Genomic DNA, 56,647 nt, shown 5'->3' on the forward strand with positions numbered 1-56,647 from the left:
ATCGGGAGAGTTTTGAAACCCCGGTCATGCATCAAGCCTTTCTCGACACCATCGCGAACGGCTGGGTCCGGGCTCAGGGCGGAACGCCGTACGAACCGCTGGAACTCGTCCTGCGCCAACTGGTCGAACGCACGGGCACGGACGACCAGGCCTTCCTGATCGTGCTCACCGACGGTGCCTTCTTCGACGGCAAAAGGCCGGGTCCTGGACGCGCTGTCCTCGAGCGGGCGTTCCGGGCCTACAAGCAGCGTTTGAAGGGAAGCCTGCGGGTCGAGTTCATCCTGATCGGCCCGGACGACGACACCCGCAGGCAGGTTGGCGAGCAGGGCGTTCGGGACGGCCTGCTCTCCGTTTTCAACGGCGGCGCGAGCGACGGCAACCATCAGGTAGACACCGTCGATGATCTGCGCCGCGCGCTGTTCGACATCACGGCGCGCATCGCCTCGACCGACCGTTCGGGGGGCGGCGATCTCGTCCAAATCGACGGCGACCGCATCGCCGTCTCCAGCCCCTTCTCGATAACCCGGATCATCAGCGTTGCGGCGGGAGCGGCGGATCGGCCGGTTCCCGAGTTAGCCGAGACGAGCTTCGCCGCGACGCCCGCGATGACTCTGTCCAGCGCCATGCGCGGGCCCGACACGGCCGATGGCTGGCGGAACGAGCGGTTGCGGGCCACCACCACCCATTTCCGCTTTCATCCCGCCTTGCCCGCCGGCCCGGTGGCCCTGCGTTTCGACCGGCCGGTCGAGGATAAGGTGATGCTGCTGTTCGAGATCGGCACACGGCTGGAACTGACCGTGCGCGACGGGCAGGGGAGCGTCGTGCCGCCCGGTCCGGACGGCGTGATCGAGCTCATGCAGGGGCATCCCTACGCGCTGAACGCCTCGCTGAGCGAACCGGCGGGCCGGCCCGACCAGCGCGAGCCCTTCGACTTCGCCAAGCTGCCGCCATCCGCCCGGCTCACGGCCTGGACGGACCCCGGAGGACGGAGGTCCGGTCTGCCGCTCACGCTGGACATTCCGAACAATCGCGCCCACGGGGCGCTTCCAACCGACGCCACGGGCTCATACGAGGCAGGGGGCGCCTTCACCATTCCCGGCTTCGCCATACAGGAAGGCGCAAGGCTGAAGCTGCGCGTCGTCAACCCGGCCGTCGCCTATGGCATCGGCGTGCAGAGCGCCGTCCCGTGCCCCACCTGCGGACCGGACGAGATCATGGCGCCACTCCTTCCCGGCGTGACGAAGGACACCATCGGCCGATTGACCGTGTCACAGACACAGGGACGCCCGGCGCAGGTGACCGTCGCCTTGCGCGATGCTCCCGCTTGGCTGGGACTGGTTGACGCCGCAGGCGCCCCCGTTCCGCCCGACCGGCCGCTGCCGCTGTCCGCCGGACAGCCGATCACGCTGGACCTGCGGCGCGATCTGTCCGGCGTGACCGGCCTGGGGCGTCGGGAGAGCCGGGTCCTGGTCGAGGTCAGGTCGCTGCCGCCCTATGTGGGCGTGGCCACCAAGCCCATGGCGATCATTCTCGAACCGCCGGATGTCGCCCTGAACTATGCCGGCCACTCCCGCGGACCCGCGTCGGGGCCGCCGCTCTTGCTGACCGGAGCGGACCTGGAGGCCGGCGACCAAAGCCTGTTCTTCGAGATCGCGAATTCCCCGGTCCCACCCCAGGCCGGGCAGATCCGCGTCGAAGCACCGGATGACCTGTTGAATGTCGGCATCGAGCTGAAAGACAGTCGGCTGGCTCTGCGGGTGGGTAGCGACCATTGCGCCTGCGCGCTGTGGTTCCGGCAGTTGTTCGGCGCCCTTCCAGATCGCGTCACCGTGAGCTACCGTCTCATAGACGACCTCGAACCGGTGCCGGTGACCGTCCCCATCCGGCTCGACCCCGGGGCGTGGGAAGCGCTGGAAAGCTGTTTGCCGCTGATCCTCGCCGCGCTGGGGGCTGTCTACGTCGCGATCGCGGTCAGGACGTTCTTCTCGACCCACCGCTTCCCGAGGGGCAGCGTCGCACAGATTCTTGATCGCAACGCCACGCTGCCGCGCTATGACGATCTAAGGCAGTGGAGCGTACGCAGCCTGGGCTTCCTGCTCCTGCAGCGGTTGCATGCCCGCCGCGTTGTGGAAGGGCTGCTTCTGGAGGCCAGACCCGACGGGGCGGCCGTTCTGCTCATGGAAAGCGATCAGGCCTTTGTGATCGATCGATTGGGCCAGTCGATAGGGCAGATGCGGCATGACCAGCCGACGCTCGCCGACGTCCTGATCTTCTGGGGTGAACGGCTGAGCCGCCCCAGGGGCCCCAAGTCGCTGATCCTGATGCGCGAGTTTCAGGCGTGACCGCCATCAGCTTGCGTTTACAGGAATTACTGAGGTGATGTGGTGGACGGCCCTTTTCCCCAAATGCCGGTGAAAAGCGTTGGACGTCGAAGACACCACCTCATAGGAGCCAGCGATGGGCGTGACGACAATCGGTCTGGATCTGGCGAAGAATGTTTTCCAGGTTCATGGCATCGATGGCGACGGGAAGGTTTTGGTCCGTCGGCAGTTGCGACGGGGCGAGGTGCTGAAGTTCTTCCAAGGCGTGCCTGGTGGGGATGGAAGCGTGTGGCACGGCGCATCACTGGGCGCGGGAAATTGCGGCGCTGGGCCATACGGTGAAGCTGATGCCGCCCGCCTACGTCAAGCCCTACGTGAAGCGCGGAAAGACCGACGCCGCTGATGCCGAGGCCATCTGCGAGGCGGTGGCCCGGCCGACGATGCGCTTCGTGGCGGTCAAGAGCATTGATCAGCAGGCAGCCTTGATGCTCCACAAGACTCGGGACCTCTTGGTCCGGCAGCGGACGATGCTGATCAACGCCTTGCGCGGTCACCTCGCGGAGTTCGGGATCATCTCGGCCAAAGGGCCAAGCGGGACGAAGGCCGCCATCGAGACTTTGCACGAGGCGCAGGATCGTCTTCCGGAGCTGGCGCGACGGGCACTGCACGGCCTCGTCGATCAGCTCCGCCTGCTCGGCAAAGAGATCGACCGGCTGGAGGCGCGCATTCTGGAGTGGCATCGCGCCAGCGACCAGAGGTCGCGACGACAGGCCGGACACATGGATGCACCTGACCAACCGTCAACACGAATTCTCCTCTTGCGCCGAGAGGGCCGTCCACCACATCACCTCACAGCATCGGCCAGTCGCGGTGGTAGGCCATCTCGCAATGCTGCGGGATGGTATGGTTGGCCGGGTATTCGGTGGGGTGTAGACGTTGGCGTTCACCTGCGTGCGCGGCGTCGGTTGGTTGATGTGGGTGAGCAACTGGCTGGAGAACGGACGCAGGAAGCGATCAAGCCCGTCCACCGGCGTGGATTCGAAGCCGCGGAACAGCAGCGCCCCGCGCTCGTTCAGCAAGTCTCTGATCGTGTCGGCGCGTTCGCCGGCCCAGTCGATCAGCTCCGTCCCGTCCCCTGGTGGAGTGATCAGACCGATGAAGGAACCCGCGATCGGATCCGCGACCGCAAAACCATGCGCGATGGCTTTCCCTCACTGGTAAGCGATATGAACATACCGCAACGTTATAGGTGTAATATGAAGGATATGGAAACGCATCACGCGATTTTATTGAATAATTTACATATTAAAATGGTGAATTGGTGTTCCTTGCAACTCCTCTATGGTGGATGACTGCCCGGCGCTTCTTTCCTGGGAGCGAAGTGGGCGCGCACCTGCGCGCTGACGCGGCGCCGGCACCCTCCAGAGCGTCCGATTTGGCCTGCGGGCGGTTTGTTCAAGTTTTCAGCGCATCAACCGCTCGCCAAGTTGACAACGCCAGGCATCGATATTCGATGTCTCGACCGCGGCTCAAGGATGTGTCCGGCGGGCGCTTACGGTCTGCTGTTTTCGTTGTTCTTCTTCGCCTTCGCCTTCTTCGCCTGATCATGATGCCACTTGATGGCGAAGAACATGCCCGTTCCTAGCACGATAATTTTGAACGGAAAGAAGACCAAAGGAAACCAATCATACATTCTGGATTTCTCCAAGCTTTGATGCTTTTTCTCGTCAGGAGAACCTGATGGCGGTCAGATCGAGCGCGAGTCTTTTTCTGCGAGCGGGGCCAGGGTCATCTGGGTTGGCGTGGGAGTAGACCAAACCAGAGGGCTCGCAGTGGAGGCGCAACTTCAGGAAACCGCTGAACAGATGGCCGCCTTGGCCGCAGTGTGGGCAGCGGCCACGCAGGCCGGCCCTGAGAGGGAAGAGGCGGCCACTCCTGCTCGGATGACATCGCGTGTTCCTTTGGGAAGCAATGGCAAGCAATGCCCGCATGCAATGTGGGCATTGTATGCTCCGCCAAAGCCGACAATGTCAACTTGAATGCATCCAATGCGCCGTCGGAACTCATACAACCACTCTGGACATGGCAGGTGCCTAGAGCATCGCGCCTGAAATCTGAATCGACAGTTGCGCTTGGGCCGTTGACGTGATTCACCGTTGTTGGAGGTGGATCATGGGGCGCAGCTATTCGTCGGACCTTCGGGTTCGGATTTACGGAGAGGTCGAGAAAGGCGGTTCGCGTCGGGCGGCGGCGCGCCGGTTCGATGTGAGCGCGAGCACGGGCGTGCGGCTTGCTCAGCGCATGGCGGCAACGGGCTCGCTGGACCCGGCCCGGCAGGGGCGCCCACCGGGCGGTGGCAAGCTGGCCCCGCATGCCGAACTTCTGATCGGCTGGGTGGAGAAGCAAGGCGACATCACCATGCCCGAACTGGCGGCCAAGCTGAAGGCCGAGCGCGGGGTCACGGTCCACCCCGCCTCGCTGTCGCGCTTCCTGCTCGCCCGCGGCTTCACTGTCAAAAAAAACGGTGCTGGCGAGCGAGGCCGGTCGCGCTGACGTTGCTGAGGACCGCCGGAGTTGGCGCAGCCACCGTCAGCCCCGGATGCGCGAGGAGCCGGATCGGCTGGTGTTTCTCGACGAGACCGCAACCACCACGAAGATGACCCGACTGCGCGGACGGGCCAAGCGCGGCCAGCGGTTCAAGGCCACGGCGCCGTTTGGCCATTGGGGCACCCAGACCTTCATCGCTGCCCTGCGCTGCGACGGGCTGACCGCCCCGTGGATCATCAAGGGCGCGATGAACCGGACGCTCTTCGAGACCTATGTCGAGACACAACTCGCCCCGACCCTGCGGCCGGGCGATGTCGTCATCCTCGACAACCTATCCAGCCATAAGAGTGAAAAGGCCAAGGCCATCCTCAAGGAACGTGGCGCTTGGTTCCTCTTCCTGCCGCCCTACAGTCCCGACCTCAACCCTATCGAAATGGCGTTCGCCAAGCTCAAAGCTCATCTCCGCCGCATCGGCGCCCGTACCATCGAGGAGTTGTGGAGGGCTGTCGGCTCTATCTGCGACCTCTACACACCAGACGAATGCTGGAACTACCTCAAACATGCAGGATATGCGTCAGATTAAACGCTCGAAACTCTAGGCCGGATCATTCATCAGTGTTTCGGAACGGCTGACTGAAGGCGTTTTGAAGGGTGGCGCCACTGGCGCAGCTTCGGCGCGCATATCGGCGTGAGGGCGGAGTCCGCTGGCGGCCGGCGGTGTCCACGCGGCAATCGCCTTGGGTGTCACCCACACCGCGAAATCACCCCAAGCGGCACAGCGCCGCGTCGTAGGCCGCCCAGTTCTCAACGCGGTAAAGGGCGCGCAGGAGCTTATGACGGCGTGGCTCCTAGGCCTGGTACGGCATCGGCCGCTCGGCTTCAGTGGGGGCGTCTCCATACCTGCTCGCCCTTCCGCCCCCTAGCAGTACCGCCTTCCGCACCAACGTCATACGGCAGTACTATTCGCCGGACAGTGCCAGCGCTTCCTCCTGCATGGCATGCTCGACCGTCAGAACGGTGAGGGTCTTTGCCTCTCCCTGACGCGTGTACCATGTGATGGACTGTTTTTCGGCAACGCCGATGAGTGCCGCGCCGATCGGGGTCAGCACCGACACACGTCCGGCAGCAAGGTCGGCCTCCTGGGGATAGACCAGGGTGACGGTTCGCTCCTGTCCGGCCACCTCGTCCCGGAAGGTCACGCGCGCGTTCATCGTGACGATCGATGGAGCGATCTCGTCCGGGCCCACCACGACAGCGCGGTCCAGTTCCGTCGCAAGATAGTCGTAGACGTCGGGCAGCGTATCGGCGATGGCCTCCGCCAGGCCGGACAGCCGGTCATGATCGGTTTCGGTGAGGATGATGGGAGGGAAAACGCCTGCGGGACGCATTCTGGTATTCCTGTCGTTGCCGGTGAGCGCACGTCCCGGCGGCTCGGCACGCCCCCCCGGTGGGCGCCTCCTCGGCCGGCGGAAAATCGTACGCGGATGCCCGGTCACCGCCTTCCGGCGGTCCGGGACGAATGTCGTGGATGTTGGGAGTGTTTATGGCCCCGGACGGTCCGGGAGCCTTGCGTCAGGCGACCAGATCCGGGGCGAGCAGGCCCGCGTGAACACGGCCGGCGCGCAGAAAATTACGGAAATGGCGGGAAGTCAAAGTCATGGTTTGCCTACCATGACGGGTTTCGCATGGGAATTCAAGGCCGAGTCGATGCAAGCGGGCCGAGCCGCCGGTCCTCGACCCCACCCCAACCCGGGTGGCGCGGCACCTCCCGCACGGTATCCACCGCTGGCGTATACTTTTTGTAGACGCCCTTGTCGGAAATTGGCGTTTGAGGTGAGTCGCCGCGCTGCCTAGCCTTCAATTCGTCCGCGACGCGACACGATCCCCCACACCCAATTCCGGACTTAAAACGATGAAGGAACAGCCGGTGGCAGGCACCGACTCTATTGTCGACCTCGTGATCCATGGTGGCGATATCGTCACCTCCACGGCGCGTTTCCAGGCCAGCATCGCCATCAGCGGCGGCAGGATCGCCGCCATCGGCGCGCCTGAAACGATGCCGCCCGCGGCCGAGACGCTGGATGCGACCGGACTCGCCATTCTGCCCGGGGGCATCGACGTCCATGTGCATTTCCGCGATCCGGGCTATACCCACAAGGAGGACTGGTCCAGCGGAACCATCGCCGCGGCGTTCGGCGGCGTGACGACCGTCTTCGACATGCCGAACACCATCCCGACCGTGGCGACGCCGGAGATCCTGGCCACCAAGCACGCCATCGCCGCCGACAAGGCCTATGTGGACTTCGGCCTCTACGCGGTGCTGGGCGAGGAATCGCTCGACCATGTCGAAGGGCTGGTCGAGGGCGGGGTGATCGGATTCAAGCTCTACATGGGCAACACCTTCGGCCGCATCCCGTCGCCGGACACCGGCGCCATGCTGGAACTGTTCGAGCGCGTCGCGCCGACCGGCATGCGCGTCAGCCTCCATGCCGAAACCAACACCATCATGGAACGGCGGGAGAAGCGCCTGCGCGAGGCCGGGCGCAACGATCCGCTCGCCCATCTCGACTCCCGCCCGGCGGTGGTGGCGGTGGAGGCGGTGGAGCGCGCCGCGACCCTGGCCGAATGGACCGGCGCGCGCATCCACATCCTCCACATCTCCTCCAAGGAGGAACTCCGCCCGCTGGCCGAGGCGAAGGCCCGCGGGGTGGACATCACCGGGGAAACCGGGCCGCATTACCTGATGCTGAGCACCGACGACTATGCACGCTGCAAGGGTGTCATCCGCGTGAACCCGCCGGTGCGCGAGGCCGACTGTCACGAACCGCTGTGGAACGCGCTGAAGGACGGCACGATCGACATGATCGCCACCGACCATGCTCCCCACACGCCGGAGGAAAAGACGCGGTCGGTGATCTGGAACTGCGACTGCGGCTTCCCCGGCGTCGAGACGCAGATGCCGCTGATGCTGACCGCCGTGGCGGAAGGCCGGATGGACATCCACACCTATGTCCGCGCCAGTTCGGAGGCCCCGGCCAAGAGCTTCGGCCTCTACCCGCAGAAGGGCGCCATTCTGCCGGGCGCCGACGCCGACTTCGCCATCTTCGACCTGTCCGAGGAGTGGGTGATCGACGATTTCAATCTTCACTCCCTGTCGCGCATCTCTCCCTGGCATGGGCGCAAGGTGAAGGGAAAGCTCAAGCACACGCTGGTCCGCGGGGCCTTCGTGGTGCGCGACGGCTCCCTGGTCGAGACCATGAAGGGCCATGGCCGCTCGGTCCACACCATTCAGCGCATGCCGCCGGCCGAGCCGCGCAACACCGACAAGACCATCGCGGCGGTGACGGCCGTTCCGGCCTCCGCCGACATGCCCTGAAGGGGAAACCGGCCATGAGCGAACTTCTCGTCACCGCCGGCCCCTTCCGCTTCGAAGCGCGCTTCGAAACGGAAAAGGCGCCGAAAACGGTCGCCGCGCTTCGTGCGCGGCTTCCCTTCCGCAGCAGCGTCGTCCATGTCCGCTGGAGCGGCGAGGGCGTGTGGGTGCCTCTGGGCGACACCGACTTCGCCGTTCCCTTCGAGAACCACACCAGCCATCCGGCGCCGGGGCAGATCATCCTCTACCCCGGCGGCATCAGCGAGACGGAAATCCTGCTGGCCTATGGCGGCGTCAGCTTCTCCAGCAAGGTCGGCCAGCTCGCCGGAAACCATTTCATCACCCTGACGTCCGGCCTGGAGAACCTGCCGGAGCTGGGCCGGCTGGTCCTGTGGGAAGGCGCCAAGGAGTTCGAGATCGCCCTGGGCTGACCTGCGACGCCTTCTCCCCCACGGAACGGGAGAGGGCGTCTGCGTTTTCAGGACGCGCCCTGCAGCGCCCAGCGCGGAAGCAGGGCGTGGATGCCCTTGTGCCGGTTCACCAGCTGCGTGACCCGCAGGTCGGCGGCGACGCTGCACAGGCGGTAGGCGTCTTCGGCGGACAGGCCGGTGCGGGCGGTGACCAGCGCGATCATGGCGCGGAGCGCCAGCCGGGCCGCCTCGTCCAGGTCGGGGTCGAAGCCCATCGTGATCACATGCTCAGCCGTTTCCGCCCACGGCCCGGCCAGTCCCGCCCCCTTCACCAATTCGATGCGCAGGCGCCCGGTCAGGCCGGTTTCGACGGCGGTCAGGCAGACCTCGCCATCGCCCTGGGCGGCATGACCGTCTCCCACCGACAGCAGCCCGCCCTTGGTCCAGACCGGCAGGTGCAGCACCGCGCCCGCCGTCAGTTCCTTGTTGTCGATGTTGCCGCCGAAGGCACCGGGAATGATCGAGGTCAGCCGCCCGGCGGCCGGCGGCGGAGCGGTTCCGATGACGCCGAAGAAGGGGCGGGCGGGGATCTCCAGCCCCCAGGGCATCCGCACCACGCCGCGCGCGTGGTCGATGGGCAGATGGACGCGCCCTCCTTCCGGCACCAGATCGGGCAGCGCCCCGGCACCGGGGCGGATCAGGTTGAAGCCCCAATCATCGAGCAGCGACACCTCCAGAATCTCGACCCGCAGGGCATCGCCCGGCTCCGCACCGCGCACCGCGATAGGCCCGGTCATGATGTGCGGCCCCGGCCCCGGCTCCACGGCATTAAGAACGCGGCGATGCTCCGGCCGGACGGTCATGCCATGCCCGTCCGGCGGCAGATCCTCCGGCCCGCCGCTGATGGTGTGGATCGTCACGACATCGCCGCTGGCGATCTCGGCGACCGGTGGCAGCGTTCCGTCGAAGAACCCCCAATGCACGCTTTCGGGAGTGGGGGCGAGGTCGAGCGGCATTGTATCGTCCTGATGAAGGAATTCGGAAAGCCGATCAGCAGCAGGGGGCGGCGGTATAGTAATGCCGCATGGCGTCCTCCAGCGCCGGCAGCGCGGCCTGGAGCGCGGCGCTGCCGCCCATGCCGGCGCGCAGCCGCGCCAGCAATTCGCTCTGTACCGCCGCGTGGTCGATGCCGGTCAGCCGGCCGCGCTGCACGACGCTGCGTCCCGCGACCACCAGCTCGGCGATGTGGCCGGCGCCGGCACGGGCGAACAGCAGGTCGCGCGGACAGAGGCCGTCGAGCAGCCGGTCGGAATCGAGCGCGCCGGCGTCAAGCAGAAGCAGGTCGGCCGGCTGGCCGGGGGCGATGATGCCGCCTTCCTCCCGCCCGGTGACCGCCGCCCGCCCGTTGACCAGCGCGATGCGCAGCATCTCCTCCTCGCTCACCGCGACGTCGAAGCCCCAGCCCCGGTGCAGCGCGTTGGCCAGCCGCATCTCGCCGAGCGCGTCGTCGTCCTCGTTGAAGGCAAGCCCGTCGAGGCCCAGCGCCACCCGGCAGCCGCGCGACACCATTTCCGCCAGCGGCGCGATGCCGGAGCGCAGGCCGAGATTGGACGCGGTGTTCACCGTCACGGTCACGCCGGTTTCGGCCAGGATGTCCATCTCCTCCGGCCGGATCCAGGTGCAGTGCGCCAGCGTGAGGCGCGGCGACAGCAGGCCGATCCGCTTCAGGTATGGGAACAGGCCGTCCGGGAACCGGCGATCCGCCCACTCGCGCTGGTAGCGCGTTTCCAGGCAATGCATGTGGATGCGCCGCCCGCTGCGGGCGGAGGCGTCGGCCACGGCCTGCAACAGCTCCGGGGAGCACCACTGCACGCCGGTCGGGCCGAACTGCACGTTCACCATCTCGCCCTCCGCCGCGGCGGCAACCTCCTCCACCAGCCGGATCTGGTCGGCGGGGGACAGCGGCGCTGCGGCGGTGCGGCGCGCGAATTCCCGCCGCGCGTCCTCCGGCAGCAGGGCCAGCAATTCCTCCGACGGGCCGTAGACCAGCGGGTTGCGGTCCTTCAGCGCCACCGCGAAGGCGATCCGCAGGCCGATGTCGCGGGCGGCGCGGGCCACCTCCGCCGCCTCCTCCGGCAGCGGCGACAGCCCCTGGGCGCGGGTGTAGTGGACCATCACGGCTCCGGCCCCGCCGAGCGCGCTGCGCCCCAGCGAGGCCGCGGCGGCCAGATAGGGATCGACCGCCGGCATCAGGGCCAGATAGTTGAGCCAGACCTCCAGCGGCTTGCCCGCCGCCCCGAAGGAGCTGGACCGGATCGGCCGCCCGTGGTCGTGGGCGTTGACCAGGGCCGGCAGGGCGAACAGCGGCTCCGCCGCCTCTTCCGCCCCGCCCGGCGCCTGATCCGCCCTGTCCAGCGCAGCGATCCGCCCGTCGCGCAGCGTCAGCCGCCCCGGCCCCCGCGTTGTGTAATCGGGACCGTCGAGCAGGGCGGCGCAGGCGATGGAACGGATCGTCATCGGGAACCTCATCCGGCGGTGGGAACTGCGCGCCGATCCTTCAGGGGCGGCAGGAAGGAGCGGTCGAAGACCTGGGCGGGCGCCGGGCTGCCGGGCAGCTTGTAGGCCTCGGTCATCGCCTGGATGGAGCGTGCCAGCCGGTCGTCGGACAGGTCGCCCAGCCCGATCTCGCGCGTTTCAGGGGTGATCATCATGGCGTCGAAGGCAAACTGCAAGCGGCGCTGCTCGCTCTTGGCGTCGACCAGCGGCTCGACCTTGACCAGCGTCTTCACGGCGGCGGCCGGATCGGACATCACGTCCAGGACGGCGCGGTTGATGGCGCGCACCAGGCCTTTCACCGCCTCCGGCTTCTCGCGCGCCAACGCCTGCGACACCATCACACCGTTGGAGTAGAGGTCCAGCCCGTGGTCGGCGTAGCTGATCCAGCGGAAACCGGTGTCGGGGTTCTGCCCCTGCTGGATCAGGTTGACGTAGCTGGTGACGTTGAAGACCAGCGAGGCGGCGACCTCGCCCCGGATCAGCATCTGTTCCTGCAGGTTGGGCTGCATGTTCAGAACCTCGACGCCGGACGGATCCAGGCCGTTGCGCTCCAGCAGGGCGGGGAACAGGCGGGTGGCGGCGCTGCCGGCCGGGCCGCCGACCTTCTTGCCGACGAGATCCTTCAACCCGGTGATGCCGCTGTCCGCCTTGGTCAGCACCGCGAAGGGCGGCTTGTTGTAGATGTGGTAGACCATCACCGGCGCCTCGGCCGGCTTCTGCGCCGCCTGCTGGATGACGGCGTTGATGTCGCCGAACCCGGCATCGTAGGCGCCCGACATGATGCGGGTGACGGTGGCGGAGGAGCCCTCACCCTGGTCGATGGTGACGTCCAGGCCCTCCTCTCGGAAATACCCCTTCTCCTGGGCGACGAAGTACCAGGCGTGGATGCCCTGATACTTCCAGTCCAGCGTGAAGCGGATCGGCGTGCGGTCCTGGGCGGCGGCCGGGGTGAAGGGGGCGACGAGGGCGAGGCCGAGACCGGCCAGAAGGGCCGCCCGACGGGTGATGGTGAGCATGCCGATACTCCATGCCGATGAGTTGGACCGATGGGGGAGGGAAGGGCGGGGAACGGTCACCCCGCCGCGAACTCGGTCTTGCGGCTGGCCCAGCCGGTGACGCGGCGCTCGATCAGCGAGAAGACCACGTAGAGCGCGATGCCCAGACCGGCGAGGATGAACAGTCCGGCGAAGACCAGGGGGACGTTGAAGTTGGAGGAGGCGAGCAGCATCATGTTGCCGACGCCGCGGTTGGAGGCCACCGTTTCCGAGATCACCGTCCCGACGAAGGACAGGGTGACGGCCACCTTCAGCGACGCGAAGAAATAAGGCATTGCACGCGGCAGGCCGACATTCAGCAGGATGTCGCGCTTCGACGCCTTCAGGGTGCGCAGCACGTCCTCAAGCTCCGGCTCGGTCGTGGCGAGGCCGGTCGCCATGTTCACCACCACCGGAAAGATCGAGATGACCATCGAGGTCAGCACCGCCGGCATCGTGCCGGATCCGAACCACAGGACGAAGATCGGCACCACCGCCACCTTGGGGATGGAGGAGAAGCCGACCAGCAGCGGGAAGGCGACGTTGTAGGCCAGGCGGGAGGAGCCGATCAGCAGCCCGATCACCACCCCGGTCCCGACGCCCAGCGCGAAGCCCACCAGCGTGGTGTAGAGCGTCTGCACCGCGTGCGGCATCAGGGCCGGCCAGCGGTCGATCAGCGTGACGACGATCTGGCTCGGCCGCGGCAGGATGATCTCGCGGATGCCGAAGACGAGGCAGGAGACCTCCCAGAGGATGAAGACGCCGGCGATGAGGAAGACGGAGGCCAGCTTCTCACGGTTCACGGCGGTCATGGCTGTGCTCCCCCACCGCTCCGCGCGGCGACGATGAGCCCGCGCAGGGTGTGCGTCAGGGTGTTGAATTCCGGCTGGACCGTGGTTTCCAGCGTGCGCGGGCGCGGGAAGTCCACGCGCTCGTCGACCAGGATGCGGCCGGGACGCGCGCTCATCACCATGATGCGGTTGGCAAGGAAGGCGCTTTCGCGCAGGTCGTGGGTGACCAGCAGCACGGTCGGCCGGCGCTCCATCCACAGGGTCTGCAGGGTGGCCCACAGTTCTTCGCGCGTGAACTGGTCCAGCGCGCCGAAGGGCTCGTCGAGCAGCAGCAGGGTCGGATCGTGGATCAGGGCGCGGCACAGCGAGGCGCGCTGCTGCATTCCGCCGGACAACTGCCAGGGGAACTTGTCCGCGAAGTCCAGCAGCCCGACCTTGGCGAGCAGGGCGTCGGCGCGGTCGCGGTACTCGCCCTTGCGCTTGTGCCGCCAGTCCTTGCGGAAGGGATGGGCGATCTTCAGCGGCAGCATCACGTTCTTGCGGATGCTGAGCCAGGGCAGCAGCGTCGGATTCTGGAAGGCCATGCCGATGCGCACGTCTTCCGCCCCGACCTCGCGCCGGGCGACGAAGACATGGCCGCTGGACGCCTTCAGCAGACCGGCCACCAGCTTGAGGATCGTGGATTTGCCGCAGCCGGAGGGACCGACCAGCGCGATGAAGTCGCCCACGTCGATGCGGAAGCTGCTTTCGGCGAGCGCCTGGGTCGCCGCCGCATCCCGCCCATAGGAGACGGCGACGCGCTCGAACTCGATGATGGGCCATGCCGCGCCGGGGCGCTGGAGGCCGGCCGCCGTGGTCAGTTCGGCCGTTTCGGCCGGTATGGCGTTCTGCAGGAACATGGTCGGTCCTTCCGTCTTCTGGCCCGCCGGATTCTGATCCGCCGGGCGCGCGGTCACAGCGCCGCCCAGCCGCCGTCCACCGGCAGATCCACGCCGGTGATCTGGCGCGACAGGTCGCTCGCCAGGAACAGGCAGGCGTTGGCCACGTCCTCGCCGGTGGAAACCCGGCGAAGGGCATAGTCTTCGGCGTGGCGCTCGACCGCCTGCTCCTCGCTGATGCCAAGGCGGCGGGCCATCTCGGGGACGACCTTGCCGCGGAAGCGCGGTCCTTCGACCATGCCGGGGGCGACGCAGTTGACGTTCACGTTGAAGGGGCCGGCCTCCAGCGCGAAGGATTTGGTGATGCCGCGCAAGCCCCATTTGGACGCCGAATAGGCCATCCGGCCCGCCCGCCCGCGCATCCCGAAGGTGCCGCCGACATTGACGATCTTGCCGTAGCGCTGGGCCGCGAAGGCCGGCATGACGGCGCGCATGGTGTTGAAGCAGCCGGTCATGTTGAGCCTGACGATCTCGTCGAACTCCGCCTGGCTGGTCTCCCACCCGGTCTTGCCGATGGGGCCGGAGCCGCCGGCGACGTTGACGAGCACGTCGATCCGGCCATAGGCGGCGAGCGCGCGCTCCGCCGCGCCCTGGCACTGTCCCTCGCTGGTGATATCGCAGGGGATGACGATGGCCTCCCCGCCGCCGGCGCGGACCCGGGCCGCGACCGGTTCGATCGCTGCGGTGTCGCGCCCGATCAGGGCCAGACGGCAGCCCTCGCCGGCGAAGGCCATCGTCACCGCCTCGCCCATGCCCTTGGCCGGGCCGGTGATGAGCACGACCCGCCCCTTCAGATCCAGATTCATCCTCTTAGCCCTTCATTCTTTCTGTGGAGGCGCGTCACTGGACGACGCGGCTGGGGCGGTCGGCGCGGGGCGGCAGATAGGCGGCGGTGAAAACGTCCGACGCCTTCGGCGTCCGCTCCAGCCCGTTCGCCTTGACCACGATGTCGATGGAGCGCTGGAACCGCTCCGGATCCACGTCGCCCAGTCCGATCCGCGCGATCTCCGGATGGTTCATTTCCTGCCGGATGGTGGCGACGGTGCGTTCGACCTCGACCTTCTCGTTCAGCAGGGGTTCGCGCTTCATCACCGCCTTGGTGGCCGTGGCCGGATCGGCGATCATGTCCTTGGTGGCGCGGTTGATGGCGCGCAGAAGGCCTTTCACCGCCTCGCCGTTGTTCTGTGCGAAGGCGCGCGAAACCACGATGGCGTTCGAATAGAGATCCATGCCGTAGTCGCCGTACTTGATGAACCGGAAGTCCTTTTCAGGATTCATGCCGGCCGCCTTGGCACCGAAGGTGATGGTATTGACATAGCCGAGTACGCCATCCACCTGTCCGCGCATCAGCATCTGCTCGCGCAGATTTGCCTGCATATTGGTCAGCGTGACCGTTTTGGCGTCGATTCCGGCCATGGTGGCGAAGGCGGGAAACAGCTTCAGGGCGCCGTCGTTGGCCGGGCTGCCGATGGTCTTGCCTTCGAGATCCTTCGGCGTGCGGATCGGCCCATCCGCCTTCACGGCGACGGTGAAGGGCGGTGTGTTGTACATCATGTAGACGGCGATCGGCGCCTCGTCCGGCGACTTGGCGGCGAGCGTGATGAGGGAGTTGATGTCGCCGAACCCGACGTCGTAGGAACCGGTCGCCACCTTGGTGATGGACGCACCGGACCCTTCGCCCTGGTCGATGGTGACCTTCAGCCCTTCTTCCTTGAAATAGCCGTTGTCCTCGGCCAGCAGGATCAGCGCCTGGGGCCCCTGGTACTTCCAGTTGAGGACCAGCTTGACGGGGGTTTCCGCCATCGCGGCGCCGGCGCCGCCAAGGGAGCCGCCGATCACGCCGAACAGAACGCCCGCCAAGGCCGCGGAGCAGGTGTGCAACAGCTTTCCCATGAGGCCGCCATCTCCCGTGAAGTGTGGCAGGAAGCCCCTGTGCCGGTTACGTCCGGCTTGGCGCATCCTGGGGACTGGGAAAGGCTATGCGTGCGCGAACATCACCTCAAACGCTGATTTTCTGCTAAGGTGATGCCGAAAAGTATACACCCGGAGAGTTGAGCGGCATGAGGCACCTGCGTATCTGGCGCTACGTGGACGAGGCGGCGCGGTTCGGTTCCCTGCGCAAGGCGGCGGAGCATCTGAACATCACCCCCTCCGCGCTGCAGCGGCGCATCCAGGATGTGGAGGAAGACCTGGGGGCGGAAATCTTCGAACGTTCGGCCCAGGGCATCCGCCTGACCGCGGCGGGCGAGAGCTTCATCCGCTGGGTGCGCGCCCAGGCCGCGGATTTGGAGCGCGTGCGGTCGCAGATCGAGGATCTGTCGGGATTGCGGCGCGGCCATGTGCGGATCGCCTGCAGCCAGGCACTGGTCAGCTCCTTCCTCGCCGAGGAGATATCGGCCTTCCGCGAGCAGTTTCCGCTGGTCAGCTTCGAGATCCTGGTGGTTTCCCAGGGCACGGCGCTGAAGATGCTCGGCGATTTCGAGGCCGACATCGCCATCATCTTCAGCCCGCGCCGGACGGCGGAATTCCAGCCGCTGATGACGCTCGGCCAGCGGGTCGTCGCGATCATGGCCGCCGACCACCCGCTGGCGGGCCAGCCGAGCCTGCGTCTGCGCGATTGCTCCCCCTATCCCATCGCCTTGCCGGATGCCAGCTTCGGGACGCGCACAATCCTGGATGAGATGCTGGCGGTCAGTTCCACCAAGCTGTCGGTGGAGCTGGAATCCAATTCCTTCGAGATGCTGCGCAACCTCGCCCGTACCGGAAAGGTCATAACCTTCCAGATCGAGATCGGAGCCCCCTCTCCGGCCCTTGAACCGGGGCTGACGGTGATTCCGTTGAGCGACATCGATCTGGCCCACGGCCCGCTGGTGCTGGGGCAGCAGAAGGGGCGCACCCTGCCGGTCGCCTCCGCCAAATTCGCCGAGCAGATCTCCCGCCGTCTCGATGAAATGCGCCGGACGCCGCAGCCGGCCTGACGCGCTCCTGCCGGATGCGGGAAACCGCCGCGGATGGCGGCGCGAAAGGCGGTTCAAACGGCGGCTGCGCGGTTGTCTTCCGCTGGCGGCTCGGTCAATGTTCTCCTCCAAAACAACAATCCAGGAAATCCCGTCGATGCCGTCCCCCCTGCAATCGACCACGTCCGTTGCGGTGCTTGGCTGCGGCCTGATCGGCGAGAGCTGGTCGGCCCTGTTCCTGGCCCATGGGCTGGACGTGGTGGCCTGGGATCCCGACGACGGCGTGCTGTCCGCCCTGCCGGAGCGCGTGGAGCCGCTGCTGGCGCAGTTGCGGGCGCTCGGCCCCGTGTCCGACCGGCCCGGCCGCCTGTCCGTCGCCCCCTCGGCCGCCGCCGCCGTCGGCAACGCCGGATGGATTCAGGAGAACGCGCCGGAGAAGACCGCCGTCAAGCACGCCCTCTATGCCGAGGTGGAGGCCGCGGCGCCGCCGGACGCGGTGATCGCCAGCAGCACATCCTCTCTGACCTGGACCGATCTGGCGGCAGGCGTGACGCGGCGCGACCGGTTCATCACCGCGCACCCCTTCAATCCGCCGCATCTGATGCCGCTGGTCGAACTGTTCGCCGCCGATGAGCGGACGCTGGGCCGCGCCGAGAGCTTCTACCGAAGCCTGGGGCGCGTGACGGTGGCGTTGAAGAAGGATGCGGTCGGCCATATCGCCAACCGCCTTGCCTCCGCCCTGTGGCGCGAGGCGGTGAACATCGTCGCGGAGGGCATCGCCGATGTCGGCGACGTCGATGCGGCGCTGGTCCACGGCCCCGGCCTGCGCTGGTCGGTGATCGGCGCCCATATGGCCTATCATCTGGGCGGCGGTCCCGGCGGCATGGCCCATTACCTCGACCATCTCGGGCCGAGCCAGGAGCGGCGCTGGGCGACGCTCGGCACCCCGGGTTTGACGCCGGAAGTCCGGCGTCTGCTGATCGACGGAATCGCACAGGAGGCCGCCGGGCGCTCCATCGCCACGCTGGAGGCCGAGCGCGACCGCGGGCTGATGCTGGCGCTGGCAGCCCGGCGGAAAGCAGAGGAGGGAGAAAACCCGTGACCGACGATACGAACGCCGCCATGACGGCGCCTCCCCAGGGGCCGCGCATCGCCCTGATCCATGCACTGGAGGAGTCGGTCGTTCCGGCGCGAACCGCCTTCCGGGCGCATTGGCCGGAGGCGCGGATCTTCGACCTTCTCGACACCTCGCTCGCCGTCGATCTGGCCGAGGCGGGCCGGCTCGACGAGGCGATGATGGGGCGTTTCCGCACGCTGGCCGATTATGCCGCCGACACGGCGGGAGCGGGCGGGCGGACGGCGGGCATCCTGTTCACCTGTTCCGCCTTCGCCCCGGCCATCGACGCGGTCAAACCGTATCTGCCAATCCCGGTGTTCCGCCCGAACGAGGCGGCATTCGAGGCGGCGATGGCGATGGGCAACCGGATCGGGATCGTCGTCAGCTTCGGCCCCTCCGCCGACTCGCTGCGCGCCGAGCTACTGGCGATGGCCGCCGCCGCCGGCCGCCGGATCGAGGCCGTGGTTGCCGTCGCCGACGGCGCGCTGGCCGCGCTCAAGAGCGGCGACGGTGACGGTCACGACGACCGCGTGGTCCAGGCCGCGGGGCGGTTGCGGGACTGCGACGTCGTCGTTCTCGGCCAATTCTCGATGGCGCGGGCGCTGGCGAGGGTGCAGCCGCTGTTGACCGTCCCGGTGCTCACCACGCCCGGAGCGGCTGTGGAGGCGCTGCGCCGGCTGACCGGGCCGGCATCGTAATGCGTCTCCAGGTCTGGCGGCGGCCGGCGCAGGAAAACCATGCCGGGTCGGATGCGGTGGGTCAGCCCCGGCATGCTGGAACGAATGCCGGCGGTCAGTCCGCCGTGATCTTGCCCCGGTTCGGTGGACACCACAGCTAAGCTCCGGGTGGAGCGGGAAGGTGTCCGATGACGCAGACGAGGCGATGCTTCACGGACGAGTTCAAGCGTGAGGCCGTTGGCCTGTTGGAAGCGAGCGGCCGGCCACTGGAGCATGTGGCGCGGGAGTTGGGCCTCCAGGCCTCGGTGCTGCGGAACTGGCGGCGGGTAGCCCAAGGCCACCCGCCGCGCACACGGTCTGGCGCCCCTGCCGTACCCGGCACGGCCATGCCGGCCAAGCCGAACGAGCAGACGGCGGAGATCGCGCGGCCGCGCCGCGAACTGGAGCGCGCCCGACAGGAACGCGACATTTTGAAAAAGCCATCAGCATCTTCTCGGAAGCACCGAGATGAGGTTCCGCTTCATCGAGGACCACCGGGACGAGTTTCCGACCCGGCTCATGTGCTCGGTGCTACTCGACCATCGGAGACATCCCCCCCGAACAGGCCGAGCTAAGATCTGAGTGAATCCGTGTCCACCCAACCGGGGCAAGATCACCCTAGTGCTGATCCAGGGAGTCCATGGTCGGTGCATTGGGGCAGATGCTGCCATGGTCCTCGCGGTTGCCGCCGGCCAGCAGCAGGGCGCAGGCGCGGGCCTTGCGGCAATGCATGCACACCCGCGCAAGGTCTCGCATGACATTACCTTGCTCGGCCTCCAGCGTGGTGCCGTCCAATCCGTGCAGGGCGAGTGCGGCCGGCAGCAGGCTTTGCACATGGCCGCCACGGGCAAGGGCCGGCAGGTCCCCCTCGGTCAGCCCGGCATCCTGCAGCACCGCCCTGCGGTCGAGCGGCTCCAGCGCCGCCAGCGCCTGCATCTGGCGCCTGCTGCGCCAGCGCGCCAGCAGCCCCGCGCACCAGCTGCCGCAGGCAATGGTGCGAGCAGGCGCGGCGGATGTGTGAAAGGAGATCGGCATGATCGGCACCCTCCAATTAATCAATCGATTAATATTGCGCTGGCGGGGGGAGGCGCCTTGATGCAGATCAGTTCTGCGTGTGAAGGGACGCGGAGGGGGCCGCAGCCCCCTCAGGGTGCCGGAGCCAGCATGCCGGCGGTGACGAAGCTGGTGATCGCCTTCAGGATCTCCTCCGGGTCATCGGGGTTGACGATGCCGGGCGCCATCTCCTCCAGCCGGTGGGTGTCGGAGAAGGCGTAGAGATAGGCGCCGATCATCAGCGTCATCCGCCAGTAGACGTCCTTTTCCGACAGATGCGGCAGGGCGTCGCGCAGGGCCTCTGCGAACAGACGGGTGGAGGTCTCGTAGGCCTCGTTGCGCAGCTTGTAGGAGATCTCCGGCGGTTCGGTGTGCAGCCGGGCCTGCAGCCGCATGAAGGTGCGGCCGGCTGCGGTGGAGCGCATTGACAGGGCCGGCATCAAGAAGGCGCGGACGATGTCGGCCACTGCCGGGGGCTTGCCGCTTCGGCGCAGTTCCTCCAGCCGCTGCATGCGGTCGTCGGCGATCTGCCGGCCGCGGCGCAGGAAGACCTCTTCGAACAGGCCGTATTTGGAGCCGAAGTAGTAGTTGATCAGCGCCTGAGTCACTTGGGCAGCCTCGGCGACGTTGCGCAGGCTGGTGCCGGCATAGCCGAGGTTGGCGAACTCGATCTCCGCCGCGTCGAGGATCTCGTCGCGCACGTTGCTGACGCCTTCCGGCCGGCCAGGGCCGGCCCGGCGGCGTTGGGCCGGGCGTCCCCGCTTGGGAGCCGTCCCCGGGGGCGCCGTCTCCGTGGACGCCACCTCCGGTTCCGGGGCCGCCTTGGACTGTGAACTCACTGATTTCATGACATCCGCGGAGGAATCGTCCTTGACGCGGACACGTATATCACCGTTGGTCAATGGTGCACCCACTCGTTTCACCCCGTCACAGCGTCAGCACACGCCCTGCGGGTACGACATCGCCGTATTTCTGGGCGATATCGAACAGGTTGGCCTCGTGCGGAGCGATGGCCCGGTCGCCGACGCAATCGGACAGCACCACCGGCCGGAAGCCGTGGCCCATGGCGTCCACCACACTGGCCCGCACGCACCCCGAGGTGGTACAGCCGGCGACCAGCAGCGTCTCCACCCCCATCCGCGTCAGCCAGGGGGCGAGGCCGGTGCCGAAGAAGGCCGACGGATTGGTCTTGCGCACCACCAGCTCGCCCGCTGCGGGCGTCAGTTCCGGGACGATGGCGCTGGCCGGGGCGTCCTCCGTCAGCGTCAGCATGCCCGGCACCTTGATCGAGAAGACCGTGGCGTCCGCCCCATCGTCGGCATAGACGATCCTGCTGTGGGCAACCGGCCAGCCGCGCTTGCGGGCCTCCTCAAGCACCGTCACCGTGCGGGCGATGGCGGCGGGGATATTGCCCCCGCCGAATACCGCCGGGTCGGCGAAGCCGTTGACGAAATCGACGATCAGCAGGCCGATCCGCCCCTGGATGCCCAGAGATTGGCCGAAGCCCTGACGCTCGTAGACCGCTTGCGTCGGCTCGGTCATGCCACCGTCTCCTCTTCCAGAAGACGGCCCTCACGGACCACCTCGCGGCCATCCAGCCGGACGGTGCAGTTGCGCATGGGGATGTCGATATGGCAGGCGGTGGTGCGCGACCCTCCGCCCTCGTTGTTCGGTCCCATGGAGAACAGGAAGTTGCCGGCGAAGGCGCGGGCATCCATGCCGATGGTGCCCTCCCGGTCATAAAGGCCGAGCGTCGACCAGCGCGCCCGCTTCTGCAGACCCCAGCCGACATGGGAGACGGCATAGGCCTCCGGATCGTTGAAGACCTCCATGTAGTCGTTCAGAAGATCGGCATCCATGCCGCCGGTGATCGAGGTGACATAGCCCTTCTCCACCGTCATCTCGATGCAGTCGGTAACGTAGGACTTCATCGGCAGCAGGATGTCGCCGCGCTCCAGCACGACACGGCCCTCCGCCTTGCCCTCGTTGGGGAAGGTCAGGCCGAAGCCGCTCGGCCAATGGTCCCAGCGGCCGGGCTCGTCGACGAATCCGTATTCCTGGATCGCCGGGAATTCGCCCAGCGGCAGCCGCAGCTCGGTGCCGGCGGCCGAGGTGACCGTCATCTCCTTGGCACCCGTCAGCAGGGCGGCGGCCTCGCCGACGCGGGCCTTGTCCTCCAGACTGGGCAGCAGGCGGACCAGCACCTCCGGCGGCTCGACGGCCAGCAGGATGCGGGTGCCGCTCTCCAGGATTTCCGCCTGTTCAGGCGAGAACAGCAGTGTCATCAGGTCGAGAACGATGTCGCTTTCCTTCAGCGCCGCGATAGCGGCGCGGTTCCCGGTCAGCGGCGTGGTGCCGAGATAGGCCAGGCTGTCACGGCTGTGCGCGAACTCGGCGTTCATCGGCGGCAGGTCGAGCCGGTTGACCACGGCCCCCATCATCCCGGCGGCGATCCGCGCGGTCTGCAGGGTCTGCGGGTGGGTGTTGGCGCTGGTCAGCAGGGTGACCGTGTCACCGGGCTTCAGGTTGGACAGGGTGAGGACATGGGTCCAGGCGCGGACCATGTCGGCATCGCTGACGGGCATCGCGGGAGTCCTTTCGTTTGTGGGGTTCAGACCGGCTTGCCGAGGAAATCGCCGAACGCGCGGTAGAAGCCTTCCTCATCGTCCCAGGGGATCATGTGTCCGGCGTTCTCCACCCGAACCACTCCCATCGCGGGGTTGAGGTCGCGGATCTCCGCCTCCTCATCCGGCAGGATCACGTCCCCGCGGCCGGCCGCGATCAGCAGGGCCGGGCAACGGACACGCGGGAAGTCCGCGTGGATGTCGTCGGTCCGGAAGCCCTCATAGGCGGTGACGATGGCCCGCTCGTCGCAGGTGTGCAGCCATTCGGCGCGCAGGCGCAGCTGCTCGTCGCTCCAGGTCGGGCAGAAGGGGCGCATGGCTTCCAGATCGGCGCCCCGCGCCATCAGGCGGATGGAATCGACATACCAGGGAAGCTGCGCCGGGTAGGGGCGGCGGCCCGGCCCCGACACCGGCGGATCGACCATGACGAGGCAGCCGGGCTCGGCTCCATGACGGCTGACTGTGCGCAAGCCGATGCGGGCACCCATGGAATGGCCGACCAGCGCATAGCCCGCCAACCCCAGCTCCGCCGCGAAGGCGGCCACGTCGGCGGCCATGGCATCCAGCCCATAATCGAGCCTGTCCGAGGCTTCCGACAGGCCGCGGCCGCGGACGTCCAGCACATAGGTGTCGAAGTTGCGGCCGAAGCGTTCGGCGACGAAGCCCCACGTCGGCGCCGGGCTGGTGATGCCCGGCACGATCACCACCGGACGGCCGGCGCCGCCATAGCGCAGGTAATGCTGGCGGATGCCGTTGGCGCGGATGTTGGCGCCGTATTGAAAGGTGCTGCTCATGGCGTCCCCTCCTCAATAGGCGCCGGATAGCAGCGCACCGGCACCGGGCACCACCGTCCTCAGGTCCAGCGCTTTCAGCATGGCGTAAGTGGTGGCGACGGCGGCGGTGATCACCGGCTTGCCGGTCATCGCCTCCACCTTCGCGATCACCGGCAGCGATGGCATCTGCACGCAGGCCGACAGCACGATGGCGTCGACGTTGCCGGTCTCCATCCTGGCGACGATCTCCGGCAGGCGTTCTGGGTCGTGACGGCCGACGGCGATGTTGTCGGGGATCTCCAGCGCCCGCCAGTCGGCGACCTCCACCCCTTCATGCTCGATGTAGTCGATGACCAGACTGGTCAGCGGCTTCATGTAGGGAGCGACCAGGGCGATGCGCTTTGCGCCGATGACGGGGAGCGCGTCGACCAGGGCGCCGGCGCTGGTGATGACCGGAGCAGGTGCCCCGTTCTCCGCCGTGCGGCCCTGGAGCCGCTCTTGCGAGACGCGGTGATAGCCGCGGCCCATGCTCATGATCGCGACGAGGCAGGCATAGCCCAGCACGTCGACGCGGGCGTCGGTGAGTTCCAGCGCGCAACGGTCGGACTCGCCGTCCATCGCCGCCAATTCCTCCTTCGCGACCGTCTTCATGCGCATGCGGCTGGAATGGAAGGTGAAGCGGGTGCCGTGCGCCAGCGCGTGGGCGGTCAGCATCGCCGGGATCTCCGTCTCCATCGTCGTGTTGGAGCTGGGGACGATCTGGCCGATGCGATAGGTGCGGGTGGTCATTGCGGGGGCGTTCCTCAGGCGGCGAGTTCGGAAGCGGCGGCGACGCCGGGGCGGAATCTGCGGGCGTCGTATTCGTAGACCCAGTTGGCCTGGATGCCGGTGGCCTGCGGGTTGATCAGGCCGCGCAGCCAATAGACGAAGTCGCGCTTGGCCTGGGCGAAGGGGGAGGGCAGGTGGTAGGTCCGCCCACGCTCCCGCGCCTCCAACTGGACCCGGCTGGTGCGGGGCAGCCGCTCGCGCTCATAGTCGCGCAGGGCGGCGGGCACGTCGCGGCCGTGGCCGTCCAGCGAGGCGGCCAGCACATAGGCGTCCTCGATCGCCATGGCGGCACCCTGCGACAGGAAGGGCAGCATCGGATGTGCGGCGTCGCCCATCAGCGTCACCCGACCCTTCGACCAGCCCGTCATCGGATCGCGGTCGAACAGGCCCCATTTGTAGACTGTGTCCACCCGCTGGAAGAGCGTCTCCACATTGCGGTGCCAGCCCTGGAAGGCGTTCAGCAATTCGCTGCGGCTGCTTGGAGCGTTCCAGCTTTCCTCCACCCACTCGCTGGTCTCGGCGACCGCGACGATGTTCACCGCCTTGCCGCCGCGGACATAGTAAGTGACGACATGGCTCTTCGGGCCGAACCAGAAGGACGCCTCCGGCGCCACGAAATCCACCGGGCCGCCGACCGGCACCACGGCGCGGTAGCACATGTGGCCGGTGAAGCGCGGTGCCTCCGGACCGAACAGGGCGGCGCGCACGGCGGAGCGCACGCCGTCGGCGCCGACGATCAGGTCGGCCTCGAACTCGCTGCCGTCGTCGAAGGTGGCGACGGCGCCGTTCGGCTCCTGCCGGACGCCGGTGCAGCCGATGCCGAAGGTCGCGATGGACTCCGGCACCACCGAGGCCAGGATGGCATGCAGGTCGGCGCGATGGATGTGGATGAAGGGCGCGTCGTACAGCGTCGGGCAGTCGATCAGCGGCGTGCGGAAATTCTCCCGCGCCGTGCGCCAGTTGCGCCCGACCAGCGCCTGCGGCAGGAAGCCAGCCTCCAGCATCCTGTCCAGCAGGCCCAGGGTCTTGATGACCTTGACGGCGTTCGGCGTCATCTGGATGCCGGCGCCGATCTCGCCGAAGCCGCCGGCGCGCTCGAACAGTCGCACCTCGAAGCCCCGTTGCAGCAGGCAGCCGGCCAGCGCCACGCCGCCGATGCCGCCGCCGACGATTCCGATACGCGGTTTGCTTCTCACTCTATCCCTCCAGGGAGTTGCCAATAATTAATCGGTCGGCTGTTTAATTAGCGTTTGCGCACGGCGCCAGCGGTTTGGTGACGGGCTTGCCTTCCCCGACCGACCCTTGCTCCGCGGGAGAGGGGGGCAGGGTTCGAAGCGGCGGATTTCCCTCTCCCGTGATCGGACCGGCCTTCGCCTGGCCGAGAGTGGGGAAGGGTCGGGGAGGGAAAAGCCGCGCCCGCGGCTCATCCGCCCAGATAGGCCTTCAGCAGTTCCGGGTCGCCGCGCAGGTCGGCGGTCGGGCGGGCGGCGGCAATGCGGCCGGTCTTCACCACATAGGCGCGACTGGCGACGGCCAGCGCGTTGTGGATGTTCTGTTCGACCAGCAACACCGTGACGCCATGGGCGTTGATGGCGCGCACCACCTCGAATACCTCCTCGGCCATGCGCGGGCTGAGGCCCAGGCTCGGCTCGTCCAGCATCAGCAGGCGCGGTTCCGACATCAGCGCGCGGGCGATGGCCAGCATCTGCTGCTCGCCGCCGCTGAGTGTGCCCGCCAACTGCCGGGCCCGCTCGCGCAGGCGCGGGAAGCGGTGGAAGGCCATGCCCATGCGGGTGCGCACCTCGTCCTTCGAGCGGCAGAGATAGGCGCCGAGCGCAATGTTCTCCTCCACCGTCATGCCGGGCCAGACGTGGCGTTCCTCCGGGCAATGGGCGATGCCGGCGGCGACGATCTCCTCCGGTGGGCGGTTGGCGATCGATGTGCCGTTCCAGGCGATGCTTCCCGACCGTGTTTTCAGCAGGCCGGAGATGGCGCGCAACGTGGTGCTCTTGCCGGCGCCGTTGGCCCCGATCAGCGCCACCGTCTCGCCGGCATGGACGTCGAGCGAGATGCCGTGCAGCGCCGCGGTGCTGCCGTAGGAGACATGCAGATCCCGCACCCGCAGCACCGGCTCGACCATGCCCAGGGCTGTGTCCGGGGCGTCCATCGTTATCGTGCTCATGCCGCCGCCTTGCCGAGATAGGCCTCGGCGACCTTCGGGTTGTCCAGGATCGCGCGCGGTTCGCCTTCCGCCAGCATCTGGCCGAAGTTCAGCACGACGATGCGGTCGCACACGCCCATGACCAGTTCCATGTTGTGTTCGACGATCAGCAGCGACCGCACCGCCTTGCCGACCAGGGTCTTCAGCGTCTCGCCGAACTGCATGGCCTCGTGGCTGTTCAGCCCGGCGGCGGGTTCGTCCAGCATCAGCAGGGTCGGCTTGGCGGCCAGCGCCACGGCGACCTCCAGCAGGCGAAGCTCGCCGCAGGACAGGAGATGCGCAGGCGCGTTCATGCGGCGGGACAGGCCCATGGTCTCGACGATGGCGGCGGCACTTGCCCGCGCCTCGCATTCGGCGCGGCGGACCTTCTCGCCGGGGAAGAAGGTGGCGAGCAGCGACTGGCGGCTTTCCATGTAATGTCCGGTCAGCACATTCTCGAAAACCGTCAGCCGTTTCATCACGTTGGTCTTCTGAAAGCTGCGGATCAGGCCAAGCCGCGCGATGGCGTGGGGCTTGTGGCTGGTGATGTCGGTGCCATTGAAGAAGACCCGCCCTTCGGTGGGTGTGTAGAAGCCGGTCAGCATGTTGAAGCAGGTGGTCTTGCCGGCGCCATTGGGGCCGATCAGTCCGACGATCTCGCCGGGACCGACCGCGAACCCCACTTGCTTCACCGCGGTGATGCCGCCGAAGCGCATCGTCAGGTTCTCGGCCCGCAGGAGCGGCTCGGTGTTGTGGAGGGCGGTCATACGGTGCGCTCCTCGATGGCGGGGGAGAGGGACGGGACGTCGCCGCGCTGTTCACGGCGCCGGGCGATGAAGCCCATCAGGCCGTTGGGCAGGAACAGCACGATCGCCATCACGATCAGCCCGAACAGCGACAGGCGCAGTTCCTGCAGTTCGCGCAGATATTCCTCCAGCAGGGTGACGATGACCGCCCCCACCACTGGACCCAGGAGCGTGCCCTTGCCGCCCATCAGCACCATGATGATGATCGTCGCCATGAAGGCGAAGCGGAACACTTCCGGCCCGACGAAGGAGATGTAGAAGGCATAGAAGCCGCCGGCCAATCCCGCCATGAAGGCGCCCAGCACGAAAGCCTGCATGGCAGTGCCGAAGGGGTTCACGCCGATGGACTGTGCGACGTAGCGGTTTTCCCGCACCGCCACGGCGGCGCGGCCGGCGTTGGAATAGACGAAGCGGTAGGACAGGTAGAAGGTCAGCGCCGCCAGTCCCAGCACGATGGCGAGGAAGGCGCTCTTGTTGGCGATCCCGCCCTGGCCGACGCCGGCCAATCCCATCGGGCCGTTGGTCACGGCGATCCAGTTGTTGGCGACGATGCGCAGCACCTCGGCGAAGGACAAGGTGACGATGACGAAATAGGGGCCCTGCAGACGTAGCGTGATGGCGCCGATGGCAAGCCCGAACAGCGCGGCCACCACGCCCGCCGCCGGCACCGCCGCCCACATCGGCCAGCCGGCATTCACCGACAGCAACGCCGCGGTGTAGGCGCCGGTGCCGAGGAAGGCGGTGTGGCCGAGCGAGAATTCACCGACATAGCCCACCACCAGATTCAGGCTGTTGGCGAGGATGGCGTAGAAGATCGCCATGATGGCTAGGTGTAAGATGTACTGATCGGTGATCGCGAAGGGCAGCATCGCCGCCAAAACCCCGAGGGCGAGGAGGATGTTGCGTTCCAGCGTCATGTCAGGCCCTCTCCGCCCGGATCGAGAAGAGACCCTGCGGCCGCAGCACCAGGATCAGGATGACCAGCAGGAAGCCGATGATGTCGACCATGCCGGTGGCGACATAGCCGCCCCACAGCGCCTCGGCGACGCCCAGCAGCAGGCCGCCGGCGATGGCGCCGGGGAAGCTGCCCATTCCGCCCAGGATCACCACGACGAAGCTCTTCAGGCTGACCAAGCCCCCGACCGACGCCTGCGCCGAATAGATGCTGGCCAGTAGCATGCCGGACAGCGCCGAAAGGGTGCAGCCCAGTGCGAAGGTCGCGGCATAGACCTGCTTGGTGCGGATGCCGGCGAGGCTGGCGGCCATCGGATCCTGGAAGGTGGCGCGCATGGCGCTGCCCAGCCGGGTACGGTGGATGACTGCATACGCCCCGACGATCAGCGCGATGCCGATGACCATCGCGAGCAGCCGCATCTTGGTGATGGTGACGGGGCCGAGGAAGATCGGCCCTTCGGTGATGGCGCGCGCGACCTTCAGCGGCGCCGGGCCGATGGCGAGCAGGGTGATGTTGACCAGGAAGATCGACAGCCCGATGGTCAGCAGGATGCCCGGCTCCTCGCCCTGGCCGCGGACGCGCTCGATCAGGACGCGGTCCACCAGCCAGCCGAAACCGCCTATCGCCAGCGCCACCAGCACCAGACCTGAGAAGAAATCAAGCCCGAGGTAGGTGGTGACGAACCACCCCACCACGCCGCCCATCATGTAGAATTCGCCATGGGCGAAGTTGACCACCCGCATCAGACCGAAGATCAGCGTCAACCCCAGCGCAGACAGCGCATAGAAGACGCCGACCACCAGCCCGTTGGTCAGGAATTGCAGGAACAGATCCATTGCAGTCTCAGCCTCGCTGTGGCGTGGGGCCGTGCCGCCTCACTGCGGCGCTTCGACGGGGGATGTGGCGACGACCTTGGGCGTGCCGCCTTCGATGCGCACCAGCACGGCGTCGAAGCCATAGGCCTGGCCTTTGGCGGTGAAGCGGTATTCACCGTTCGGCGCTTTGTAGTCGGTCTTGCCCAATGCCGTGCGGATGGCCTCGGCATCAGTGCTGCCGGCCTGGGCGATGGCCTGGGCGGTGATGTTCAACGCGTTGTAGCCGGCCGCCCCGTACTTGCCGGGCTTAATCTTGTACTTGGCCTCATAGGCCTTCACGAATTCCTGGTTGCGCGGGGTGTCGACGCTGGAAACGTAGGGAACGGCGGCATAGATGCCTTCGGCCGCGTCGCCGGTCAGGTTGATGAAGTCGGCTGTCGCCCAGGATCCGACGCCGAACACCTTGCTCTGCACACCCATTTCCTGAAGCTGCTTGACCAAGATTGAGCCGTCCTGCGTCTCGGCCGCGATGAAGATACCGTCGGGCTTGGCAGCGCGCAGCTTGGTCAGCAGGGTGAAGTAATCGGTGGTGCCATGGTCGAAATACTCGGTCAGGGCCGTCTTCACGCCCAGTGCCGACAAATCGCGGGAGAATTCCTCCACCCCGCCGCGGCCCCAGTCGTCGTTGACGCCGACATAGGCGACCGACTTCAGCTTCAGATCGTTGGCGAGGATCTTGGCGAAGGCCTTGGCCATCAGCGCATCGGTTTCGGCCGCGCGGAAGAACCAGGAATTGTTCTGCTCGGTCAGGGCGGCGCTCGAGGACACGCCGGTGACCAGAGGGATCTTGTATTTCTGCGCCACCGGCATGATCGCCGCGGTGGCGGAGCTGCAGAAAGCACCGACCAGAACGGCCACCTTGTCCTTCTGCACCAGCTTTTCGACCGCGTTGACCGAGTTTGCTGGGGCGCATTGGCCATCCTCGATCACCAGTTCGACCGGCTTGCCGAGCACGCCGCCCTTGGCGTTGATCTGCTCGACCGCCAACCTGGCGCCCTCGATTACTGATTTTCCATTATAGGCTACGGAGCCGGTCAGCGGCTCGACAAGGCCGATCTTGATGCTGTCTTGCGCGTTTGCCGGACCAACCGCGGCGACACCCGTGGCGAATACGCATCCCAGAACGTAGCGGTACATCTCTAACCCTCCTGTCCCTTGAGGATGTGTGGAATTGGTCTTGATCCCACCCCTGCGCGGGTGTCGGTCCTGCCGGGCACGCGCGCGGGGGTTGCCCCCATTCAGGGTGCCTATGCACCGTATTCCATGCGGCAAGGCGAATTTATTATCCGCCCAATTAATTATTGCACTGACGTTAGCGAGGGTCGGCGCCCCCTGTCAATCCCGATTCTTGGCCTGTTCGGTGGCTGGATCGGAGGACTTCACGCCGCACAGCAAAATACGGGCCAAATCGAACAAGCTGCGGAACGCGGCAGTTCCCGCCTTCAGGCCATGGGAGCATTGAAGCACCGGGACATCAGAGTGCCCAGAATTCGCGCATGCACCTGCATTCCATGCAGTCCGCCCAGAACTCAGGCAGTTACCATGGGAAATGAGGGGCGGCGCCGGCGTGTTGCAGGGAGCCTGATGGGGCGAGAGATTGCCCGAGCCCTGAAGGTGATCATGTGACGCGGACGGAGTTTGGGCGTCCGAGGTCGAGCATGCGGTTGAGGACCAGGATGCCAATGGCGGCCTCCGTGGCCTGCGCCTGATCGGAATGGAAGCGCAGCCCCTCGCCGAGGAGGCCCTTCCAGCGTGCCATTCGGCTCTCCACGCCGGCCCTCTTGAGTGCGCAAGAGCCCAAACCGGGACAAGATCAGGCTTCCCCTCAGCTACACCGCCTCATGGGGCAGGATCTTCAAGCCGTTGCCCTGCAATTTCCGCAGATGGGCGCCCGATGCCCGTTTCGGTTCCCCAAGAAAAAGGCGCGGTCCCGAAGGGCCGCGCCTGATCTGCTTGTCTTGCCAGAACGTGTGTTACCAGCGTCCGGCACGGGCCTGTGGTCTGCCCTGACCGCCGTCGCGCTGCCACGGCCTTGCTCCGCCGCGATTGGCTGGGGGGCGGCCCGCAGGCCGTCCCGTGCCGCCGGAGAAGGAACGTTGTGGCTCCATGCCGGAGATCGTATGGATCGCCAGCGTCGCACCGGTGAAGCGTTCGATGCGGGACAGCGTCTCGCGATCGGCGCGGGAGGCGAAGGATACAGCGATGCCCGAAGCACCGGCCCGGCCGGTGCGGCCGATGCGGTGGACATAATCCTCGGCCGAGCGCGGGAGGTCGAAATTGATGACGTGTGTGATGTCGCGCACGTCGATACCGCGGGCGGCAACGTCGGTTGCCACCAGCAGACGGACTTGGCCGGTGCGCAGCCGCTGAAGGGTACGGTTGCGCTTGGACTGATCCATGTCGCCGTGCAGGGCGGCGGCGGCATGGCCGGCAGCGCTCAGTTCCTCCGCCAGTGCGTCGGCGTCGCGCTTGGTCGCGGCGAAGATGATCGCCTTGCCGACCTCGCCTTGGCCGGCGAAGTGCATCAGCAGCCGGCGCTTGTGCTCCATGTCGTCGGTATGGTGCAGGCGCTGTTCCACGTTAATCGCGGTCGCTTGGCTCTGGACAGCGACGCGCTCCGGGTTGCGCAGCAGCTTGCCGGCGAGCTGGCTCATGCGACGGTCCAACGTCGCCGTGAACAGCAGCGTCTGGCGGCCGGCCTTGCAGGCGTCGGCGATCCGCTCGACGTCATCGAGGAAGCCCATGTCCAGCATGCGGTCCGCCTCGTCGAGGATCAGCACCTCGACGGAGCTGAGGTCGATGCGCTGCCGTTCGATGTGGTCGATCAGGCGGCCGGGTGTTGCCACCACGACATGCACCGGGCGCGATAGCATGCGAAGCTGCTCGCCATACGGCATGCCGCCGACCACGTCGATGATGTTCATGCGCAGCGGCTTGGCGTATTTGCGCGCAGCCTGGGTGACCTGGCTTGCCAGTTCACGCGTCGGGGCAAGCACGAGGATGCGCGGCGCGGCGACGGCGGGAGGGGGCAGTTCGGCAACGCGGGTCAGGGCCGGCAGCATGAAAGCCGCAGTCTTGCCAGTTCCAGTTTCGGCGGTGGCGAGGATGTCGCGGCCGGTCAACGCCGGCGGGATGGCCGCCGCCTGAACGGGCGTCGGGGTGGTATAGCCATGCTCACCCAGAGCCTGGGCGATTTTGGAATGAATGCCGAGATCAGCAAACGTCTGTTCGGAAACGAAGTCTTCGGACAAGGAGCGGAACCTTCCACACGCATGACGGCGCAAAGCGGACCACGCCCCCGGTTGGGGAACGGTCAAGCGCCGGCGATCTCGCCAGGAGGAGGTCGAAAGAGGGAGTTGCGACTTGCTGAGGAGCGCGACAGGTCTGTCGCGCCAAGAAACCTACCGCGTCTCTCTCAAGAGACGGTTAAGCCTCCAGCGATCAATAACCCTATAGTAGAACATGAGGCTATAATATCAAGATTATTCGACGATCAGGATCGAAATTCGACGCTTGTCAGCCATGTGCAGGCATTTTATAGGCGGTGACGACTTGGGCTCCGATTTTTCCGGCTTTTCTCATCGTCTGTTTTTTAACTCCCGTCATCCGGTTCGGAGGCGCTCGGCGTCTCGTCCGGACGGCTTTGACGGTGCCGCTTGGACACCGCCTTCTCGACACTGCGGACCGTCAGCGTTTCCTGGCCTTGCGGGCTGCATAGCGGGCATCGCGTGCGGCTTTCGCCTCCGCTGCCATGGCCATTTGACGCGCAGCTTGCTCGGCGATTTCCTGGGTCTTCAGCGCCTCGCGGGAGGCCAACTCGGCTTGTTCCGCTTGCAGGGCCACCTGCTCGGCAGCCCTGCTGGCGTCACGCGTTGCGTTGCGCTCGGCCTCGCGAGCCTCACGGGCGATGCGCACGGCTCGCCGGGCTTCTTCCCGCTCTGCGAAGGCCAGATCGTTCACATTCGATTGCGTTTTGAACTTCTCGAGCAGGGCCTTTTTTGCGCCCGCAGCCGTGCTCAGACGCTCGGAAAGCCCTGCGTTTTTAAAGCCGTTCATGTTTTCCCATTTCGTGAATCCGGCCGCCCCCAGGGTAGGCCGTCAGGCAAATCTAATATCGGTCACGGTCGCCTAGGGCGACGTTGCTGCACCGGCCATGGGGACCGGCAGCTTCGTTTCCGGATCTCGGTACAAAAAAAAGGGCGGCCGGAGCCACCCTTCTTTCCCGGACCTGCTGCACTCAGATGGCGCGCAGGTTCTCGGCGGCAACTTTGCCACGGCGAGGGTCACGAACCGCGTCGAAGGACAGCTTCTGGCCCTCTCCGAGGTTGTTGATCCCCGCGCGCTCGACGGCGGAGATGTGGACGAACACGTCAGCCGTGCCGTCTTCCGGCTGGATAAAGCCGAAGCCCTTGGTCGAATTGAAAAACTTTACGGTTCCGATGGCCATGGGTCAGTTCCCTTCCTGGCGTTGCCCGCACAACATTGCGCAGGGCATCAATCTCACTTCGGGAAGAGACTCAAATCCTTGGACGGGATCGGAATAACAAAGCCCAGAGCAACCTCGACTAGCAGAAAGTGGGGTGTGGCCCGATATCTTGCAAGCGAAAAATGCCGGTGGGCGGCCATGCATAATTCGATTGCCGGACAATCATCTCGATATGAGGCTCGTATTGGCGTTTTTCTCTGACGCCGAAACCGCTTGTCGCATAGGGCCAACGCGAACCACCGCCACCATATTCCGAAGACACGCAACGGAGCCGGTCGTGCGAGGTTGACAATGCCCTGATCGGTGCCGAAGTACCAGGACCGTCTGAAGTGATGTGGTGGACGGCCCCTCAGAGTTGGTTTCTTCGACGGCATCAGCTTGCCACCGATCCCAGAAGGTGGAAGGGCCGCCCACCACATCACGTCAGAGCATGGTGTCATGGACATTCGCGGCAGATGGCATGACCGTCAGCGGCAAGCCGTCAGTCGAGACGACCACGTGATACTTGGTGCCGGGTTTGCCGCGGTCGGTCGGGTTCGGCCCGGTCAGATGCCCGCCTCTCTGTGCCAAAGGCACAGGAAACCGACCGCAGATCAGCGGGTTTCCCCAGGGGGATCATCGGATGAGAGTTCTGGAAACCGGCTCTTAAGCGCCGTCGGCCCCGGCTGGGTGACAGGTGGTTGTTGAATGAGGTGTTAAGCACCAATGCCTGTGGCGCGCGATCGACCAGAACGACGTTAGTCTCGACATCTTGGCCCAAAGCTGGCGCAACAAGAAGGCAGCCAAGCGATTCTTCCGAAAACCGCTGAAAGGCCTGCGCTACGCGCCGCGCGTCCCCGTGAACGACAAGCTGCAGTCATACGCAGCGGCGAAGAAGGATTTGGGTCTCGGACGCGCGCATTGACAAAGCCAATATCTGAACAGTGCTTGTGAAGTTTTTCACCAGTCGCCCCGACGACGCGAGCAGCATATGAAGAGCTTCAAACCGGTCCGGCACGCCCTGCGGGTCCTGTCCACCCACAGCCCCGGCCACAACCACTTCCAACTGCGTCACCACCGGACCTCCACCTCCAAGTACCGCGCTGCCCGCACTTGTGCCTTCATCAGGTGGCGCGAGGCGACCGGCATCGCTCAGAGCGGCTGAACCAGCTTACGGCCGGGCTGTTCAAGTTTGTAACGCGATCAACCGATCGCCAACTTGACAGCATCATTAGGAACGCCGGCCGTAGCGGGCGCGATCACAGTGGCAGCAGCAAGGGCACCAGGATCACGCTGACCGCCATCACGAGGATGGCCAACGGCACGCCGACCCGCAGGAAATCGACGAAACTGTAATTGCCGGGCCCCAGAACCAGCGTGTTCACCGGCGACGACACCGGCGTCATGAAGGCCGTGGAAGCGGCAAGCGCGACGATCATGGCGAAGGGGTAGGGCGACGCGCCCAGTTCCTTGGCGACCGCCAGAGCGACCGGGGCCATCAGCACCGCCGTGGCCGTGTTGGAAATGAACAGACCGAACAGCGCGGTCACGGTGAACAGCCCGGCCAGGATGGCGTGGGAGCTCGCGTCCCCGACCACGCCGAGCAGGGCGCTGGCCGCCAGATCCACGCCGCCCGTCCGCTGCAGCGCGATGGAGAAGGGCAGCATGCCGACGATCAGCACCAGGCTCTGCCAGTGGATGGAACGATAGGCGCTGTTGAAATCGACGCAGCGCAGCAACCCCAGCAACAGACAGCCGATCAGCGCGGCCTGCACGTTGGGAACGACTCCCGACACCATCAGCGCGACGACGACGAGAATGGAGAAGACCGCGTGCGGAGCGCGGGGAGCGGCGGGGATCACCTCGTCCAACTCCTCCGGCAGGCTGAGGACGATCATCGTCTTCGGGTCTGCCTGAAGCCTGCGGATCGCCTTCCAAGGGCCGATCAGCAGCAGCGTGTCGCCGAGCTTCAACTTCTCGTCCAGCAGGCTTTCCTTGTGCGCGGTGGTGCCGCGCCGCAGGCCGACGACGTTCAGTTCGTATTCGGTGCGGAAGCGGGAGCCGACCACCGTCTTGCCGATCAGCGTCGAGGTCGGCGGCAGCATGACCTCGGCCATGCCGATTTCCTGCGAATGGTCGGAGAAGTACATTCCCGTCAGCGGCAACCGTTCCAGTTGGAAGCGCTTGACCACCGACGTGATGTCAACCGATGGCGAGGCCAGATCGAGATACAGCACGTCGCCGACATGCAGCGCGGTCAGCGCGGTCGGACGCATGATATGGGTACCCATCCGGCTGTGCCGCTCGATGGCGACGATGTTCACGCCCGAGGTGCCGCGGAGATTCAGTTCCTCCAGAGTCTTGGCGACCAGCGGAGAATGCGGCGTGACGCGCAGCCGGGTTTCCCGTTCCGCCAGCCCGTATTCTTCGATCCAGTCGGCCAGCCGGGGCCGCCGTTGGTCCGACTTGCGTTCCTGGACGGACGTCACCAGCCAGCGGCGGGCGAAGACCATATAGGCGATGCCGACGATCAGCAGCGGAACGCCGAAGGGCGTGATGCTGAAGAACTGGAAGCCCTCGAACCCATGGCGGACCAGTTCGCTGTTCACCACCAGATTGGGCGCCGTGCCGACCAGCGTCATCATGCCGCTGAACAGCGCCGCGACGCTCAACGGCATCATCAGGCGGCCGGGCGCGATGGAGGCGCTCTGCGCGATGCGCAGGACCACCGGGATGAAGATCGCGACGACGCCCGTCGAACTCATCACCGATCCGACAGCCGCGACGAGCAGCATCAGCAGGCACAGCAGCCGTGTCTCGTTGCGTCCCGCGCGGGAGCACAGCCAGTCGCCGAGCCGCTGCGCCACGCCGGTTCGCACCAGCCCCTCGCCGATCACGAACAGGGCGGCGATCAGGATGATGTTGGGATCGCTGAACCCCGCCAGCGCCTCGTTCATGGAGATGATGCCGGTGAAGGGCAGGACAACGATCATGATCAGCGCCACCGCGTCCATGCGCGGCTTGTTGAAGGCGAACATCACGACCGCCGCGGCAAGCAGCAGCAGCGTTACGGCGAGATCTGAAAGCATATCTTCTTATTGGTAACGGGCAGGACGGTTGCGCCGCGATGCTAAAGCATGGTTCGACGATGGGAAAGCCCCGGTAATTACGGAGCTTGACCGATTCGATTGCAGGAATTCGCACCGAAGCGATGGGCGATGCATCTCAAGATTGAGAATCACCACCTTGCCATGGTGGCGGAAGATCGTCGCGGTCAGCTTGACCGCCGTCTCGCCAGATCGGCGAACCTGTCGGGAATGCCGTCATGCGGCAGGCTCTCCATTGGCACCCGGGAGTGGCGGTGGAGTGCTGTCAGAACCCGCGCGGGTGGCGGCCACGCCATGCTCGTTGTCGCCGACGAAGGACCGTGCCGCCGGCAGATCGACCGGCGGGCGCCCCAACTCGGCGAGCAGGGCGTTGGATGCGTGCATCAGATCGGCGGCGCTGTCCACCAGCGTGCCGTCGAGGTCGAAGGCCATGGCGCGGATGGCGGGACGGCTTGAGCGTCGGTCGAGGCTGTCGGCGGGGTCGGTCACGGTACCTTGCTGGCGGAGGAGGCGGGCCTCCATCTTTACCAACTGCCCGCCGCCATCCGCCGCATAATCTGCCGGTGGACTCCTCAACCCGTGGAAATCGGCATCGACGCGGCCGCGCTACAGCGGTGTGCGGAAAAGCCGGCCGCGGCCGTCCAGCGGATCCGTGACCCCGGCAAGGCGCAGGCTGTGCCAGGCAAGCGCATGGTTGCTCGAGGTGACCGGCTTGCCGGTACGCGCCTCCAGCGTCTCCACCGCCTCGGCAACGCGCAGGCTGGTGCAGGAGACGAAGACGGCGTCCACCTCCGGGTGAGCGGCGGCCTGCTCGACCGCCGCGGCGATGGAGGCCGGAGCGATGCGCGCCGCGACCGTGTCGTCGGGCTCGTCGAAGATCGCCAGCACCGGCACCCGATAGCCGGCCTTCACGAAATAATCCCGCATCGCTTCGCCGACGCGCCGCTGATAGGGCGCCACGAGCCCGATGCGCCGCGCGCCGAGGGCGGCGAGGGCGGCATCCACCGCCTCGACCGGGGTCGTGGTGGCGATGCCCGGCCGCGCCTCGCGAATTCGCTCACGCACACGCTCCGGGCCGATCACCATGCTGCCCGAGGTGCAGCCGAAGGCCACCACGTCCAGCGCCAACTCGGGCAGGATCAGGCGGGTCGTCGGTGCAATGTCCTGCTCCATGCGGGCCAGCGTTTCCGGCACGATCTCCTTGTCGTTCCACAGACGTGCATTGTAGACGGCGACCCCCGGCTGGCCGAGCAGGAAGCGCCACTCATGCTCGATGGTCTGGTCGGTGGCGAGCACCAGCAGCCCGATGGCGGCGCGGGCGGCGAGGCCGCCGTCGGTCGCGAAGGGCAGGACCAGTGTGGCGGGTGGGGCGGCGTCCGTCGAAACGGCGCCCCCGTCGTCGACGGTGATGTTGGTATCCATCTCGGGAGGTCTCCCATTGGCGCGGGGGTGCGGCCATGGACGCGGCGGCACCCGCGCGGCTGTCAGTGGACGGCCTGCATGCCGTCGAGCGGAATGGCCGGAGTCCGGCCGGCGATCAGGTCGGCGGTGATGCGGGCCGATCCGCAGGACATGGTCCAGCCCATGTGGCCGTGCCCGGTGTTGAGAAACAGGTTGCGCTGGCGCCCGCGCCCGAAGATCGGCGTCCCTTCGGGCGTCATCGGCCGCAGCCCCGCCCAATAGCTGGGCCGGCTGTAATCGGCCGCGTCGGGGAAAAGGTCGCGCGCCGCCCCCAGCATGGTCTGGAAATCGGCCGGGCTGTGGCGCTTGTCGTAGCCGGCGAAATCCGCGGTCGCGGTGATGCGCAGACGGTCGCCCATCGGCGCGTAGGCGACGAGGTTCTCCTCGTCCACCCCGCCGATGCGCGGCGCGTTGTTGCGCCCGGCCACCGGCACGGTGACGGAATAGCCCTTGATCGGGTAGATCGGCAGCGACAGGCCGAGCGGCTTCGCCAGCGCCGCGCTCTGGCAGCCGAGCGCCAGCACATAGGCGTCGGCGGTCAGCCTGCCCTTGTCGGTGAGCAGCCCGGTCACCTCGCCGGCGGCGGTCTCGACGCCGCGGATCGTCGTGCCGTAGAGGAAACGCACGCCGCGCTCCGCGCACCAGTCCGCGAGGTTGCGGGTGAACAGCCGGGCGTCGCCGCTCTCGTCGGACGGCGCATAGATGCCGCCGACGATGCGGTCCTTGGTCGGCTGCAGGGCAGGGTCGATGGCGGCGGCGCGGTCGCGGTCCACCACCTCCAGCGGCAGGCCGTTGTCGGTCAGGATCTTCATCTTGGCGACCCCGGCCTCGAAGGCCGCGGGGTTGCGGTAGAGATAGAGCAGTCCGCCCTTGGCCCCGTCGAAGGCGACCCCGGTGTCCTCGACCACCTCATGCAGCATGTCCTGCGAATAGAGGCAGAGCCGAACCTTGCGGGCGGTGTTGACCGCCACCCGCTCCGCCCGGCAGTTGTCGAGGAACTTCAGCGACCAGGACCACAGCGCCGGATCCAGCCGCAGCCGGAAGCGCAGCGCCTGATCGTTGCGCCACAGCGATTTCAACAGGATTTTCGGGGCCTTTGGCGACGCCCATGTATAGGCGTGGCCGGGCGCCACCAGCCCCGCATTGGCGAAGCTGGTCTCGTCTGCGGCCCCGTCATGCCGTTCGACGACGGTGACCTCGTGCCCGTCCTTGAGGAGGCAGTAGGCCGTCGTCACCCCGACGACCCCGCTGCCCATCACGATGACCTTCATGAAAGCCTCTCTGGCATGAACGCCTCCCTGGGATGCGCGCGCGCCCGGCCAGGGCGGTCACAGCGATCGGATCACAGCGACGCGGTCACCTGGATTTCGACGGTGAATTGCGGGGCGGCGAGCTTGGATTCGACGCAGGCGCGCACCGGCGTGTTGCCGGGCGCCACCCAGGCGTCCCACACCCCGTTCATCTCGGCGAAGCCGGCGATGTCGGCGAGCCAGATGGTGGCGGTCAGCAGCTTGGTCTTGTCGGTGCCGGCGGCGGCGAGCAGCTCGTCGATCCGGCCGAGGATGTCGGTGGTCTGCTCGGCGACGCCGGCGCCCGGCGCACGCAGCGCCACCACGCCCGCCGTGTAGACCAGACCGCCACAGACGACGGCCTGGCTCATGCGCGGGCCGACCTCGATACGTTGGATGCTCATGGATTGTCTCCCGAAATGCCGGCGGGCCGGGGTCGGCAACGCTCGTGAGCAGAACGATACGCATCTGTATACAGAACAGTCCACAGCTTTTTTCATCGTGCTGCACTGCCCAATGATCGGGCCCGAATTGTGTGCAACTGCACAAATGTTGGCTTGCCGAACAAATCCATTGACGAGGCTTTAGGACGGGAGATACGCTCAAGTGTATACACACAGTAATCCAGTCTAACATTCACCGGCAGGGAGATGTGCGATGGCGAGGATGAATGGCGTATCGCGGGGTTTGGGCTGCGGCTTGACCCGGCGTTCCGCGAATGGTGCGCTGCTGGGTGCGGTGGCGCTGGCGCTCCTGGGCGGCGGTGCCGCGCGGGCGCAGGACACGGTGACTCTGGGCGCCGTCCTGCCGCTGAGCGGTGCCAGCGCCACCATCGGCGAGGACCAGCGCCGCGGCATCGAGCTGGCGGTGGAGAAGGTCAACGCCGACGGCGGCGTGCTGGGCCGCAAACTGGCGGTCGTGGTCGAGGATTCCGGCGGCCGGGCGCAGAGCGCCATCGACGCGGCGCGCAAGCTGGTATCGGTGTCCAAGACCCCGGTGGTGATCGGCGAATACTCGTCGGGCAACACCATCCCGGTCGGCCAGTATCTCCAGCGCGAGGGGATCGTCCACATCAACCCCGGATCCTCCTCGCCGGTGATCAAGACCATCGGCGACCGGTCCTTCAGCACCATCGGGCTGGACGACGTCGCCGGCAAGTTCACCGCCGAGGCGGTCTACGGCATGGGCCACCGCAAGGCGGTCTTCCTCGCCCCCAACAACGCCTATGGCCAGGGCGTCTACAGCGAAACGAAGGCGGCGTTCGAGGCGCTGGGCGGCCAGGTGGTCGCCAACCTGCTCTACACCGAGGGGCAGTCGAACTACCGGCGCGAGTTGCAGCGTATCGCCGCGGCCAAGCCCGACGTCATCATCTATTCCGGCTACGGCCAGGAGTCGGCGACGATCAACCGCGAGGCCTTCGAGCTTGGCCTGTCGAAGACGCCGTGGTTCGGCATCTACCTGTCGATGTGTACCGCCGACTCCCGGCCGGAAACGGTCGAGGGCCAGATGGGCATGGAGGTCAACTATGTCGGTCCCGACGGCGCGTGGTATCGCGACGCCTACCAGAAGAAATTCGGCAAGGAGTTCGCCACCACCTTCAGCGGCTACACCTACGACGCCGTGATGATGGCCGCCGCCGCGATCAACAAGGCCGGCAGCACCGATCCGGCGAAGATCCGCGACGCGATGGCCGCGCTCGGCGACTATGCCGGGGCGACCGGGCCGATCGCCTTCGACGCCGACGGGCAGCGCAAGACCCAGCCCTACATCGTCGTCTCCTACAAGAGCGGCGAGCTGAAGACGGCGGCTAGGTAGGCGCCGCCGCTCCAGCCCGGACCTTCCGCAAACAGGGGTTCCCGGCCGGCCGGGAACCCCGATCCGGCCGACCGGAGACACGCCCGTGATCCAGATACTGATCGACACCCTGATCCGGACGAGCGACCTCGCCCTGATCGCGCTCGGCCTCAGCCTGTCCTACGGAGTCAGCCGCTTCCCCAATGTCGCCCATGTCGAGATGGCGCCGCTCGGCGCGGCGGTGGCGCTGGCCGTGGCCGCCCTGTTCCCCGCGGGCGGGCTGGTCGGCGCCGCCATCGCCGGGGCGCTCGCCGCCGGGCTGACGGCGATGCTGCTGCACCGCTTTGCCTTCGACCGGCTCGCCGCCGTCGGCCCGGCCAGCGCGTTGATCGGCTCGCTCGCCATTGCCATGATGCTGCGCGCCGGTCTCCAGGCCGTCTTCGGCACCCGGCCGCAGCAGTTCGACACACGGCTGACCCCGCCGCACGACCTGTGGGGCGCAATCCTGTCGGATCTTCAGATCGCGGCGATCGCCATCACCGCCGTCTGCCTGATCGGCTTCTTCGCCATGCTGCGGCTGACCCCGCTCGGGCGTTCGATCCGCGCCATCGCCGCCAACCCGGCGCTCGCCACCGCGTCCGGCATCGACGCCAGGCGCGTCACGCTGGTCACCGTCTTCCTCGGCGGCATGCTGGCCGGCATCGGCGGCATCCTGCTGGCGCTGGTTACCCAGCTCGACATCGGCATGGGGCAGATGCTGCTGCTGCCGGTCTTCGCCGCCGCCATCGTCGGCGGGCTCGGCAGCCTGCCGGGCGCCGTGATGGGCGCCTTCGCCATCGCGCTGGCCGAGACGCTGGTGATGCGCATCGATTTCGGCCTGCTGGCCGGCGAGGGGCCGCGCTATCTGCCGCTCGGCTACCTGACGGGCATCGGCTTCGCGCTCATCGTCGTCACCCTCGTGTACCGCCCGGAAGGGCTGCTGAGCCGGGGAGGCCGCCGTGCTTGAGTTCTGCCTGCATGTGCTGATCATGTCGGCGATCTTCGGGATCGCCGCGGTCAGCCTCAACCTCCAGGCCGGCACCAGCGGCCTGCTGAATTTCGGCCAGATCGCGCTGTTCGGCATCGGCGCCTATGCGGTCGCCATCCTGACCCGAGCCGGGTTGCCCTGGCCGGCCGCCCTGCTCGTCGGCATGTCCGCGGCGGCGCTCGGCGGCTTCGCCATCGGCCGGCTCGGCCGCGACCTCGCCGCCGAATACTGGGCGCTGGCGACGCTGGCGGTGGCCGAGCTGGTGCGGCTGGTCGCCCTCAACGAGGACTGGCTGACCGGCGGGCCGCAGGGCATCGGCGGCATCGCCGGCCTGTTCCCCGGGCTCGACGGCACGACGCGGGCCTTCGCCACCCTGGCCCTGGCGGCAGCGCTGCTGCTCGCCACGGCGCTGACGGCGCGGCGGCTCGGCCAGACCCAGTTCGGCCGCGTGCTGCGGCTGATGCGGGAGAACCCCGACCTCGCCACCGCGCTCGGCCACGACATCGTCGCCTGCAAGGTCAAGGTGCTGGCGATCGGCGGGGCGATGGCCGGAATGGCCGGCGGGCTCTACACCCTCTATGTCGCCTTCATCGGGCCGGACCAGCTGCTGCCCTTCGAGACCTTCCTGATCTGGACGATGGTCGTGCTCGGCGGGCTCGGCAACGTCGCCGGGGCGGTGGTCGGCGCCCTGCTGGTCACCTCGCTCTATGCCGGCATCCCGTTCCTGAAGGATCTCGTCGCCCTTCCGTCCGACCTGACCGGCAGCCTGCGCGTCTTCGCCATCGGCTCGATCGTGCTGGCCGCCCTGATGCTGAAACCCCAGGGGCTGGTCCCCGAACGGCTGCGGAGGCTCCATGCTCAGCGCACATGACGTCACCCGCAGCTTCGGCGGGCTGACCGCGGTCAACCATGTCAGCCTGGAGATCGGCGCGCGCGAGATCGTCGGTCTGGTCGGCCCCAACGGCTCGGGCAAGACGACGCTGCTCAATCTGCTGAGCGGATTCCTCGCCCCCACCAGCGGCGAGATCCGCTTCGACGGCACCGCCGTCAGCGCGCGCCGCGCCTGGCAGCCGAGCCGGCTCGGCCTGCGCCGCACCTTCCAGCTTCCCAGGCTGCCGGCCCGGATGTCGGTGCTGGAGGTGATGCTGGCCGGTGGGCGCCTGCCGTCCGGCGCCTCGCCCTGGCGGTCGCTGCTGATGCCGGGGGCGGTGCGGCGCGAGGAGGCGGCCTTCCTCGACAAGGCGATGGGGCTTCTGGCCGAGGTCGATCTCGCCGGCCTCGCCAACCATCCGGCCGGCGGCCTGTCCGGCGGGCAGCAGAAGCTGCTCGGACTGGCGGCGGCGCTGATGGACGACCCGGCGGTGCTGCTGCTCGACGAGCCGACGGCGGGCGTCAACCCGTCGCTGCGCCGGCGCATGGCCGACCATCTGCGGCGTATCCGCGAGGGCGGCACCGCGCTGGTCATCGTCGAGCACGACATGGGCTTCATCGGCGACCTGTGCGACCGCTGCCTCGCGCTGGACAAGGGGGCGGTGATCGCCAACTGCCGGCCCGACGAGCTGAGCGGCAACCAGCAGGTGGTCGAGGCCTATCTCGGCCGCCGCCGCCCCGGCGTCCCCCTGCGGGTCGTCGCCGGGGGAGCGGCCGGCGTCAAATCAAGCGGAGCCAGAGCATGACGCTTTCGGTGCATGAGGTGCGCGCCGGCTATGTGCCGGATGCCGACATCCTGAACGGCCTGTCCGTCACGGTGGAGCCGGGGGAGATCGTCACCATCCTCGGCCCCAACGGGTCGGGTAAGTCGACGCTGCTGAAGACGGTGGTCGGCCAGCTCCGCCCGCGTGCCGGCCGCGTCGTCGCCGACGGCCGTGATCTCGCCGGAATCCCGGTCCACAGGCGCATCCGCGACTGCGGCGTCGCCTATGTGCCGCAACTCGACAACATCTTCGGCCCGCTCACCATCCGGGAGAATCTGGAGCTGGGCGGCCAGTTCGTCGAGCCCGCCGCCCGCAAGGCCCGGCTGGAGCAACTGCTGGAGCATTATCCCAACCTCGGCCGCAAGGCCGGGGCGCGGGCCGACAGCCTGTCGGGCGGCGAGCGGCAGATGCTGGCGCTCGCCCGCGCGCTGATGCCGGGGCCGCGCCACCTGCTGCTCGACGAGCCGTCGGCCGGCCTGTCTCCGCTGATGATGGACGAGCTTTTCGCCCATATCCGCCGCATCCGCGACCGTGAAGGCGTCTCGGTCCTGATGGTCGAGCAGAACGCGGCGGAATCGCTGGAGGTCTCCGACCGCGCCTATGTGCTTGTGATGGGGCGGGTGCATCGGGAGGGCACGGCCCAGGAGATCCTGGAGGACGAGACGGTCGGGCACCTCTATCTGGGGGCCGGCCCGGTGCATTGATTGCCGCCTGCAAACGCTTTGGTCGCAGCTGTGTATACTGGCCTGCATATTCCGCCGGTGCTATGGTCCCGCGCGATGCACCGCCAGGGTGTGTCGCCGGGACTTCGCCGTCGGAAACCGGTATCGTTTTCCGGTTGTTGTTCCACCGGCGTTCAGGAAACACATAGGACGATCATGGCGGGAACCCCGCGCAAGAAGACCAGCAAGCCGGCACCCGCGCCGCGGGCCGCCGACAGCGTGAACCGCGTCTACGCGGCGATCCAGCGCATGGCGGTGAATTTCGAATTCCGGCCGGAACAGCGGATCAACGAGGTGGAGCTTGCCGCCACTCTGGGCGTCAGCCGGACGCCCGTGCGCGAAGCACTGAACCGCCTGGTGATCGAAGGACTGATCACGCTGGTGCCGAACAAAGGTTTCTACTGCCGCCCCTTCGACGCCGAGCAGATCATCAGCCTGTTCGAGGTGCGCGCGGCGTTGGAGAGGCTCAGTGTGGAACTCGCGGCCGAACGCGCCAGCGATGTCCGCATCGCCGAACTGATGGATTTCTGGAACGGCGTGCGGGCAAACCGCGCCGCGATGGACGCCGAGGAACTGACCAGCCGCGACGAGGAATTCCACATCCGCATCGCCGCGATGGGCGGCAACCCCGAGCTCGTCCGCATGCTGGAGAGCATCAATGCGCGGATCCGCTTCGTCCGCCGCATCGAGATCGAGAATCCGCAGCGCCGCACCACCACCTTCGACGAGCATCTGGCCATCGCCGAGGCGCTGAAGGCGCGCGACCGCGGCCGGGCGGTATCCTGCATGTCGGACCACATCGGCATCAGCGTGGCCGACGCCGTGGCCGCCATGAAGGAAGGGCTGGCGCGGATCTACATGGGCCGCATCGCTAGCTGAGCCGGTTCAAGCGGCGCTTGCCCCTTCCGGCAAAGTGTGTACACTTCGGAATGCACAATGACACCGAGGGAGGGCGCTCATGCCGGACGGCGTGGCGATGACGGGCGCGGTGACGCTGGACGACAAGTATCGGGCCGAGCACGGCCGCGTTTTCCTGAACGGGACGCAGGCGCTGGTGAGGATGGCGCTGCTCCAGAAGCGGCGCGACAGCGCCGCCGGCCTGCGCACCGCCGGGCTGGTCAGCGGCTACCGTGGCTCGCCGCTGGGCACCATCGACATGGAGATGGGCCGCGCGCAGGGCTTCCTGCAGGACCATGACATCCGCTTCGTTCCCGGCGTCAACGAGGATCTGGCCGCCACTGCCCTGTGGGGAAGCCAGCAGATCCATCTGCAGGACAAGCCAGAGTGGGACGGCGTCTTCGGCCTGTGGTACGGCAAGGGGCCGGGGGTGGACCGCACCGGAGACGCCTTCCGCCATGCCAACCTCGCCGGTTCGGCGGCGCGGGGCGGCGTGCTGGTGCTGGCTGGCGACGACCACACCTGCAAATCCTCCACCACCTCGCACCAGAGCGAATACGCCCTGGTCGATGCGATGATGCCGATCCTCAGCCCGGCCGACATCCCGGAGATGATCGAATACGGGCTGCACGGCTGGGCGCTTTCGCGCCTGTCCGGCTGCTGGACCGCCATGAAGGTGACGGCCGACCTGACCGACCGCAGCGTCTCGATGTCCCTCGATCCGGCCTTTCCGGTCCTCCGCCAGCCGGCGGATCTCGTCCTGCCGCCCGGCGGCCTCAACATCCGCTGGCCGGACAGCCCGCAGGAGCAGGAAGCCCGTCTTCATCTGCACAAGATCCCGGCGGCGCTGGCCTATGTCCGCGCCAACGGCCTGAACCGCGTGGCGCTGGGCGGGAGCGGCGCCCGTTTCGGCATCGTCACCGCCGGCAAAGCCTATCTCGACGTCCGGCAGGCGCTGTCGGAACTCGGGATCGGCGAAGGGCAGGCGGCGGCGCTCGGCATCGCCGTCTTCAAGGTGGCGGTGCCCTGGCCGCTGGAGCCCGACGGCCTGCGCGCCTTCGCGGCTGGTCTCGACGAGATCCTGGTGGTGGAGGAGAAGCGGCCGCTGATCGAAGGCCAGATCAAGGACATCCTCTACGGCCTGCCCGCCGACCGGCGCCCGCGCGTCACCGGCAAGAGCGACGACGCCGGTGCGCCGATGCTGCGCTCCCATGATGAGCTGTCTGTCGCCGAGATCGCCCGGGCCATTGCCCGGCGGCTGGCCCGCTGCGGCGTGGAGGTGGATGCCGCAGCGCTGGAGCGTCTTGAGAATTCCGGGGCCGCCCGCGCCGCGGGGCCGGTGGCCAAGCGCACACCCTATTTCTGTTCCGGCTGTCCGCACAACAGCTCGACCAAGGTGCCGGAGGGTTCGCGGGCCCATGCCGGGATCGGTTGCCACTGGATGTCGCAGGCGATGGACCGCGACACCGCCACCTACACCCATATGGGGGCGGAAGGGGCCAACTGGGTCGGGCTGGCGCCCTTCGTGCCGACCCGCCACATCTTCCAGAACATCGGCGACGGCACCTATTTCCATTCCGGGCTGCTCGCCATCCGCGCGGCGGTGGCCGGCGGCGTCAACATCACCTACAAGATCCTGTTCAACGACGCCGTCGCCATGACCGGCGGCCAGCCCCATGACGGCCAGCTCACCCCGCAGGCCATCGCCTGGCAGGTGCGCGCCGAGGGGGTGCAGCGCATCGCCGTGGTCAGCGACGAGCCGGAAAAATACGGGCCGTCGTCGGGCCTGCCGCCCTACGTCACCATCCACCACCGCGACGAGCTCGACGCCGTGCAGCGCGAGTTCCGCGAGGTGCCGGGCGTGTCGACGCTGATCTACGACCAGACCTGCGCCGCGGAAAAGCGTCGCCGCCGCAAGCGCGGCAGGATGCCGGACCCCGACCGCCGCGTCGTCATCAACGAACGGGTGTGCGAGGGCTGCGGCGACTGCTCCACCCAATCGAACTGCCTGTCGGTGGTGCCGGTGGACACCGAGTTCGGGACGAAGCGGACGATCGACCAATCCTCCTGCAACAAGGACTTCTCCTGCCTGGGCGGCTTCTGCCCCTCCTTCGTGACGGTGGAAGGCGGCACGCTGCGCAAGTCGCGCCCGGCCCCGGCACCCGCCGCCGATATGGACGCCGGTGCGGACGCACTGCCCGAGCCGGCGCGGCCTGCCCTGGAGCAGCCCTACCGCCTGCTCGTCACCGGGGTCGGCGGCACCGGCGTGGTGACCGTCGGCGCGATCCTCGGCATGGCCGCGCATCTGGAGGGGCTGGCCTGTTCCATTCTCGACCAGACCGGCATGGCGCAGAAGGGCGGTGCGGTGATGTCGCACATCGTGCTGGCCGGTCGTGCCGATCAGATCCACGCCGCACGCATCGCGCCCGGCGGGGCCGATGCGGTGCTCGGCTGTGATCTGCTGGTCGCCGCCGGCGAAGACGGGCTGAGCCGCATGAGGGCCGGCCGCACCCGTGCGGTGCTCAACCGGCATGAAACCGTCACCGGCGCCTTCACCCGCAACCCGGACGAACGACTGCCGCTGCCGCTGCTGGTCCGCCGGGTCGCCGACGCCTGCGGGGGAGGGGAGGCGGTCGATGCGCTGGATGCCACCGCCATCGCCACCGGGCTGCTCGGCGATGCGATCATGGCGAACCTGTTCCTGCTCGGCTACGCCTGGCAGAAGGGATTGATCCCGCTGTCCGCCTCGGCCATCGACGAGGCCATCGTCCTGAACGGCACCGGTGTCGCCGCAAACCGGGCGGCATTCGCCTGGGGGCGGCGGGCCGCCGCCGATCCCGGCGCGGTAGCGGCAGCCCAGATGGTCGATCGCCCGGCCAAATCCCCGGCCAAATCCCCGGCCGAAGCCGCCCCGCCCGCCGATCTCGATGTCCTGATTTCCCGTCGCGTAGCGGAGTTGACCGCCTACCAGGACAGCGCCTATGCCGAGCGCTACCGCCGGCTGGTCGATCAGGTCCGCCGTGTCGAGGCGAGTGCCGCTGCGGGCAGCGTCCAACTGACCGAGACGGTGGCGCGCTCCTTCTACAAGGTGATGGCTTACAAGGACGAGTATGAAGTCGCCCGCCTCTACACCGACGGCGCCTTCCTCGCGCGGCTGGGTGAGCAGTTCGAGACCGGCTTCCGCCTCCGCTTCCACCTGGCTCCCCCCTTGCTCGCAGCCCGCGATCCGCAGACCGGTCGCCTGAAGAAGAGTGCCTACGGCCCCTGGATGCTGACCGCGTTCAAGTTCCTGGCGAGGCTGAGGAAACTGCGCGGAACGCCGTTCGACCCGTTCGGCCGCACCGCCGAGCGCCGGGCCGAGCGCCGGCTGGTCGATGTCTACGAACGGGCGATCATGGAGTTGCTGGCCGGCCTTACGCCGGACAAGCTGGAACCGGCGGTGCGGATCGCCGCCCTCCCTGATCGCATTCGCGGATATGGGCATGTGAAGGAGAAGGCCCTGGCCCAGGCGGAAGCGGAGCTGCGCGATCGACTGGCACGGTTCCACTCCCCGCCGACGCAGCGTCTGGCCGCCGAGTGATCGGCGCCAGGGCGGCAACCTGGCTCCATTTCCCGTACCGCCGCCGTCGTTCCGGGAAGTATTTCGGGTGCAGCGGTGTCGGGAAATGGAGCCAGGGAACTACCGGAGTTTGCGCACGAAATGGTGACAGCCGATCTGGAAGCGCTTCGACATGTACAGGCGATGCGCGTCGCTCCGGTCGGGACCGACCCCGGAATCGAGATGGAGCGCGTCGCAACCGAGCCTCCCGGCCTCTTCCACCGCCCAGTCCAGAAGTTGGGAGGCGAAGCCATGTCCGCGCCATTCCGGCAGCGTGGCCATGTCGACGATGTAGAAGGATTTTCCCAGCCACAGGGAGTGCTGCAGGCGGTATCCCAGAATGCAGGCGGCCGGCTCGCCTTCGGCCGGAACGACACCGAAAAGACGATAGCCGTTCGGCCGCAGAACAGTGTCGATGATGCGGACCATCTCAGCAGCTTCATATTTCGGCCATAGCACCCGAAGGGCGGGCACCGCTGTCGCCGTGTTCTGCTCGGAGATTTCGATTATCGTTGACTGCACGTCTCTTCCTCATAACGCGGTTCAATGGAGCAGCGTTGCCGATGCTGACCTGGGCGCGGCGCTCTCCGCGGCATGATCGGCTGCGGACGCGTCCGTGATCAAGCTCAAGCGCGGCAATATCCAGCGATCCGCCCGCACGGGCCCGGCAGTTTCCCGCGGCTGTGCGGCTTGGCCGATGGGGGTTGCCGCGCCGCAGTGCGGCCTTTCTCCGAGCGGCGTCACTCGCATTTGCGCGACGCCTCTTCCTCCATGAGGACAGCGCTAAAGTGATCTTGCCCCGGTTCGGTGGCACTTGCACACTTTGCGTGGATCTTCGTCGAAGCCTCGGGCAATTCTCCGCGGCAGATGCGCTGAGACGGTGGTTCTTTGGCCAAATTTTGTGTGTACGGATGCGCTGAGGGCTAGTTTGCTCACTGCCTCCACGCAAAGTGCGCAAGATCCACCCAACCGTGGCAAGATCAGCCCGACTCTCGTTCGCAAAAGCATACGACGACCAGATGGCCTACTTTGCTATGGTAGACACTATTTGATGAGGCACTATGTACGCCAAGGATGTCCCCACCGGGACCGTCTTCTATCATGGAACTAAGGCCGACCTGGGGGTTGGCGATCTGATCGTGCCCGGCTTTGAAAGCAATTTCGTCGGGCACGGTCTGAAGCACGTCTACTTCACCGCCAAGGTGGAAACGGCGACTTGGGGGGCGGAGCTTGCTCAGGGCGAGGGGCGAGGCCGCATTTACATTGTTCAGCCGACCGGACCTTTCGACGACGATCCAAATCTCACCGACAAGAAATTTCCCGGCAACATGACCGCGTCCTATCGTTCGGTCGATCCGTTGCAGATCTCCGGCGAGGTCAAGGATTGGGTCGGTCACCCGCCCGAGCAGCTCCAGGAAATGAAGAGCAGTCTTGCTCGCTTGGTGCAGGAAGGCAGAGCCACGATCATTGAGGATTGATATCAACGATGTGGGCTGAGCCATATGGATGGTGTCGTTGGTACATTGGAAAATCCAAGTATTCTGCGGTCTGGCTGCTGTTCGTCTGCGCGATCCCGGCGCTGGCCCATGGCGAACACACCCATCACTCGCCAGATTCAACCTGCTGCAGGATTTCCTCCATGATCTCCAGAGCATAGCGTACAGGCTCGTCGGCAACAGCTAGCTCTGTCTCATGTTCCTTAAGCCTATCGTCAGCGGCGGGGGTGGAGCGATCGGCAGCGACACCTTCGCCCGCGACCACCCCCAAACGCTCCCTTATGGCCCGAAGCGCCTCCGCTTCGGCATCAGTCGGCTTGGTCTTGCGAAAGCTGTGCTCAAGCAGATGAGCGGCGTAGGCGAGGAGATAGACCCGGCGCAGGGGATTGCGGGTCCTGGCCCCGGCGATGCCCATGGTCCGGAAACGGAGAAGGGGATCATAGGCCTTCACCACATCGGCAAGGGCCTTGTCCGCGGCACTGGCGGCATTGGTCAGAGACTTATCCTGATGTTCGCCGTCAAGCTTGATGATGACGTGAACGAGGTCCCGCAGGGAAAGCAGGAAGTGGTTCATCGCCTGCTCGGCTATGCGCGTGGTTCGAACCGGCAGCACAGCACGAGCGGCGAAGATGCCAGCTGCGGCGCCGATTGCGGTTTCTTCCAGGCGAAGCACCAGAAGCTCGGGGGTGAAGATGCCGATCAAGCCATAGACGAGCGAGATGGCCACGTTGATGCAGACATTCATCCCGGCATAGGAAATGCGGGGCAGGTAGAACGCGCCGAAGATGGAGATCGCGATCAATGGAACGGTCAGGTAGAGATTGCCCCGGACCAACGTGGCGAGGCCAATGCCTAGAGCGATGCCGGCAAGACTGCCCGTAGTACGGCTGATGCCGCGGAGCGTAACGGCACCGGCCGATTGGGTGTTCATGAAGATCAGGAACGCGCTCATCACGGCCCAGTACCAGCGGTCCGAACCGATCAGGTACCCTCCCAGCATGGCAAGGGCGCAGGCCAGAGTGATCTGGAGGGCGAAGCGAAACTGTTGGTCCTTCAGCCATTCGCCCCGAGCAGGAAAAGGCTTTGGGGAGGAGGCGGGTGGAGCGGAGGTCAAGCCCTCGGGGAACGAGACCGGCAGTTCCGCCACTGCGGCCTGAAAACGCGCCTCGGCATCCTTCATCGCGATCAGTTCGCGCTCGATTCTGCTCGGATCAGCTTGGCGCCGGGAAAGCGCAGTTGCCGAGAACGCGTCCAGAGCGGCTTCGGTAGTCAGTTGCAAGTCCAGCAGCCGCCGGGTTATGGCCGAGTTTCGTTCGGCGCCGGGACCTTCCACCGTCAATGGGAGGTAGTCCTGGCACATGCGAATGTCGTTGCGCAGCCGGCTCGCAATCAGCAGAGCATCGTTCCAGCGCTTGTCCTTCTGTGTCGCCGCGACGCCCCCGATCATCCGGCGAAGTTGCTTGGAAAGGGACATGGTGCCATTGACGACGCGGCGGAAATCGCGAGATGGCCGTTCGGGCATAACGTGCCCGCGCACCAGATGCGCAACCAATCCGGATAGCATCAGGGCAAGCGCAATCTCCAAGAGGTCGCGTTCCGGGGCTTTGAGGAACGCCCCTAACACCCCGCACATGAAGGTGAACATGCCAACGGCCTGCCAGCGGGGGCCGAACCGCCGTGCATAAGCGGCAAGGAAGATGACGGTCAGGAGCCAGGCATCGATCCAAATCAGTGCACTCTCGGTCACCGATATACCGGCGATCGCGATGAAACCGCCCAGGGCAGCATAGACGCGGGTTACGGCACGTGCTGCGACCGTCGGGTCATTGATCAGGGCGGCTCCCTCGATCGCGGAGATCATGCCGAGCACATAGGCCGGCGCCGTCATGGGAACCCAGCGACCGAGCACAAGAAGCGCGAGGCAGACCGCTGCGACGGCCACCATGACGCGCACGCCCGTTCGAAGCCCAACAAGCCCGGGATCGGCCGACACGACGTAGAGTCTCAGCCTGGTAAGCGGGTCCATCGCATGTGTCACTTCCGGTAGGAAAGCCGGTCAAATAACGAAATTTATTAATATGCGCAGAGTGTTTCGCCGGCCGCGCGCATTTATCCGCGGTTATGCCGATGCCGCTTATATCGTGTCGAGCTGATTGATTGCAACCAAGCCTAGATGGCAGGGGTAGGACTTTGGCTATGTCTCAATAGGTAATTACATTGTGCCCGTAAACGGTATGGGGATTGGCCCAATGCTTGATTAAATTCAATATAATCGGACCCCGCGCATGGCGCTGAATTTGTCCCTTACCCATCAGAAACGCCGCAGGGTTCCTGATGTAAAAATAGAACCAACATAATTATCGTTCCTATTAAAGGAATATTTAGGCGCTGACTGATCTTGACCGATCGTGCCCCGAGGCGTGGTGTAGGACCTGGGCCGCTCATCAGGTTCTCCGGCCGGTCTGGCTGGATGGTCAGGCGGCCACAGCGGGCAGGCTGACGATGGGATCATCGCCGAGCGGGGCGATGGTTTCCAGATGCTATGGGACAGCGTGATGTTGCGGCACGCTGAGGCATTTGGAACCGATGGAGACGCTCCCATGCAGCAGCCCGAGATCGGCCGCTCGACGGCCACCTTCGTTCCCGAAGAAACCCTGGTTGCGGTCATTGAGATGAGCCTGTCCACGTGGCTTGTTGCCGGGCTTGTCCCTGGCGTCGACCGCCGTCCCTTGAAGAAGCTCAGCCCCGACGAGAACGACCTTCTGCTCCTCCTGGATGGTTGGCGCTGCGAGGCGATAGCCGCCGGCCGAACGATCACACGTGTCGTGGTTGCGTACGAGTCCGGGCGGGATGGGTTCTGGCTGGCACGCTGGCTGCGAACCCGAGGCATAGAAGCCCAGGTCATCCACGCCAGCAGCGTAGCGGTATCGCGTGACCGTCGCCGCGCCAAGACCGACCGGCTCGATACAACGCTGCTCATGCGCGTCCTGCTGGGCTGGTTGCGTGGCGAAGCTGGGCATTGCTCTATGGTGGCCGTGCCAGGGATCGATGAAGAAGACGCCAAGCGCCCGACGCGCGAGCGTGAGAACCTGGTGGCCGAGCGCACCCGGATCGTGAACCGGATGAAGGCGACCTTCGCCCGTCTCGGCATTCGCAACGTCAATCCGGCACTGCGCAAGACGGCCGAACGACTGGACAAGCTACGGACCCCTGAGGGTGGGATGATCCCCGCAAACACGCTGGCAGAACTTCGCCGCGATACAGCCCGGCTTCGGATGGTTGAGGAACAGATCGCCGAGATTGAGCGCGAGCGTATGGACCGCATTGCCCAGGCCGCTCCGCAGCGCAGCCGCGCCGACGGTATGCTCCGCATGCTGTCGCGCGTGGTCGGTGTCGGCGTGGAGACGGCCGACCTGTTGGTGCAAGAGATCCTGCTGCGCGATCTGCGGGATCGCCGGGCGGTTGCCCGCTATGCCGGATTGACCGGGTCTCCTGATGAGAGCGGTGCGCGCCGCCGCGAGCGCGGATTATCGCGCGCCGGTAATGCGCGGGTCCGAAAAGCCATGGTCCAACTCGCGTGGCGCTTCCTTGTCTTTCAGAAGGAGAGCGCGTTGGTGAAATGGTATCGGGAACGCACGGCCGATGGCCGGGGGCGAACCCGCATGGCGTTGATCGTCGCACTCGCCCGTAAGCTGTTGATCGCATTGTGGCGGATGGTGAAGACCGGCGAAGTGCCCCAGGGCGCTCTCGTCCGACCTGATCCTGCGGCGGCGTAGCTCTCGACGGGACGGCGGGTTGGCAGTAGCCACTTGGCTGTTCTGGCGGGTCCGAGGTGGCGGCAGCCCGGTACATGACGTGGTCTTCGTACCGCTTTCCAGATAGGGACCGCCGCACCGGAGCTTGGCTGACGATGCGGATGCCTGCATCATGGTACGGGCGTTTCGCCCACCGAATACAAGGTCGCAGCGCACCTCGTGCGCTCTGCAAGCCGGTTCCTCCTCCGACCGCCTCGCCCAGCCTGACCATCGAGCACAGCAGCGTGCTCAGAACGGTCAAGGACGCTGCGCGCCGCTGCGCGGTGCCCTGCGGGCCTCCTTGACCGTCCCTGCGCGCGCTGCTGACGGGGTGTCAGGTCGGGACGAAGGAATGGTCCATCCCAGCCGAACAAAGGAATGGAGTTCTTGATGCAAAGTGCTTGACGACGAATTTCCCATACAAGCGTCATGTATCGCGCCCGCTGAACGGCCCATTCATCGTTTTGCTCCAGCAATATCGCACCGATGAGCCTCGTAATCGCTTCCTCGTTGGGAAATATACCCAACCTGAGGTGGTGTCTTCGACGTCCAACGCTTTTCACCGGCATTTGGGGAAAAGGGCCGTCCACCACATCACCTCACTTAGTGAAACGCTTCCGGGTTTAGACAACTTTCGGGAGGCCGGCATGCCGAGGCTGGTCATGATGTTCATGACCATGCCGTCGACCATAGCTTCGACCTTCTGGGCAAGCAGAGTCCGGGCGCGGAGGCGGCGGCCGATCATGAACTCCGCATTGGGCGTCCACGGAAGCCTGGAACCGATAGGCCGGGACCGATAGGTCGATTCTCGATGCGATTGATGAATGCCGCTACAAAGATTGCAACCTTTGATAGCTCATCCGCAGTTCTGTGCTAACTATGCAAGAAAATAACAGCAGATCACCGAATTTTTGGATGGTAGATCGTTGAATGATGGGCCTGAAAGGCGCCTTTTAACGCAGGATCCTCTTAATGATGCGTATATAATAATTATCCTCTAGCAAAATTACTTTGCTATAGCGAAAGTTCGACAATCGGCGGCGCATCGGAGTTCTGCGGGTGTGAGTGGATTGCTCCATTCGTATGGGTCCGGGGGCGAACGCCGTCGTGTTGCCTCGTTGGTTGGGCAAAAGACGAAGGGGATGGTCGGGTGGGTAAGCAACTGGTTCGGCGACCGGCCTTCAATCGGTCTGATCGTTTTCCTGCGAAGGGTGGCTGTGTGTTGGCCTCGTCCGCGGCTTCCCCCACTATGCGCCGTCTGGTCGCGACCGCCACGCTGATCGGCGTCGTCGGCTTGACGACGGTTCCGGCACAGGGACAGGTGGCGCCCGATGCGGGAGCGCTTCAGCGCCAGCTTCGCCAAGGCATGCCTGACATCGCCCCGCAGCGTCCGCCCGCCGCGCCGGCTCAGCCGGAAGTCGTGCCGGAATCCGGCCCCCGCATCATGGTGACCCGCTTCATCATACAGGGCGCGAGCCTGATCCCGGCGAGCGAACTCGAAGCGCTTCTGAAGGACCGGACGGGGAAGGAGCAGAGCCTGGGCGATCTGCGGAACGCCGCCCAAGCGATCGCCGATGCCTATCGCGAACGCGGCTATTTCGCCCGCGCCTTCCTTCCGGCCCAGGAGGTCAACGACGGCACCATCCGCATCGAGGTGGTCGAGGGGCGGTTCGGCAAGATCATCCGCAAGGATGGCGAGACACGGGCCAATGGCACCTTTGTCGAGGAGATGGTGGGCAGCCGTCTGAAGCCGGGTGAACCCTATTCGCTGGCGGGGCTGGAGCACGGGCTTCTGCTGGCCAACGACCTACCCGGCGTCGTGGTGAACGGCACGCTCAAGGCCGGAACCGCTCCGGGCACCAGCGACCTTGCGCTGGACATCCAGGACACGGCTTTCCTCACCGCGAGTGCCGGTGCCGACAACGCGGGCACCCGCGCGACGGGGCTGTACCGGGGCAACGCCTCGGTGTCGCTCAACAATCTGACCGGGTATGGCGACCAGATCACCGGTCTGGCCCTTCGATCGGCGGGCATCAACTACGGTCAGGCAGGGTGGAGCGTTCCCCTGGGGCCGGACGGCTGGCGGGCCGGGGTGATGGCCAGCGCGCTCCGCTACCGGCTGGGCGGCTCCTTCAAGGACACCGACGGCAAGGGCATGGCCCTGACCCAGGGCGCGGATCTCTCCTACCCCCTGATCCGCAGCCCGGACGAGACGTTGTACGCGCGGCTGGCCTATGAGCATGGCCGCTACGACGACGACCTGCTGGGCGGAGCAGCCCACCGCAAGCGGATGCACAAGGCGAGCTTCAGCGTGGCCGGCGACCGCTCCGACGGCTGGGGCGGCGGGGGGCTGACCGCCTACCAGATCATGGTCACGGTCGGTTCGCTCGACCTGTCGCGGCTGGCCGACGACGCGGCGCTGGATGCCG

General features: G+C 66.5%; 51 protein-coding genes and 4 pseudogenes (2 of these 55 only partly in view). 21 read left to right on the forward strand and 34 right to left on the reverse strand.

Features of this window, described 5'->3' with window-relative positions:
• The 3 genes and pseudogenes from DM194_RS21765 to DM194_RS21780 form a co-directional block, all read left to right on the forward strand.
• On the forward strand, window positions 1-2,342 hold the 3' portion of the coding sequence (locus DM194_RS21765; RefSeq protein WP_111069631.1) for a hypothetical protein. Its footprint begins 352 nt before the window's first position; only the last 2,342 of its 2,694 coding nucleotides appear in the window; its start codon lies beyond the left edge, outside the window; the stop codon is at window positions 2,340-2,342.
• A gap of 115 nt (window positions 2,343-2,457) precedes the next feature.
• Window positions 2,458-3,052, forward strand: a pseudogene (locus DM194_RS21770) (IS110 family RNA-guided transposase); the annotation flags it as partial.
• 1,441 nt (window positions 3,053-4,493) lie between these two features.
• Window positions 4,494-5,451, forward strand: a protein-coding gene (locus DM194_RS21780; protein ID WP_246024207.1) for an IS630 family transposase whose coding sequence is annotated in 2 segments (ribosomal slippage) — window positions 4,494-4,835 and window positions 4,837-5,451 — 957 coding nt in all. Because the reading frame shifts where the segments join, the coding sequence is not laid out codon by codon here.
• 376 nt (window positions 5,452-5,827) lie between these two features.
• Here the strand turns inward: DM194_RS21780 and rnk are convergent.
• Window positions 5,828-6,256, reverse strand: a complete 429-nt coding sequence (gene rnk / locus DM194_RS21785) for a nucleoside diphosphate kinase regulator (protein ID WP_111069632.1) — start codon at window positions 6,254-6,256, stop codon at window positions 5,828-5,830.
• A 524-nt stretch (window positions 6,257-6,780) separates the two neighbouring features.
• On the opposite strand from rnk, the gene DM194_RS21790 reads away from it, so the two are divergent.
• Together DM194_RS21790 and DM194_RS21795 are read left to right on the forward strand one after the other, a co-directional pair.
• A complete protein-coding gene (locus DM194_RS21790; protein WP_111069633.1) occupies window positions 6,781-8,244 on the forward strand; it encodes a dihydroorotase in 1,464 nt (487 codons plus the stop codon).
• Window positions 8,245-8,258: 14 nt separating this feature from the next.
• On the forward strand, window positions 8,259-8,672 hold the full coding sequence (locus tag DM194_RS21795) for a DUF3830 family protein (RefSeq protein WP_111069634.1): 414 nt from the start codon (window positions 8,259-8,261) through the stop codon (window positions 8,670-8,672).
• A gap of 47 nt (window positions 8,673-8,719) precedes the next feature.
• On the opposite strand, the gene DM194_RS21800 is transcribed toward DM194_RS21795, so the two are convergent.
• From DM194_RS21800 to DM194_RS21830, 7 genes are read right to left on the reverse strand one after another with little or no spacing between them, the layout of a single operon-like run.
• Entirely contained in the window at window positions 8,720-9,667 is a 948-nt protein-coding gene (locus DM194_RS21800; protein WP_111069635.1) for an acetamidase/formamidase family protein, read from the reverse strand.
• Window positions 9,668-9,701: 34 nt separating this feature from the next.
• Window positions 9,702-11,168, reverse strand: coding sequence for an amidohydrolase family protein (locus DM194_RS21805; RefSeq protein ID WP_162630156.1), 1,467 nt, complete (start codon window positions 11,166-11,168; stop codon window positions 9,702-9,704).
• 8 nt (window positions 11,169-11,176) lie between these two features.
• Window positions 11,177-12,223 (reverse strand): ABC transporter substrate-binding protein, encoded by a 1,047-nt coding sequence (locus tag DM194_RS21810; protein ID WP_111069637.1) that lies wholly within the window; start codon window positions 12,221-12,223, stop codon window positions 11,177-11,179.
• A gap of 56 nt (window positions 12,224-12,279) precedes the next feature.
• Entirely contained in the window at window positions 12,280-13,053 is a 774-nt protein-coding gene (locus tag DM194_RS21815) for an ABC transporter permease (protein ID WP_111069638.1), read from the reverse strand.
• Entirely contained in the window at window positions 13,050-13,931 is an 882-nt protein-coding gene (locus tag DM194_RS21820; protein WP_111069758.1) for an ABC transporter ATP-binding protein, read from the reverse strand. Before DM194_RS21820 ends, DM194_RS21815 begins: the two co-directional genes overlap by 4 nt.
• 53 nt (window positions 13,932-13,984) lie before the next feature.
• Complete coding sequence (locus tag DM194_RS21825; RefSeq protein ID WP_111069639.1) at window positions 13,985-14,776, reverse strand: SDR family NAD(P)-dependent oxidoreductase; 792 nt, start codon at window positions 14,774-14,776, stop codon at window positions 13,985-13,987.
• Between the two features lie 34 nt (window positions 14,777-14,810).
• The gene (locus DM194_RS21830; RefSeq protein WP_111069640.1) at window positions 14,811-15,863 is read right to left on the reverse strand and encodes an ABC transporter substrate-binding protein; all 1,053 of its coding nucleotides are present in this window, start codon (window positions 15,861-15,863) and stop codon (window positions 14,811-14,813) included.
• Window positions 15,864-16,030: 167 nt separating this feature from the next.
• Here DM194_RS21830 and DM194_RS21835 point away from each other — a divergent pair, with 167 nt between their 5' ends.
• The 4 genes from DM194_RS21835 (at window position 16,031) to DM194_RS29190 (ending at window position 19,335) form a co-directional block, all read left to right on the forward strand.
• Window positions 16,031-16,948 carry a LysR family transcriptional regulator gene (locus DM194_RS21835; RefSeq protein ID WP_111069641.1) on the forward strand — a complete coding sequence of 306 codons (918 nt, stop codon included), beginning with the start codon at window positions 16,031-16,033 and terminating at the stop codon, window positions 16,946-16,948.
• Between the two features lie 136 nt (window positions 16,949-17,084).
• Window positions 17,085-18,029: a 3-hydroxyacyl-CoA dehydrogenase NAD-binding domain-containing protein gene (locus tag DM194_RS21840; RefSeq protein ID WP_111069642.1), complete on the forward strand. Its 945-nt coding sequence runs from the start codon at window positions 17,085-17,087 to the stop codon at window positions 18,027-18,029.
• The gene (locus DM194_RS21845; RefSeq protein ID WP_342792457.1) at window positions 18,026-18,742 is read left to right on the forward strand and encodes an aspartate/glutamate racemase family protein; all 717 of its coding nucleotides are present in this window, start codon (window positions 18,026-18,028) and stop codon (window positions 18,740-18,742) included. The genes DM194_RS21840 and DM194_RS21845 overlap by 4 nt, the downstream gene beginning before the upstream one ends.
• A 167-nt stretch (window positions 18,743-18,909) precedes the next feature.
• Window positions 18,910-19,335 carry a transposase gene (locus DM194_RS29190; RefSeq protein WP_111069643.1) on the forward strand — a complete coding sequence of 142 codons (426 nt, stop codon included), beginning with the start codon at window positions 18,910-18,912 and terminating at the stop codon, window positions 19,333-19,335.
• Between the two features lie 43 nt (window positions 19,336-19,378).
• On the opposite strand, the gene DM194_RS21855 is transcribed toward DM194_RS29190, so the two are convergent.
• The 17 genes and pseudogenes from DM194_RS21855 to DM194_RS28795 form a co-directional block, all read right to left on the reverse strand.
• Entirely contained in the window at window positions 19,379-19,795 is a 417-nt protein-coding gene (locus DM194_RS21855; RefSeq protein ID WP_111069644.1) for a hypothetical protein, read from the reverse strand.
• Between the two features lie 110 nt (window positions 19,796-19,905).
• Window positions 19,906-20,514, reverse strand: a complete 609-nt coding sequence (locus tag DM194_RS21860) for a TetR/AcrR family transcriptional regulator (RefSeq protein WP_246024507.1) — start codon at window positions 20,512-20,514, stop codon at window positions 19,906-19,908.
• Between the two features lie 226 nt (window positions 20,515-20,740).
• On the reverse strand, window positions 20,741-21,355 hold the full coding sequence (locus DM194_RS21865) for an isochorismatase family protein (RefSeq protein WP_111069645.1): 615 nt from the start codon (window positions 21,353-21,355) through the stop codon (window positions 20,741-20,743).
• A complete protein-coding gene (locus DM194_RS21870) occupies window positions 21,352-22,398 on the reverse strand; it encodes a 2,5-dihydroxypyridine 5,6-dioxygenase NicX family protein (protein ID WP_111069646.1) in 1,047 nt (348 codons plus the stop codon). The genes DM194_RS21865 and DM194_RS21870 overlap by 4 nt, the downstream gene beginning before the upstream one ends.
• Window positions 22,399-22,424: 26 nt before the next feature.
• Window positions 22,425-23,231 carry an alpha/beta fold hydrolase gene (locus tag DM194_RS21875; protein ID WP_111069647.1) on the reverse strand — a complete coding sequence of 269 codons (807 nt, stop codon included), beginning with the start codon at window positions 23,229-23,231 and terminating at the stop codon, window positions 22,425-22,427.
• A gap of 12 nt (window positions 23,232-23,243) precedes the next feature.
• Window positions 23,244-23,999 carry a maleate cis-trans isomerase family protein gene (locus DM194_RS21880; protein WP_111069648.1) on the reverse strand — a complete coding sequence of 252 codons (756 nt, stop codon included), beginning with the start codon at window positions 23,997-23,999 and terminating at the stop codon, window positions 23,244-23,246.
• 14 nt (window positions 24,000-24,013) lie between these two features.
• Complete coding sequence (locus DM194_RS21885) at window positions 24,014-25,234, reverse strand: FAD-dependent monooxygenase (protein ID WP_111069649.1); 1,221 nt, start codon at window positions 25,232-25,234, stop codon at window positions 24,014-24,016.
• A 227-nt stretch (window positions 25,235-25,461) separates the two neighbouring features.
• Window positions 25,462-26,220: an ABC transporter ATP-binding protein gene (locus tag DM194_RS21890; protein ID WP_111069650.1), complete on the reverse strand. Its 759-nt coding sequence runs from the start codon at window positions 26,218-26,220 to the stop codon at window positions 25,462-25,464.
• Window positions 26,217-27,005 carry an ABC transporter ATP-binding protein gene (locus tag DM194_RS21895; RefSeq protein ID WP_111069651.1) on the reverse strand — a complete coding sequence of 263 codons (789 nt, stop codon included), beginning with the start codon at window positions 27,003-27,005 and terminating at the stop codon, window positions 26,217-26,219. The genes DM194_RS21890 and DM194_RS21895 overlap by 4 nt, the downstream gene beginning before the upstream one ends.
• Window positions 27,002-27,961 (reverse strand): branched-chain amino acid ABC transporter permease, encoded by a 960-nt coding sequence (locus DM194_RS21900; protein ID WP_111069652.1) that lies wholly within the window; start codon window positions 27,959-27,961, stop codon window positions 27,002-27,004. Before DM194_RS21900 ends, DM194_RS21895 begins: the two co-directional genes overlap by 4 nt.
• Before the next feature lies 1 nt (window position 27,962).
• Window positions 27,963-28,835, reverse strand: coding sequence for a branched-chain amino acid ABC transporter permease (locus DM194_RS21905; RefSeq protein WP_111069653.1), 873 nt, complete (start codon window positions 28,833-28,835; stop codon window positions 27,963-27,965).
• A 39-nt stretch (window positions 28,836-28,874) separates the two neighbouring features.
• Entirely contained in the window at window positions 28,875-30,011 is a 1,137-nt protein-coding gene (locus DM194_RS21910; RefSeq protein WP_111069654.1) for an ABC transporter substrate-binding protein, read from the reverse strand.
• A gap of 481 nt (window positions 30,012-30,492) precedes the next feature.
• Complete coding sequence (locus DM194_RS28300) at window positions 30,493-30,633, reverse strand: hypothetical protein (protein WP_162630157.1); 141 nt, start codon at window positions 30,631-30,633, stop codon at window positions 30,493-30,495.
• 214 nt (window positions 30,634-30,847) lie between these two features.
• The gene (locus tag DM194_RS21915; RefSeq protein ID WP_111069655.1) at window positions 30,848-32,125 is read right to left on the reverse strand and encodes a DEAD/DEAH box helicase; all 1,278 of its coding nucleotides are present in this window, start codon (window positions 32,123-32,125) and stop codon (window positions 30,848-30,850) included.
• A gap of 436 nt (window positions 32,126-32,561) precedes the next feature.
• Window positions 32,562-32,930, reverse strand: a complete 369-nt coding sequence (locus DM194_RS21920; RefSeq protein ID WP_111069656.1) for a DUF6481 family protein — start codon at window positions 32,928-32,930, stop codon at window positions 32,562-32,564.
• A gap of 181 nt (window positions 32,931-33,111) precedes the next feature.
• Window positions 33,112-33,321 carry a cold-shock protein gene (locus DM194_RS21925; protein ID WP_111069657.1) on the reverse strand — a complete coding sequence of 70 codons (210 nt, stop codon included), beginning with the start codon at window positions 33,319-33,321 and terminating at the stop codon, window positions 33,112-33,114.
• Window positions 33,322-33,786: 465 nt separating this feature from the next.
• Window positions 33,787-33,927: pseudogene (locus DM194_RS28795) on the reverse strand (IS5/IS1182 family transposase); the annotation flags it as partial.
• Between the two features lie 184 nt (window positions 33,928-34,111).
• Here DM194_RS28795 and DM194_RS29195 point away from each other — a divergent pair.
• Both DM194_RS29195 and DM194_RS28305 read left to right on the forward strand, forming a co-directional pair.
• On the forward strand, window positions 34,112-34,264 hold the full coding sequence (locus DM194_RS29195; protein ID WP_425457314.1) for a hypothetical protein: 153 nt from the start codon (window positions 34,112-34,114) through the stop codon (window positions 34,262-34,264).
• 66 nt (window positions 34,265-34,330) lie between these two features.
• Window positions 34,331-34,504 (forward strand): hypothetical protein, encoded by a 174-nt coding sequence (locus DM194_RS28305; protein WP_162630158.1) that lies wholly within the window; start codon window positions 34,331-34,333, stop codon window positions 34,502-34,504.
• 94 nt (window positions 34,505-34,598) lie between these two features.
• Here the strand turns inward: DM194_RS28305 and DM194_RS21935 are convergent, their stop codons facing one another.
• The 5 genes from DM194_RS21935 to DM194_RS21955 all read right to left on the reverse strand — a co-directional run bounded on the left by DM194_RS21935 (window position 34,599) and on the right by DM194_RS21955 (window position 39,600).
• On the reverse strand, window positions 34,599-36,428 hold the full coding sequence (locus DM194_RS21935) for an SLC13 family permease (RefSeq protein WP_111069659.1): 1,830 nt from the start codon (window positions 36,426-36,428) through the stop codon (window positions 34,599-34,601).
• A gap of 234 nt (window positions 36,429-36,662) precedes the next feature.
• On the reverse strand, window positions 36,663-36,935 hold the full coding sequence (locus DM194_RS29200; RefSeq protein ID WP_162630129.1) for an HAD family hydrolase: 273 nt from the start codon (window positions 36,933-36,935) through the stop codon (window positions 36,663-36,665).
• A gap of 117 nt (window positions 36,936-37,052) precedes the next feature.
• On the reverse strand, window positions 37,053-37,868 hold the full coding sequence (locus DM194_RS21945; RefSeq protein ID WP_111069661.1) for a maleate cis-trans isomerase family protein: 816 nt from the start codon (window positions 37,866-37,868) through the stop codon (window positions 37,053-37,055).
• 62 nt (window positions 37,869-37,930) lie between these two features.
• Window positions 37,931-39,178, reverse strand: coding sequence for a D-amino acid dehydrogenase (locus tag DM194_RS21950; RefSeq protein ID WP_111069662.1), 1,248 nt, complete (start codon window positions 39,176-39,178; stop codon window positions 37,931-37,933).
• Window positions 39,179-39,249: 71 nt separating this feature from the next.
• Window positions 39,250-39,600: a RidA family protein gene (locus tag DM194_RS21955; RefSeq protein ID WP_111069663.1), complete on the reverse strand. Its 351-nt coding sequence runs from the start codon at window positions 39,598-39,600 to the stop codon at window positions 39,250-39,252.
• Window positions 39,601-39,895: 295 nt separating this feature from the next.
• Between DM194_RS21955 and DM194_RS21960 the strand changes: the two genes are divergently transcribed.
• The 7 genes from DM194_RS21960 (at window position 39,896) to DM194_RS21990 (ending at window position 48,910) form a co-directional block, all read left to right on the forward strand.
• Entirely contained in the window at window positions 39,896-41,011 is a 1,116-nt protein-coding gene (locus tag DM194_RS21960) for an ABC transporter substrate-binding protein (RefSeq protein WP_246024508.1), read from the forward strand.
• An 85-nt stretch (window positions 41,012-41,096) separates the two neighbouring features.
• Window positions 41,097-41,996, forward strand: coding sequence for a branched-chain amino acid ABC transporter permease (locus DM194_RS21965; protein WP_162630159.1), 900 nt, complete (start codon window positions 41,097-41,099; stop codon window positions 41,994-41,996).
• On the forward strand, window positions 41,989-42,888 hold the full coding sequence (locus DM194_RS21970) for a branched-chain amino acid ABC transporter permease (protein WP_111069666.1): 900 nt from the start codon (window positions 41,989-41,991) through the stop codon (window positions 42,886-42,888). The genes DM194_RS21965 and DM194_RS21970 overlap by 8 nt, the downstream gene beginning before the upstream one ends.
• Window positions 42,872-43,693 carry an ABC transporter ATP-binding protein gene (locus DM194_RS21975; RefSeq protein WP_111069667.1) on the forward strand — a complete coding sequence of 274 codons (822 nt, stop codon included), beginning with the start codon at window positions 42,872-42,874 and terminating at the stop codon, window positions 43,691-43,693. Before DM194_RS21970 ends, DM194_RS21975 begins: the two co-directional genes overlap by 17 nt.
• Window positions 43,690-44,415 (forward strand): ABC transporter ATP-binding protein, encoded by a 726-nt coding sequence (locus DM194_RS21980; RefSeq protein ID WP_111069668.1) that lies wholly within the window; start codon window positions 43,690-43,692, stop codon window positions 44,413-44,415. Before DM194_RS21975 ends, DM194_RS21980 begins: the two co-directional genes overlap by 4 nt.
• Before the next feature lie 174 nt (window positions 44,416-44,589).
• On the forward strand, window positions 44,590-45,312 hold the full coding sequence (locus tag DM194_RS21985) for a GntR family transcriptional regulator (RefSeq protein WP_111069669.1): 723 nt from the start codon (window positions 44,590-44,592) through the stop codon (window positions 45,310-45,312).
• Window positions 45,313-45,391: 79 nt separating this feature from the next.
• A complete protein-coding gene (locus DM194_RS21990) occupies window positions 45,392-48,910 on the forward strand; it encodes an indolepyruvate ferredoxin oxidoreductase family protein (protein WP_246024509.1) in 3,519 nt (1,172 codons plus the stop codon).
• A gap of 99 nt (window positions 48,911-49,009) precedes the next feature.
• Here DM194_RS21990 and DM194_RS21995 read toward each other — a convergent pair whose 3' ends face one another.
• On the reverse strand, window positions 49,010-49,357 hold the full coding sequence (locus DM194_RS21995; RefSeq protein ID WP_246024510.1) for a GNAT family N-acetyltransferase: 348 nt from the start codon (window positions 49,355-49,357) through the stop codon (window positions 49,010-49,012).
• A gap of 632 nt (window positions 49,358-49,989) precedes the next feature.
• Between DM194_RS21995 and arr the strand changes: the two genes are divergently transcribed.
• Window positions 49,990-50,406: an NAD(+)--rifampin ADP-ribosyltransferase gene (gene arr, locus DM194_RS22000; protein WP_111069671.1), complete on the forward strand. Its 417-nt coding sequence runs from the start codon at window positions 49,990-49,992 to the stop codon at window positions 50,404-50,406.
• Window positions 50,407-50,530: 124 nt separating this feature from the next.
• On the opposite strand, the gene DM194_RS22005 is transcribed toward arr, so the two are convergent.
• Entirely contained in the window at window positions 50,531-52,450 is a 1,920-nt protein-coding gene (locus DM194_RS22005) for an FUSC family protein (RefSeq protein ID WP_111069672.1), read from the reverse strand.
• Window positions 52,451-53,024: 574 nt separating this feature from the next.
• On the opposite strand from DM194_RS22005, the gene DM194_RS22010 reads away from it, so the two are divergent.
• Entirely contained in the window at window positions 53,025-54,200 is a 1,176-nt protein-coding gene (locus tag DM194_RS22010) for an IS110 family RNA-guided transposase (protein WP_111068683.1), read from the forward strand.
• A 440-nt stretch (window positions 54,201-54,640) separates the two neighbouring features.
• Here the strand turns inward: DM194_RS22010 and DM194_RS22015 are convergent.
• Both DM194_RS22015 and DM194_RS28805 read right to left on the reverse strand, forming a co-directional pair.
• Window positions 54,641-54,745: pseudogene (locus DM194_RS22015) on the reverse strand (transposase); the annotation flags it as partial.
• Window positions 54,746-54,849: 104 nt separating this feature from the next.
• Window positions 54,850-54,963 (reverse strand): annotated as a pseudogene (locus DM194_RS28805) (IS5/IS1182 family transposase); the annotation flags it as partial.
• A gap of 504 nt (window positions 54,964-55,467) precedes the next feature.
• Here DM194_RS28805 and DM194_RS22025 point away from each other — a divergent pair.
• Window positions 55,468-56,647, forward strand: partial view of a ShlB/FhaC/HecB family hemolysin secretion/activation protein gene (locus tag DM194_RS22025; protein WP_111069674.1) — the 5' portion only. Its footprint extends 527 nt past the window's final position; 1,180 of the gene's 1,707 nt are visible here — the first part of the coding sequence; it begins with the start codon at window positions 55,468-55,470; the stop codon falls past the right edge of the window.

Origin of the sequence: Azospirillum ramasamyi, assembly GCF_003233655.1 — a bacterium.
In the GTDB taxonomy this organism is placed as follows: domain Bacteria; phylum Pseudomonadota; class Alphaproteobacteria; order Azospirillales; family Azospirillaceae; genus Azospirillum; species Azospirillum ramasamyi.

Coding starts and splice junctions, on each gene's coding strand:
- rnk (WP_111069632.1), bottom strand. CDS start 6,256: ATGCGTCCCGCAGGCGTTTTCCCTCCCATCATCCTCACCGAAACCGAT.
- DM194_RS21790 (WP_111069633.1), top strand. CDS start 6,781: ATGAAGGAACAGCCGGTGGCAGGCACCGACTCTATTGTCGACCTCGTG.
- DM194_RS21795 (WP_111069634.1), top strand. CDS start 8,259: ATGAGCGAACTTCTCGTCACCGCCGGCCCCTTCCGCTTCGAAGCGCGC.
- DM194_RS21800 (WP_111069635.1), bottom strand. CDS start 9,667: ATGCCGCTCGACCTCGCCCCCACTCCCGAAAGCGTGCATTGGGGGTTC.
- DM194_RS21805 (WP_162630156.1), bottom strand. CDS start 11,168: ATGACGATCCGTTCCATCGCCTGCGCCGCCCTGCTCGACGGTCCCGAT.
- DM194_RS21810 (WP_111069637.1), bottom strand. CDS start 12,223: ATGCTCACCATCACCCGTCGGGCGGCCCTTCTGGCCGGTCTCGGCCTC.
- DM194_RS21815 (WP_111069638.1), bottom strand. CDS start 13,053: ATGACCGCCGTGAACCGTGAGAAGCTGGCCTCCGTCTTCCTCATCGCC.
- DM194_RS21820 (WP_111069758.1), bottom strand. CDS start 13,931: ATGTTCCTGCAGAACGCCATACCGGCCGAAACGGCCGAACTGACCACG.
- DM194_RS21825 (WP_111069639.1), bottom strand. CDS start 14,776: ATGAATCTGGATCTGAAGGGGCGGGTCGTGCTCATCACCGGCCCGGCC.
- DM194_RS21830 (WP_111069640.1), bottom strand. CDS start 15,863: ATGGGAAAGCTGTTGCACACCTGCTCCGCGGCCTTGGCGGGCGTTCTG.
- DM194_RS21835 (WP_111069641.1), top strand. CDS start 16,031: ATGAGGCACCTGCGTATCTGGCGCTACGTGGACGAGGCGGCGCGGTTC.
- DM194_RS21840 (WP_111069642.1), top strand. CDS start 17,085: ATGCCGTCCCCCCTGCAATCGACCACGTCCGTTGCGGTGCTTGGCTGC.
- DM194_RS29190 (WP_111069643.1), top strand. CDS start 18,910: ATGACGCAGACGAGGCGATGCTTCACGGACGAGTTCAAGCGTGAGGCC.
- DM194_RS21855 (WP_111069644.1), bottom strand. CDS start 19,795: ATGCCGATCTCCTTTCACACATCCGCCGCGCCTGCTCGCACCATTGCC.
- DM194_RS21865 (WP_111069645.1), bottom strand. CDS start 21,355: ATGACCGAGCCGACGCAAGCGGTCTACGAGCGTCAGGGCTTCGGCCAA.
- DM194_RS21870 (WP_111069646.1), bottom strand. CDS start 22,398: ATGCCCGTCAGCGATGCCGACATGGTCCGCGCCTGGACCCATGTCCTC.
- DM194_RS21875 (WP_111069647.1), bottom strand. CDS start 23,231: ATGAGCAGCACCTTTCAATACGGCGCCAACATCCGCGCCAACGGCATC.
- DM194_RS21880 (WP_111069648.1), bottom strand. CDS start 23,999: ATGACCACCCGCACCTATCGCATCGGCCAGATCGTCCCCAGCTCCAAC.
- DM194_RS21890 (WP_111069650.1), bottom strand. CDS start 26,220: ATGAGCACGATAACGATGGACGCCCCGGACACAGCCCTGGGCATGGTC.
- DM194_RS21895 (WP_111069651.1), bottom strand. CDS start 27,005: ATGACCGCCCTCCACAACACCGAGCCGCTCCTGCGGGCCGAGAACCTG.
- DM194_RS21900 (WP_111069652.1), bottom strand. CDS start 27,961: ATGACGCTGGAACGCAACATCCTCCTCGCCCTCGGGGTTTTGGCGGCG.
- DM194_RS21905 (WP_111069653.1), bottom strand. CDS start 28,835: ATGGATCTGTTCCTGCAATTCCTGACCAACGGGCTGGTGGTCGGCGTC.
- DM194_RS21910 (WP_111069654.1), bottom strand. CDS start 30,011: ATGTACCGCTACGTTCTGGGATGCGTATTCGCCACGGGTGTCGCCGCG.
- DM194_RS28300 (WP_162630157.1), bottom strand. CDS start 30,633: ATGGCACGCTGGAAGGGCCTCCTCGGCGAGGGGCTGCGCTTCCATTCC.
- DM194_RS21920 (WP_111069656.1), bottom strand. CDS start 32,930: ATGAACGGCTTTAAAAACGCAGGGCTTTCCGAGCGTCTGAGCACGGCT.
- DM194_RS21925 (WP_111069657.1), bottom strand. CDS start 33,321: ATGGCCATCGGAACCGTAAAGTTTTTCAATTCGACCAAGGGCTTCGGC.
- DM194_RS28305 (WP_162630158.1), top strand. CDS start 34,331: ATGAAGAGCTTCAAACCGGTCCGGCACGCCCTGCGGGTCCTGTCCACC.
- DM194_RS21935 (WP_111069659.1), bottom strand. CDS start 36,428: ATGCTTTCAGATCTCGCCGTAACGCTGCTGCTGCTTGCCGCGGCGGTC.
- DM194_RS21945 (WP_111069661.1), bottom strand. CDS start 37,868: ATGGATACCAACATCACCGTCGACGACGGGGGCGCCGTTTCGACGGAC.
- DM194_RS21950 (WP_111069662.1), bottom strand. CDS start 39,178: ATGAAGGTCATCGTGATGGGCAGCGGGGTCGTCGGGGTGACGACGGCC.
- DM194_RS21955 (WP_111069663.1), bottom strand. CDS start 39,600: ATGAGCATCCAACGTATCGAGGTCGGCCCGCGCATGAGCCAGGCCGTC.
- DM194_RS21975 (WP_111069667.1), top strand. CDS start 42,872: ATGCTCAGCGCACATGACGTCACCCGCAGCTTCGGCGGGCTGACCGCG.
- DM194_RS21980 (WP_111069668.1), top strand. CDS start 43,690: ATGACGCTTTCGGTGCATGAGGTGCGCGCCGGCTATGTGCCGGATGCC.
- DM194_RS21985 (WP_111069669.1), top strand. CDS start 44,590: ATGGCGGGAACCCCGCGCAAGAAGACCAGCAAGCCGGCACCCGCGCCG.
- DM194_RS21990 (WP_246024509.1), top strand. CDS start 45,392: ATGCCGGACGGCGTGGCGATGACGGGCGCGGTGACGCTGGACGACAAG.
- DM194_RS21995 (WP_246024510.1), bottom strand. CDS start 49,357: ATGGTCCGCATCATCGACACTGTTCTGCGGCCGAACGGCTATCGTCTT.
- arr (WP_111069671.1), top strand. CDS start 49,990: ATGTACGCCAAGGATGTCCCCACCGGGACCGTCTTCTATCATGGAACT.
- DM194_RS22005 (WP_111069672.1), bottom strand. CDS start 52,450: ATGGACCCGCTTACCAGGCTGAGACTCTACGTCGTGTCGGCCGATCCC.
- DM194_RS22010 (WP_111068683.1), top strand. CDS start 53,025: ATGCAGCAGCCCGAGATCGGCCGCTCGACGGCCACCTTCGTTCCCGAA.